Annotated in this window: 47 protein-coding genes (2 of these 47 running past the window's edge); 32 read left to right on the top strand and 15 right to left on the bottom strand. The window is 30.4% G+C overall.

Features of this window, described 5'->3' with window-relative positions; genetic code table 11:
• The 7 genes from VJY38_RS05880 to VJY38_RS05850 form a co-directional block, all read left to right on the top strand.
• Nucleotides 1-550, top strand: the 3' portion of a protein-coding gene (locus VJY38_RS05880) for a hypothetical protein (RefSeq protein ID WP_353679744.1). It extends 395 nt beyond the left edge of the window; 550 of the gene's 945 nt are visible here — the last part of the coding sequence; the start codon falls outside the window, past its left edge; the stop codon is at nucleotides 548-550.
• 14 nt (nucleotides 551-564) lie between these two features.
• Entirely contained in the window at nucleotides 565-804 is a 240-nt protein-coding gene (locus VJY38_RS05875) for a hypothetical protein (RefSeq protein ID WP_353679743.1), read from the top strand.
• The gene (locus VJY38_RS05870) at nucleotides 791-1,087 is read left to right on the top strand and encodes a hypothetical protein (protein ID WP_353679742.1); all 297 of its coding nucleotides are present in this window, start codon (nucleotides 791-793) and stop codon (nucleotides 1,085-1,087) included. The genes VJY38_RS05875 and VJY38_RS05870 overlap by 14 nt, the downstream gene beginning before the upstream one ends.
• A 338-nt stretch (nucleotides 1,088-1,425) precedes the next feature.
• Nucleotides 1,426-3,765 (top strand): hypothetical protein, encoded by a 2,340-nt coding sequence (locus VJY38_RS05865; protein ID WP_353679741.1) that lies wholly within the window; start codon nucleotides 1,426-1,428, stop codon nucleotides 3,763-3,765.
• Complete coding sequence (locus VJY38_RS05860) at nucleotides 3,765-5,210, top strand: hypothetical protein (RefSeq protein ID WP_353679740.1); 1,446 nt, start codon at nucleotides 3,765-3,767, stop codon at nucleotides 5,208-5,210. The genes VJY38_RS05865 and VJY38_RS05860 overlap by 1 nt, the downstream gene beginning before the upstream one ends.
• A 10-nt stretch (nucleotides 5,211-5,220) precedes the next feature.
• A complete protein-coding gene (locus tag VJY38_RS05855) occupies nucleotides 5,221-6,873 on the top strand; it encodes a sialidase family protein (protein WP_353679739.1) in 1,653 nt (550 codons plus the stop codon).
• Nucleotides 6,870-7,493, top strand: coding sequence for a class I SAM-dependent methyltransferase (locus tag VJY38_RS05850; RefSeq protein ID WP_353679738.1), 624 nt, complete (start codon nucleotides 6,870-6,872; stop codon nucleotides 7,491-7,493). The genes VJY38_RS05855 and VJY38_RS05850 overlap by 4 nt, the downstream gene beginning before the upstream one ends.
• A 106-nt stretch (nucleotides 7,494-7,599) precedes the next feature.
• Here VJY38_RS05850 and VJY38_RS05845 read toward each other — a convergent pair whose 3' ends face one another.
• Together VJY38_RS05845 and purM are read right to left on the bottom strand one after the other, a co-directional pair.
• The gene (locus tag VJY38_RS05845; RefSeq protein ID WP_353679737.1) at nucleotides 7,600-8,961 is read right to left on the bottom strand and encodes a TatD family hydrolase; all 1,362 of its coding nucleotides are present in this window, start codon (nucleotides 8,959-8,961) and stop codon (nucleotides 7,600-7,602) included.
• An 82-nt stretch (nucleotides 8,962-9,043) separates the two neighbouring features.
• Nucleotides 9,044-10,039, bottom strand: a complete 996-nt coding sequence (gene purM / locus VJY38_RS05840) for a phosphoribosylformylglycinamidine cyclo-ligase (RefSeq protein WP_353679736.1) — start codon at nucleotides 10,037-10,039, stop codon at nucleotides 9,044-9,046.
• A 160-nt stretch (nucleotides 10,040-10,199) separates the two neighbouring features.
• Here purM and hrcA point away from each other — a divergent pair, with 160 nt between their 5' ends.
• From hrcA to coaD, 8 genes are read left to right on the top strand one after another with little or no spacing between them, the layout of a single operon-like run.
• Entirely contained in the window at nucleotides 10,200-11,243 is a 1,044-nt protein-coding gene (gene hrcA, locus VJY38_RS05835) for a heat-inducible transcriptional repressor HrcA (RefSeq protein ID WP_353679735.1), read from the top strand.
• A 20-nt stretch (nucleotides 11,244-11,263) separates the two neighbouring features.
• The gene (gene grpE / locus VJY38_RS05830) at nucleotides 11,264-11,923 is read left to right on the top strand and encodes a nucleotide exchange factor GrpE (RefSeq protein WP_353679734.1); all 660 of its coding nucleotides are present in this window, start codon (nucleotides 11,264-11,266) and stop codon (nucleotides 11,921-11,923) included.
• Between the two features lie 11 nt (nucleotides 11,924-11,934).
• Complete coding sequence (gene dnaJ / locus VJY38_RS05825; RefSeq protein WP_353679733.1) at nucleotides 11,935-13,053, top strand: molecular chaperone DnaJ; 1,119 nt, start codon at nucleotides 11,935-11,937, stop codon at nucleotides 13,051-13,053.
• Between the two features lie 8 nt (nucleotides 13,054-13,061).
• Nucleotides 13,062-13,589, top strand: a complete 528-nt coding sequence (locus VJY38_RS05820; RefSeq protein ID WP_353679732.1) for a helix-hairpin-helix domain-containing protein — start codon at nucleotides 13,062-13,064, stop codon at nucleotides 13,587-13,589.
• 20 nt (nucleotides 13,590-13,609) lie between these two features.
• Nucleotides 13,610-14,167 (top strand): hypothetical protein, encoded by a 558-nt coding sequence (locus VJY38_RS05815; protein ID WP_353679731.1) that lies wholly within the window; start codon nucleotides 13,610-13,612, stop codon nucleotides 14,165-14,167.
• 16 nt (nucleotides 14,168-14,183) lie between these two features.
• On the top strand, nucleotides 14,184-15,113 hold the full coding sequence (locus tag VJY38_RS05810) for a type IV pilus biogenesis protein PilM (RefSeq protein ID WP_353679730.1): 930 nt from the start codon (nucleotides 14,184-14,186) through the stop codon (nucleotides 15,111-15,113).
• Nucleotides 15,110-15,658, top strand: a complete 549-nt coding sequence (gene rsmD / locus VJY38_RS05805) for a 16S rRNA (guanine(966)-N(2))-methyltransferase RsmD (protein WP_353679729.1) — start codon at nucleotides 15,110-15,112, stop codon at nucleotides 15,656-15,658. Before VJY38_RS05810 ends, rsmD begins: the two co-directional genes overlap by 4 nt.
• A 21-nt stretch (nucleotides 15,659-15,679) precedes the next feature.
• A complete protein-coding gene (gene coaD / locus VJY38_RS05800) occupies nucleotides 15,680-16,159 on the top strand; it encodes a pantetheine-phosphate adenylyltransferase (RefSeq protein ID WP_353679728.1) in 480 nt (159 codons plus the stop codon).
• 159 nt (nucleotides 16,160-16,318) lie between these two features.
• On the opposite strand, the gene VJY38_RS05795 is transcribed toward coaD, so the two are convergent.
• From VJY38_RS05795 to VJY38_RS05760, 8 genes are all read right to left on the bottom strand, one after another.
• A complete protein-coding gene (locus VJY38_RS05795) occupies nucleotides 16,319-18,433 on the bottom strand; it encodes a sodium:solute symporter family protein (protein WP_353679727.1) in 2,115 nt (704 codons plus the stop codon).
• A 7-nt stretch (nucleotides 18,434-18,440) separates the two neighbouring features.
• Nucleotides 18,441-18,653 carry a hypothetical protein gene (locus VJY38_RS05790; RefSeq protein ID WP_353679726.1) on the bottom strand — a complete coding sequence of 71 codons (213 nt, stop codon included), beginning with the start codon at nucleotides 18,651-18,653 and terminating at the stop codon, nucleotides 18,441-18,443.
• Between the two features lie 119 nt (nucleotides 18,654-18,772).
• The gene (locus VJY38_RS05785) at nucleotides 18,773-20,308 is read right to left on the bottom strand and encodes a glucuronyl esterase domain-containing protein (RefSeq protein WP_353679725.1); all 1,536 of its coding nucleotides are present in this window, start codon (nucleotides 20,306-20,308) and stop codon (nucleotides 18,773-18,775) included.
• 71 nt (nucleotides 20,309-20,379) lie between these two features.
• Complete coding sequence (locus tag VJY38_RS05780; RefSeq protein WP_353679724.1) at nucleotides 20,380-22,716, bottom strand: spermidine synthase; 2,337 nt, start codon at nucleotides 22,714-22,716, stop codon at nucleotides 20,380-20,382.
• 46 nt (nucleotides 22,717-22,762) lie between these two features.
• Nucleotides 22,763-25,309 (bottom strand): glycoside hydrolase family 9 protein, encoded by a 2,547-nt coding sequence (locus VJY38_RS05775; protein WP_353679723.1) that lies wholly within the window; start codon nucleotides 25,307-25,309, stop codon nucleotides 22,763-22,765.
• A 93-nt stretch (nucleotides 25,310-25,402) separates the two neighbouring features.
• The gene (locus VJY38_RS05770; protein ID WP_353679722.1) at nucleotides 25,403-27,160 is read right to left on the bottom strand and encodes a peptidylprolyl isomerase; all 1,758 of its coding nucleotides are present in this window, start codon (nucleotides 27,158-27,160) and stop codon (nucleotides 25,403-25,405) included.
• Between the two features lie 107 nt (nucleotides 27,161-27,267).
• Nucleotides 27,268-29,004 (bottom strand): T9SS type A sorting domain-containing protein, encoded by a 1,737-nt coding sequence (locus tag VJY38_RS05765; RefSeq protein ID WP_353679721.1) that lies wholly within the window; start codon nucleotides 29,002-29,004, stop codon nucleotides 27,268-27,270.
• A gap of 102 nt (nucleotides 29,005-29,106) precedes the next feature.
• A complete protein-coding gene (locus VJY38_RS05760; RefSeq protein WP_353679720.1) occupies nucleotides 29,107-32,106 on the bottom strand; it encodes a TonB-dependent receptor in 3,000 nt (999 codons plus the stop codon).
• A gap of 456 nt (nucleotides 32,107-32,562) precedes the next feature.
• On the opposite strand from VJY38_RS05760, the gene VJY38_RS05755 reads away from it, so the two are divergent.
• Entirely contained in the window at nucleotides 32,563-33,537 is a 975-nt protein-coding gene (locus VJY38_RS05755; RefSeq protein WP_353679719.1) for an asparaginase, read from the top strand.
• A 1-nt stretch (nucleotide 33,538) separates the two neighbouring features.
• Nucleotides 33,539-34,051, top strand: a complete 513-nt coding sequence (locus VJY38_RS05750) for a hypothetical protein (protein WP_353679718.1) — start codon at nucleotides 33,539-33,541, stop codon at nucleotides 34,049-34,051.
• Nucleotides 34,052-34,066: 15 nt separating this feature from the next.
• Here VJY38_RS05750 and VJY38_RS05745 read toward each other — a convergent pair whose 3' ends face one another.
• Complete coding sequence (locus tag VJY38_RS05745) at nucleotides 34,067-35,365, bottom strand: sodium:proton antiporter (RefSeq protein WP_353679717.1); 1,299 nt, start codon at nucleotides 35,363-35,365, stop codon at nucleotides 34,067-34,069.
• Nucleotides 35,366-35,556: 191 nt separating this feature from the next.
• Here VJY38_RS05745 and VJY38_RS05740 point away from each other — a divergent pair, with 191 nt between their 5' ends.
• Together VJY38_RS05740 and VJY38_RS05735 are read left to right on the top strand one after the other, a co-directional pair.
• On the top strand, nucleotides 35,557-36,741 hold the full coding sequence (locus VJY38_RS05740; protein WP_353679716.1) for a PP2C family protein-serine/threonine phosphatase: 1,185 nt from the start codon (nucleotides 35,557-35,559) through the stop codon (nucleotides 36,739-36,741).
• Nucleotides 36,742-36,752: 11 nt separating this feature from the next.
• A complete protein-coding gene (locus tag VJY38_RS05735) occupies nucleotides 36,753-38,780 on the top strand; it encodes a chloride channel protein (RefSeq protein WP_353679715.1) in 2,028 nt (675 codons plus the stop codon).
• Between the two features lie 5 nt (nucleotides 38,781-38,785).
• On the opposite strand, the gene VJY38_RS05730 is transcribed toward VJY38_RS05735, so the two are convergent.
• On the bottom strand, nucleotides 38,786-39,664 hold the full coding sequence (locus VJY38_RS05730; protein WP_353679714.1) for a DMT family transporter: 879 nt from the start codon (nucleotides 39,662-39,664) through the stop codon (nucleotides 38,786-38,788).
• 54 nt (nucleotides 39,665-39,718) lie between these two features.
• A complete protein-coding gene (locus tag VJY38_RS05725; RefSeq protein ID WP_353679713.1) occupies nucleotides 39,719-40,831 on the bottom strand; it encodes a VIT1/CCC1 transporter family protein in 1,113 nt (370 codons plus the stop codon).
• Between the two features lie 168 nt (nucleotides 40,832-40,999).
• Here VJY38_RS05725 and VJY38_RS05720 point away from each other — a divergent pair, with 168 nt between their 5' ends.
• The 10 genes from VJY38_RS05720 to VJY38_RS05675 all read left to right on the top strand — a co-directional run bounded on the left by VJY38_RS05720 (nucleotide 41,000) and on the right by VJY38_RS05675 (nucleotide 50,714).
• Nucleotides 41,000-42,394 carry an aminopeptidase P family protein gene (locus VJY38_RS05720; protein WP_353679712.1) on the top strand — a complete coding sequence of 465 codons (1,395 nt, stop codon included), beginning with the start codon at nucleotides 41,000-41,002 and terminating at the stop codon, nucleotides 42,392-42,394.
• An 89-nt stretch (nucleotides 42,395-42,483) separates the two neighbouring features.
• The gene (locus VJY38_RS05715; protein WP_353679711.1) at nucleotides 42,484-42,912 is read left to right on the top strand and encodes a CBS domain-containing protein; all 429 of its coding nucleotides are present in this window, start codon (nucleotides 42,484-42,486) and stop codon (nucleotides 42,910-42,912) included.
• Nucleotide 42,913: 1 nt separating this feature from the next.
• The gene (locus VJY38_RS05710; RefSeq protein WP_353679710.1) at nucleotides 42,914-43,399 is read left to right on the top strand and encodes a DUF2721 domain-containing protein; all 486 of its coding nucleotides are present in this window, start codon (nucleotides 42,914-42,916) and stop codon (nucleotides 43,397-43,399) included.
• Nucleotides 43,392-43,991: a leucyl/phenylalanyl-tRNA--protein transferase gene (aat, locus tag VJY38_RS05705; RefSeq protein WP_353679709.1), complete on the top strand. Its 600-nt coding sequence runs from the start codon at nucleotides 43,392-43,394 to the stop codon at nucleotides 43,989-43,991. Before VJY38_RS05710 ends, aat begins: the two co-directional genes overlap by 8 nt.
• Before the next feature lie 179 nt (nucleotides 43,992-44,170).
• Nucleotides 44,171-46,243, top strand: a complete 2,073-nt coding sequence (locus tag VJY38_RS05700) for a peptidylprolyl isomerase (protein WP_353679708.1) — start codon at nucleotides 44,171-44,173, stop codon at nucleotides 46,241-46,243.
• A gap of 112 nt (nucleotides 46,244-46,355) precedes the next feature.
• Nucleotides 46,356-47,051 (top strand): hypothetical protein, encoded by a 696-nt coding sequence (locus VJY38_RS05695; protein WP_353679707.1) that lies wholly within the window; start codon nucleotides 46,356-46,358, stop codon nucleotides 47,049-47,051.
• A gap of 73 nt (nucleotides 47,052-47,124) precedes the next feature.
• Nucleotides 47,125-47,667 (top strand): shikimate kinase, encoded by a 543-nt coding sequence (locus VJY38_RS05690; RefSeq protein WP_353679706.1) that lies wholly within the window; start codon nucleotides 47,125-47,127, stop codon nucleotides 47,665-47,667.
• Complete coding sequence (gene aroB, locus VJY38_RS05685) at nucleotides 47,654-48,748, top strand: 3-dehydroquinate synthase (protein WP_353679705.1); 1,095 nt, start codon at nucleotides 47,654-47,656, stop codon at nucleotides 48,746-48,748. Before VJY38_RS05690 ends, aroB begins: the two co-directional genes overlap by 14 nt.
• Nucleotides 48,748-50,151 carry a glycoside hydrolase family 10-like protein gene (locus VJY38_RS05680; RefSeq protein ID WP_353679704.1) on the top strand — a complete coding sequence of 468 codons (1,404 nt, stop codon included), beginning with the start codon at nucleotides 48,748-48,750 and terminating at the stop codon, nucleotides 50,149-50,151. Before aroB ends, VJY38_RS05680 begins: the two co-directional genes overlap by 1 nt.
• 17 nt (nucleotides 50,152-50,168) lie before the next feature.
• The gene (locus tag VJY38_RS05675; RefSeq protein ID WP_353679703.1) at nucleotides 50,169-50,714 is read left to right on the top strand and encodes a DUF192 domain-containing protein; all 546 of its coding nucleotides are present in this window, start codon (nucleotides 50,169-50,171) and stop codon (nucleotides 50,712-50,714) included.
• 45 nt (nucleotides 50,715-50,759) lie between these two features.
• Here VJY38_RS05675 and VJY38_RS05670 read toward each other — a convergent pair whose 3' ends face one another.
• On the bottom strand, nucleotides 50,760-53,243 hold the full coding sequence (locus tag VJY38_RS05670) for an aconitate hydratase (protein ID WP_353679702.1): 2,484 nt from the start codon (nucleotides 53,241-53,243) through the stop codon (nucleotides 50,760-50,762).
• Between the two features lie 98 nt (nucleotides 53,244-53,341).
• The gene (locus tag VJY38_RS05665) at nucleotides 53,342-53,923 is read right to left on the bottom strand and encodes a D-sedoheptulose-7-phosphate isomerase (protein ID WP_353679701.1); all 582 of its coding nucleotides are present in this window, start codon (nucleotides 53,921-53,923) and stop codon (nucleotides 53,342-53,344) included.
• Nucleotides 53,924-54,257: 334 nt separating this feature from the next.
• Between VJY38_RS05665 and VJY38_RS05660 the strand changes: the two genes are divergently transcribed.
• The 3 genes from VJY38_RS05660 to pepF all read left to right on the top strand — a co-directional run.
• Nucleotides 54,258-55,064: a hypothetical protein gene (locus VJY38_RS05660; RefSeq protein ID WP_353679700.1), complete on the top strand. Its 807-nt coding sequence runs from the start codon at nucleotides 54,258-54,260 to the stop codon at nucleotides 55,062-55,064.
• A gap of 121 nt (nucleotides 55,065-55,185) precedes the next feature.
• Complete coding sequence (locus VJY38_RS05655; RefSeq protein WP_353679699.1) at nucleotides 55,186-57,162, top strand: OPT family oligopeptide transporter; 1,977 nt, start codon at nucleotides 55,186-55,188, stop codon at nucleotides 57,160-57,162.
• A gap of 32 nt (nucleotides 57,163-57,194) precedes the next feature.
• On the top strand, nucleotides 57,195-57,671 hold the start of the coding sequence (gene pepF / locus VJY38_RS05650; RefSeq protein WP_353679698.1) for an oligoendopeptidase F. 1,398 nt of this gene lie beyond the right edge of the window; only the first 477 of its 1,875 coding nucleotides appear in the window; its start codon is at nucleotides 57,195-57,197; the stop codon falls past the right edge of the window.

Genomic DNA, 57,671 nt, shown 5'->3' with positions numbered 1-57,671 from the left:
ATACAATGATGCTGTAGTCTTTATTGACACTGTTGATAATGAAACTGCAGTTAATTTCCCTTCAATTAACGACGATGGTACTGATATAAATATTTATAGAGGTTTTAATCCAGATAAGATTGAAAAGCCTGGCGGTACATTATTAAATGCATCAGATCTAATAACAGTACGTGAATTAAAAATAAAAACAGAAAGTCAAAAATCATTAAATAATATCAGCCTGGTGGATAAGTTAATCATATCATTAGAAATAACTGGCAGAGAGGCTGCAATATCAGATTTTATAACAAGACTAAATAAAGGACAACTCGAAAGTGTAATTTACCAGGATAAAAATTCTACATTATTATATGATAAATTCGATTTTAATACGAATGTGTTGACACAGACAGATGAATTTATGATAGATGATAGTAATAGAACATTAAAAATATTATTGGAAGGGAGTGTACCAATTTATGATATTACATTTTTGGTTGGTTCTGGCAATGGTGGTGATGTTAGTGATACTAAAGGTACTACAGGTGGTACAATCAAATTTGGTTATTAATAATTGGAGCGATTATGTTATTGAAAATTAAAATTGGCAAAGGCAATTATGCTTTGCGTACATACGATAAAAATGGTATTGAAATATTTTATACAAGCAGTCGACTTGGTGGATTTGATTATTCAGATGACGAGCTTATATGTAATGTGCCTGATGGTTCAGTTAAATACGAATTAAAAGAATTGAATAGTTTAAAAATAATTCAAGAAGGTGAAATAAAGAAAATAAAAGGTGATAAAAATGTATCTAATTAATGGCATTGAATATAGGTTAAAACAAAAATATACTTTAAAAGATTGGGGCAAGATACTTGAAATAATAAATTCTGCCAATGCTAAAGACGAACAAAGTATAATTATAAATTTACTTGCAGAAGATAAAGTAACAGACTTATTAAATATAATACTTGATACATCGCAAAATAAAATTAATGAATTATACGAAGATGACTTTGAAGAGATAAATAGAATTATAAAGGATTTTTTTTCGAGAAAAACAAGCTTGATCAAAAATACGATAAGCTCTTCAAACATTTAAATGAAGAATATGAAAGGACATATAGAGAACTTGAAAGATTAAGTGAATTAAAAATAAAATATTATGAACCCGCATCAATTGATATAGATCCTTTATTGTTCAAGCTTGCAGATGGCGATATATCGAAAATCAATGTAATAAATGAATTGGATTTTGAGTTGTGTTATAATTGGTATTATTTAATAAAAGTACGTGAGTTAAATGAAATGAAAATGAGAATTGCAGAGTGGAAAAAGATAAAAAATAAATGATTATTTTTTATAAAATAATTTAATAGTTAACCAATCAGCAAAAATGATAATAAACAATATTGTGAACCAAAAAATTAAATTATCCATATGGCTGCCAATGAAATAATTCTTAAATTAGTTATAGATGGTAAAGAAGCAAATGCTACTCTTAATTTAACTGATAACAATATAAAAGAACTTTATAAAAGTTTCAAGTATGGAAAACAAGAAGTAAATGGATTAACTACTGCTATATCGCAGGGGTTTAACAATGCAAGAGAGATAATACAGGGTTTTAAAGAGGCATATAATGTAATCGCTTCGGCTTTCAGTACACATCTAAATGCCTACCGGGAACAAGAAGCAGCATTAATAAAATTAAACACGGCTCTTGCACAATCAAATCAACTTACCGATGAAAATGTAAAATCATTAACCGAATATGCACAAAAGTTACAGCAAACTACCGTATACGGTGATGAAGTCACAGAAACTGTGATGGCTCAGTTGCTCGCCATGGGATTAAATATTGAGCAAACAAAACAGGCTACACTCCAAGCAGCAAATCTTGCAACAGTAATGGGCACCGATCTAAATACCGCCGCCCGAGCTATGGCAGATCTATTTCAAGGGAATACAGGTTTAATTGGCAGATATATTAAGGGACTGGATGAAACTATAATTAAGAGTGGAGATCTTAACAAAATATTAAGTATGCTTAATGAAAGAATAGGTGGGCAGGCTGAGGCAATTGGACAGACGAGCGTTGGTGCAATTGCAAGAATGAATAATGCTATTGGAGATTTGAAAGAAAATACAGGACAGATGCTTAGCCAGGCTCTTGGTCCATTTGTTAATATGATTGCTAATATAATCGGGCAATTAAACACAATTTCACCACAACTGAGTGGGTTTATTGGATTACTTGGATCAATTACTACTGCATTTATTACTTTAAGAGTTACTGGAATTTTGCCAGCAATAAAATCAATTGAATTATTTGGAGTTGCTTTAACCGGGTTAAAAGCCGCATTTATTAAAACAGGTATAGGTGCATTAGTCACCGCGCTTGGTTATGGATTTTATGAACTTGCAAAAGCTTATGAAAAATGGCAGAACATAAAATCTAACGGGGAACAATCATTTAATAATATATTGGATCAAATACGCTCTGATGCATTAAAAGCAAAAAAAAATGAGCTCGACTGGATGTTAAATGATGCTGAAAAGCAAAAAGAAAAGATACTCAAGGATATAGAAAAACTTAAAAATGATATACAAAAAGCGAAAAAAGAGATAGTCACAAAAGATAAGGAAGGATATGAGTATAAGAACTATTATGATACAGAAGAATCAAAAAAACTATCTGAGCAACTTAAACAAACAGAATATTTATTAAAACTCGAAGAAGAAAAAATTAAAATATATACTGAAGTAATAAACCAAAAACAGAAAGTAATTAAACTTTCTGATGAAGAATTAAAAAAAGAATTTGATAAAAATCGTGAGATATTAACAGAAAAACAACGACATGAAGCTGCATTATTAAAAATTACTGAAGATAATGAACTATTAGAATTAGAGCAAAAAAAGAAGCATCTAAACGAAATGATTCAATTATATCGGCAATACGGACAAGATATTACACAACTTATTAATATGCTTAATGAAACTGAGATAGAATTAAAATTAAAATTAAAACCACCAGAATTAGAATTAGAACAACCTGAAGATATAGAATTAACCGATATTCAATATGGTAACATTTTAGAATATGCACGTATGAGTAAACAACAAGAGATTGAATTATGGTATCAAACAGAACAGGAAAAAATAAAGACATACGAAAATAGTACAGAAATGTTAAATGCTTTAAATGAAGAATATGCTCGTAGAAAAGCAGAACTTGATGAAGAAATTGCAAATACAACTCTTGAAGTTTATTCAAATATGTTTGGGGCTTTATCTTTATTTTTTGCAAAGCATACACTTGCATATAAATTATTTGCAATTGCTCAAACATTAATTGATACTTATCAATCTGCACAAGCTGCATATAAATCACTCGTGAGTATACCTGTTGTTGGTCCTACACTTGCTTCTATAGCTGCAGCAACAGCAATAGCACAAGGCTTGGCAAGGGTAAATGCGATAAGCTCGGTAAAAGTGCCGGGCTATCAATCAGGGGGTAGATTAAGAAAAGGGGAAACAGGTTTTATAGAAGGTTACGAAAATGAAATTATAGCTCCAGAACGAACATTTGTAGAAATATTTAAACAAGAATTAAGACCTCAGATTTATAATAATCAGGTCTATGATAATCGATATGATTTATTGATTGAAAAATTAGATAATTGGCAAAAAGAATTTACTTTGAGATTTGACGGATATGATTTTGTAACAGCAATTGATAAAATTAATTTAAGAAAAAATAAAATACAATATTAATGTATTACGTACAGAAAATATACATAAACAGCATAATACCAGCTGGTAATTTACAGATTGAAATGATATTAACACCATATATACTTCCTCCTGATGAAGGAATTGATTTAAATGCAGAATTATTAAATATGAGCGAGTTAAAAATTGGGAATGATGATGATAGCGATCTAATAATGATGCCAGGCGAAATTAATATAGAATTTTGTCTATTAGATAAACCTTTGAAAGATGTTATTGATTTATTTAACTATATCGCATATAGGAACAGGTGGTCAATTCATACTTATATTAGAATAAATGGGAATTTAATCTGGAAAGGTTATGTTGACAAAGACTTAGATAAAATGAAATTGAATTATATGGAAAAATCTATCAGATTAAATCTTATCGATGAATATAGTAGAATAAAAGATCTCGATCCAAAACTTAATCCTTTTAATTATAATTTGGATGATACAAAATTAATAACTGAAATTATCTATGATATTTTTACACACTATTTCTATGATCCTTATGTCAATAATCTTATATGTCTAAGCAATCTCGAAGGCCAAATACTTATAAATTATACTGAATATATAACTTTCCCATTTAATCAATTTAGAGCTGCGTTATCATTTTATTATGGGCAAAATTCTAATTATGCAACGATTAACGATGTTTTGAAATCGATTTTAGTTAATTATAATTTAATAGTATATGTAGGGCAAAATAGAACTCTGTATTTAATTCCTCGTTTTATCGAATTCAACTATATAAATGTTATAACACACAATCAAATAATATCAATATCCGACTATAAAATGATACAACGCATAAAAGGAATGCAAGTAAATGTGTGGAAAGGGGGTTATCCGAAAGATAATAATTATTACATTTATCAATTAGGCAATTATGTGGATGGGGATAGATTATGTGAGAAACTTTACATTGATCAACCTGCCGGTACTTATCCTGGTGGTGGGTATAGTGGCATAGCAGTTATATATAACTCAACAATTTATTGGATTGAATTTGATCGTATCCGTTATAAAAAATTAGATGGCTCTTATTCAGATTATAAAGCATTATATAAAATTGTTGCGGATGATGTATGGGAGAAAATTAAATCCGAAAGAATTGGTGTAGAAATAGAAGTAAAAGGATTGAACTGGGAACCGGGTTTTTATATGATCCCAGGTAGCGATATTGTTTTCAGAGCAACTCGTTTTAAATATAATTTTATTAAAAATACTACCAAAATATCACTAAGACAGGTTGGGATTATACCTTTTACAAGCAGGTTATTAGAGGATGGTACATTAAGATTAACAACAGATTATTCTAAAAGATTGCTCGAAGGCTATGAGATTGGAGCTTATCAAGAACCTATACAACAATCATATAGACTTACAGAAGATTCATTTAAGAGATTATTAGAAGACAATAATTATAGATTAAATTAGGAGTTTAAAAATGGCAGATAAAAAAATTACAGAGATGACAACATTAACACAAGTTGATGCTGCTAACGATTACCTCGAAATTGTTGATGCGAGCGAAACTGATTTATCGAATAAAAACAAAAAAGTTACACCTGCAACTTTAATTTCAGGTATAAGAATTGATCAACTTGGCGAACCAATTGATAATACTAATTTAGATGTAAGTACAACACGTCATGGTTTAATGAAAAAGCTTTCTGGCATTGCAGCACAATTTTTTAATGGACTTGGAAATTGGGTACAGGTAAAAGACACAGATTTAAGTTTGCAGGATGAAACAACTACTAATGCCACAAGCACAAGACATGGATTTTTACCGAAATTAAGTGGCATTGCAGCACAATTTTTTAATGGACTTGGAAATTGGGTACAGGTAAAAGACACAGATTTAAGTTTGCAGGATGAAACAACTACTAATGCATCAGTAACCAGACACGGATTTTTGCCGAAGTTAAGTGGGGACGCAAATCAATATCTTAATGGATTAGGACAATGGAGCACACCAAGTGGAGGTGGAGGTGGAAGTGGAGGAGTTAATTTTTTGTTCCCATTACGATCTACTATAGCGTCTGATAATTTTAATCTTACAATTTTGCAAGATAGTTCATATCATCATTTTGGAATATTATGTGTTAATCCTTTAAATGGTACAATGATCTGGATATTTCGTACAGGTACAGCACACATCTCAAATAATAGTTTAATAAGAATGATAAAAAGCACAAATGGTGGAAAAACCTGGTCAACACCTATTTTATTATTTTCAGAAAATAATTATGATTTAAGAAATTGCGCTGGGGGTTATACAAAAAATGGTAGATTGATAATATTTTATGGGAAATATTACCAAGCAACAACCTGGCAAGCAATTGCATATAGGTATAGTGATGATGATGGTCTTACTTGGAGTAATGAGAATTTTATTGATACTCAAAATACAAACGCTTATAGTACGTATGGTAAATTAATATATGATGAAAATGGTACATTATATCAAACATGGTATGGGATTAATACATCAAACAATACATATAATGTTTTTTTGATGAAATCAAATGACAACGGAATAACTTGGACTAGTTACAACGTTTATTCTGGAACTATTAAAACTACCGAATCTTCTGCAGTATATATTGGTGGTGGACGATTTATAATAGTATCTAGAGTTGACAATGGTAATAATTTTATGCAATTTAAATCTGATGATTATGGAATTACCTGGACTAATATGGGATATATTACAAGCATTAGTTGGACCCCAAGTACTTCTGGTCAAGTACCAATGCCTGATTTAAATTATATTGATTATAACGGTATTGGCATACTAGCACTTTACTATACTTTAAGACCATCTTCCCCACAGAAACTTAATGTAATTTATGGGCTTGCTAAAGAAGTATTTAATAATACAAATGGATGGTTATCTAATACAATTAAAACAATATATACATATACTACTAATGAAGGCAGAAATCCAGGCTATCAGATATTTTTCCATCCTGAAAATAAATTTAATGGTATAGGAATAACAGTTGATGAACCTTCAAATACATATAGTTATCCTGTAGTAGTATTTAGTAATATTCAAGGATTAAGCCAATTACTAATAAATTTAGGATTATGATAAAAAAAATATTATCATTAATTAAAACTAAAGATTTAAAATATAATTTGGGATATTGGGAAAATCCTGATGAAAATAATAACCCAGTATATTATTTAGATAATAATAATACAAATGAAAGAACAATTTATTTAATAAACCTAATAAACAAATGGTTCCCGGATAAGAATATTAAAATATTAGAAATTGGCAGTAATGTTGGTAGAAATTTAAATTACTTATATAAAAACGGTTATAAAAAATTAACCGGTATAGAAATTAATAAAGAAGCTATTAAATTAATGAGCATACATTATAAACAATGTTATGATAATGTAATTATAATTAATGATGCTGTAGAAAATGTTATAAAAAAGATAAAACAAAATGAATATGATTTGATATTTACTATGGCAGTATTAGAACACATTCATAAAAAAAGTGAATGGATATTCAATGAAATGATACGAATAACTAATAATATCATTACTATTGAGGATGAAAAATCAATAAGTTGGAAACATTTCCCAAGAAATTATAAAAGAGTTTTCAAGAACATGAAACAAATCTATTGGGAAGATTGTTCTTACATTAAAGGATTTAATAAAGGCTTTACTACAAGAATTTTTACGAAATTATGACAATATGTCACACCATCTTTAATAATAAATATTATAATATATAACATTTTATTTTGCCAAAATAAGTGATAATTTTTGCCACTTTGAGTGAGAAGTTATATTCATTTTATGAAAAATATTCTCTTTCTCTAAATTCAACTCCAAGTACATCTGTTACAAATTTTTTTGCTGCTTCAGAATCAACTTCGTTCATACCAACTATAGTCATTACAACACGTGAATATTTTTTTGCTTTTTTTGCAAAGTCAATCATCTCTGCGTGAAGTGACGGATCAACTCGCATTAATTTTGCATATTGTTCTGGGTCAACAGAATTTAAGCTTATTGAGACAACATCAATTAAACCTTCGAGTTCTGGTGTAATATCTCGTTTATTTATAACATTTCCATGACCATCTGTATTTAATCTTGTTATTCCACCATTATCTTTAACATATTTTGCAATTTTTTTAACAACTTCCCATCTTATTGTAGGTTCGCCATAGCCACAAAAGACTATCTCTTTATATTTTTTTGGATCACCAATTTCTTTAATATAAACTTCTGCTTCTGGTTCTTCGGATTTTTTCATCTTTAAATTATAGCCATTGATTACAGCATCTCCCTTTCGATCGCAAAATATACAATCTGCATTACAACGATTGGTTACATTGATATAAAGTGAATTACCAATTTTATAAGTGAAACTAACAGGAGGTTTACTTCCAATCCCAAATAATTTATAAACATTATAAGTTGTAGCTCTTGCAACATCTTCAACAGTTAGATTTTGAACTTCAGCAATTTTTTCTGCAATTAATTTTATATAAGCCGGTTCATTTCTATTTCCTCTGTGAGGAACTGGAGTCATAAAAGGTGAATCTGTTTCGAGTAACATACTTTCAATCGAAATATTAGATACTATATGACGCAAACTTTCTGCTTTATTAAAAGTTATATTTCCAGTAAAGGAAATTAAATGATGCATTTCTATTAATTCTTTTGCATCTTTTAATGAACCAGCAAAGCAGTGAAATTGAGCACGTAAGCCTGTATCTTTATATTTTCTTATAATATTCATTATATCATCGTTTGCCTGACGATTATGAACAATAATAGGAAGTTTCAATTTTAATGCTAATTGAATTTGTTCTTCAAATGCTTTTAATTGAATATCTCTTGGCGAAAAATCATAATAATAATCCAGTCCTATTTCGCCTATTGCAACTACTTTTTTATTTTTTGCAAGTTCTTCCAGTTTATTAATTATATTGTCATTCCATTCTTTACTATCATGGGGATGAACACCAACAGCTGCATAAATATTCTCATATTTTTCTGTAAGTTCGATTGCTTGTTGAGATGATATTAAATCGGTTGCCGGTACTATGATGACTTTTACATCAGATTCAATTGCTCTTTTTACAACCTGATCAACTTCGCCATTAAAATTTGGATAAAAGAGATGTGCGTGTGTATCTATAAACATAATTTTTTTCTTTGTTTGGTTTATAAACTAATTCACAAATTATAGAACAAATTAAAAGTTATATTCATTCAAAAAATTGACTTTAAGTAATTTCTCCAATAACAAATCCAGTTTCACCAATTGATTTGCCAAGAGTTAATGTTTTATCTACATCATTTTTATTTACGATTGCAACAAGTCCAATTCCAAGGTTGAAGACCTCTCTCATTTCGTTGTCTTCAATTTCTCCTGCTTTTTGAATTAATTCAAATATTGCAGGTACTTCCCAAGAATTCCAGTCTATTTTCATTTTTAAATTTTCCGGAATAACTCTTTTTGTATTTCCAATTATTCCTCCACCAGTAATATGTGAAAATGCTTTAATAGAAATATTTTCTTTCAATAAATTTATTAAAGGCAGATAAGATTTATGAATTTTTAAAAGTTCTTCGCCAAGAGTTAGATTTAATTCTTCAGGTTTATCATCGAGTTTGTATTTGTTAAGCAATACTTTTCTTGCAAGCGAATAACCATTAGTATGTAATCCATTTGAAGAAAAACCAATAAGCATATCACCTTTTGTAACAGATTTACCATCAATTATTTTTTCTTGTTCAACTAAACCGACTATAGTTCCAGCAACATCATATTCATTTTCTGCATAAAGTCCGGGCATTTCAGCAGTTTCTCCACCAATTAAAGCAACATTATTTTCTTTACATGCAATAGAAAAACCTTTAATAATTTGTTCGGCTTTTTCGGGAATTAATTTTCCAAATGCAATATAATCCATAAAGTATTGTGGTTCAGCACCACAAACAGCTATGTCGTTAACACAATGATTTACTAAATCCTGTCCAATTGTATCGTGTTTATCCAGTGCTATAGCAATTTTTATTTTTGTACCAACACCATCCACACTTGAAACAAGTACTGGATGTTTCCATTTATTTAAGTCTATTTTATAGAATGCACCAAAATGTCCAATACCGTGTAATACATTATTATTAAAAGTAGATTTTGCTAATGCTTTTATTCTATCTACTGTATTTTCGCCAGCTTGAATATTAACACCGGCATCTTTATAACTTATTCCCACGAGTTCCTCTTAAATTTTAATTACAAATATACGAATATTCATTTGAAACTTTGGTTTAAGTAAAGTTGTCTTATGCAACGCATTCTAAATAAAATCATCTAATCTGAAAAATTGTTCAATTTTTAATATTTTTGAATCTGTGATTAAGGTGTAAAAGTCTATGCAAGAGTATCAATTAAAAGATAGAGAGAAGGCAATATTAAGATTTGTGATTCATCAATTTATATTGACCGCAAGTCCAGTAGGCTCAAGAAACATTTCGAAAAAATATAATATTGGATTATCGCCAGCTTCTATTAGAAATATTATGGCAGACCTGGAGGAATTAGGATTTCTGGATCATCCTCATACGTCTGCTGGTAGAGTGCCTACTGATAAAGGCTATCGTGTTTATGTTGATTCTTTAATGGATCCCCCGGTGCTTGATATGCAGACCAAACAAATTATTGATGTGAATTTAAGTCAGGCTCCAAGTGAGACAGAAGAATTATTAAAAGTAACTACAAATATTTTAAGTGACCTTACAAATCAGCTTGCAATGGTCACCTATCCAAAATTTGAACAGGCTGTACTCGAAAGGATTCAGATTGTTCAATTATCTTCTACAAGAATACTTGTAGTTGTTACTGTAAAATCCGGGTTAATAAGAACAATTACACTTGAGATTGATGCAGAGGTAAAAGAAGAACAATTAGCAGCAGTTCAGCAATTTTTAAATGAAAAATTATCTGGATTAAAATTTTATGAAATTAGAAATACAATAGGTGAAAGAATAAAGAATTTTGATGAGGAAACATATCGTCCAATAGTTAGAGTTTTTCTTGATTCTGTTGATAGAATTTTTACAGATATTCAAAGTGACAAGATTGTTTTATCCGGTGCAAAAAATATTCTTAAACAACCTGAATTTGCTGATCATGAACAATTTCAAAGTATAATTGAATTAATTGAAAATAAAGATATTATCATACATATTCTTGATAAGAAACAACCATCTAACAAAGATGATGTAGTTGTTACAATTGGCGAAGAAAACCGTGATGAAAAATTTTCTGACTACAGCATGATAACAAAAGAATATAAAATTGGTGATTTGCAGGGAACCGTTGGTATTATGGGTCCTAAGCGTATGGATTATTCAAAAATTATAGCTGCAGTTGTTTATGTAGCACAGCAACTTTCTGCAGAATTAACTAAAAAGTAAAAATGGAAAAGAAGGTGATTATGGAAGACGCAATTAAACAAGAAATAAATAACCAATCAGAATTACCGAAAGAACAACAGGAAAATACTGCTCAAGAAAGTTCTGAGCAGGAAGAGACTATTTTAAACGAAACAGAGAAACGAATTAAAGAACTTGAAGAAAAAATTGCTGAACTTGAAAAATCTAATAATGAATTAAAAGATGCTTTTTTAAGAAAAGCTGCTGAGTTTGAAAATTATAAGAGAAGAACCGAAAACGATCAATTAAATATAATTAAATATGCTGCTGAACCTTTTATTAAAAACATATTAACTATTTACGACGATCTCGAACGTTCTTTAAATCATATTACAGATGATAATAACTTTGAATCTCTGAAAAAAGGTTTAGAGCTTATTTATGATAAGTTTACGAAAATTCTGGATTCACATGGCGTAAGAAAAATAGATGCTGTTGGTCAACCTTTTGATGTTGAACTCCACGAAGCATTAATGCAAAAACCAGCAGCAGATGTTCCACCGCATACTGTTCTTGAGATTTTAGAACATGGATATATTTATAAAGATAAAGTAATTCGACATGCAAAAGTAATTGTAAGTTCAGAGATAACTCAAGAAGAAAATAAGTCAGAAGAAAATAAACCAGATGAAAATAATATTAATTCAACCAATAATAATTGAGGGTAGATTTTATGGCTAAAAGAGATTATTACGAAGTATTGGGTGTAAGCAGAGATGCAAGTGAAGAAGAAATAAGAAAAGCTTATAGAAGATTAGCAATGCAATATCATCCCGATAGAAATCCAGGCGATAAAGAAGCAGAAGAAAAATTTAAAGAAGCTGCCGAAGCATATGAAGTTCTAAGCAATCCAGAAAAACGAGCTAAATACGATAGATATGGTCATAGTGGTTTGCGTGGTGGCGAAGACTACAGAGGCTTTGAAAATGTTAGTGATATATTCAGTCACTTCTCAGATATTTTTGGTAGTGCTTTTGGTGGTTCATCAATCTTTGATGATTTCTTTGGAACCACAACATCACAAAGAACACAAAAGAAAACAACCGGAACTCCTGGTTCTGATATAAAAATTACATTGAAACTAACACTCGAAGAAATTGCTACAGGTACAACCAAGAAAGTAAAAATTAAAAAATATAATAGATGTGAAACGTGCAATGGTACCGGAGCTAAAGCTTCTTCGGGTTATAAAACCTGTTCTGCATGTAATGGAACTGGAGAGATACGACAGGTATCGCGTTCGATCTTTGGACAATTTGTTAATATAACAACTTGCAAAAATTGTGGTGGTACAGGTAAAGTTATTTCGGAACCATGTCCAACCTGTTCTGGTGATGGAAGAGTTTATGGCGAAACTACAATTAAAATTAATGTACCTGCAGGTGTGCACGATGGTAGTTATATGACTTTAAAAGGGGAAGGTAATGTTGGTAAAAATGGAGGCCCCGCTGGTGATATTATTGTTGTATTTCAAGAATTGCCACATGAATATTTTACAAGAGATGGTGATAATGTTATTTATGAATTATACATAAGCTTCCCAGAAGCAGTTTTAGGTACCGAAGTAGAAGTTCCCACATTAACTGGAAAAGCAAAATTAAAAATTGAACCCGGTACACAACCCGGCAAATTCCTCAAAATGCGAGATAAAGGAATACAACACCTTAATAGCCATGGAGCAGGTGATCAGCTTGTTAAAATAAATATACATGTTCCTAAAAATGTAACTGCAAAAGAAAAAGAACTTTTGAAAGAGCTTCAGAAAATGCCAAATATAAAAGTTGGTGATTAGTCTTTTATTTGATTCTTCTTTGTAAGAGGTTTAATATTAACCTTTTAAGAAAAATATCACATAAATTTGGCTTTACTGATACCGAAATCAAAGTAATTTTATTTTTACTTATTGCACTATTTGTTGGTGCTTCAATTAATTTTTTAAAGAATCGTCATGGAAAAGATTTATTAGAATATAATTATGAAAAAGAAGATAGCCTTTTTAGAAACATCATTTTTTCAGATAGTATCAATTCAGAAAAATATGTAAATGCAAAAGTTGATTATCAACAAGAACTTTTAGATTTTAGCAACAAAAAATTAAAAGAAAAAGCACAAAGGATTAGAAAAGATAGCTTAGAGCTAATTAATATAAATTCAGCAAATATATCTGAATTTATAAGTTTGCCGGGAATAGGTGAAAAAACAGCAGCAGAAATAATAAATTACAGAAATACACACGGAGCTTTTAAGAAGATTGAAGATTTGCTGAAGATTAAAGGTATTGGCAGAGCAAAATTTGATAAAATAAAAAATCGAATTACAATTAAGTAAATCTTTTTTTGGAGGAAATAATGAGTTACAAGTCAGAACCATGGTATATCCATGCAGTTTTATATGTTATTATTGCTATACTGGTATATGTATTAATAAAAGTTGCATACTTAGATCCCAATGAAATTCTTGAAAAAGAAAAGTACTATAAACAAGAATCGAGATTGAGAATGTCGAATCTTCGTGCAGCAGAAAAATTATGGGAAGCTAAATATGGAAGGTTTACAGATAATCTTAATGATTTAATTAACTTTCTAAAAACCGATCCCAGTGTTAAAAAAGCAATGGAAGGAGTTGACTCTTTAACAGGTAGATCAACAAATCCATTTGTGAAATTATCAGATGGAAGATTAGTCTGGGATTCAATTACACATTCTCCCAAATCAGGAAGACCTTATATACTGAAAGTGGATACTTCTGTTGTAGCCGATACAATAATTGATAGACTTGGCAGAATAATTAAAATTGATTCTGTTAAAACAATTGGTCAGAGATATTATATCGAATGCCCGGATGGTTATGGTACAATTGGCGACCTCAGAAGTGATGCTCTTAAACATACAGCATCATGGGAATAAAATTAACTGAGTCAATGTGTATCAAAATCATATTGGCATAAATTTAACTGAAACTAAATTTCAGTTTGTTGAGATAAGTTATAAACAAAAATCTTTTTATCTGGAAAATATAGACCAGATAATTTTCAAAGAAAACTTAAGCCCTTCACTGCAGAAGGGCTTTAATATTGAATCGGAATCAAAGATAATATCGCTTCTTCAGGAATCTTATAATAAAATAATTTCTAAGAAAAATCCGATTTCAAAATTTATTTCATTTTCACTGGCAAATGAGTTTTTTGTAGTTATTGAAATCCCTTTTGAACCAACATTAATAAAAAAAGATTTAAACGAGCATTTTAAGTGGGAACTCTCGGTTTTATATCCACACCTTAAATCCGAAGATTATCTAATTCAACATATTGAAGTAAATAAAACTTCTATAAGAACAGAAGAAGTTGCTATAGTTTTTTACTTAAATAAAAATGTAATTAACATCATTAATAAATTTTGTAAAGTGAATAACCTCGAATTAAAATATGTTGATAATGCTCATCTCGCATCCACTGCATTTTTGCATATACTCGATGAAAAGAAAAATAATGATATAACATTTAGTTTTTACATCGACCAGAAGCTTTCATCTCTTGCAGTTCTTGAAGGAAGAATTCCTTTTTTCTTTAAGACTTTTGATACTATAAAAATTCTCGATATTATTGATGATATCCTTTTACAGCTGAACAGGTATGGAGTTAATATTAATTCTGCAAATCAAATTATTATTAATGGACAAAACATAACCGATGAGGTGATTTTAAAACTGGAAGAAAAGTTTAATCGAAAATTGATAAAAATAAATCCCTTCGAAAAATTAAAAATTAATGATTCATTTAAGAATAATCCTTTTTATATTTCACAATATAATTCATTTATGGCAGCAACAGGAATGGCACTTAGAGTAATATGAGAATAATTGCAGGAAAATATAAAGGAAGAATTATTAAATTTCCGAATTCTAAACTGGTGCGACCAACTACAGACAAAGTGAAAGAATCGTTATTCAATTATTTATCAAATCAAATTGATTTTGAGGGAATAAAAGTATGTGATATTTATGCAGGTTCAGGTTCTCTGGGTTTAGAAGCACTGAGTAGAGGTGCTGCCGAAGTTCACTTTGTTGAAAAAGATTTTTTTGTTGTAAAAGTTCTTAAAGAAAATATTTTATCTCTTGATGCCGAAGAGAATTGTAAGATATACAAAACAGAAGCAATAAAATTTACTCGAATGAAAAATCACGATAAATATGATTTAATTTTAGCAGATCCGCCATTTTTTAAAAATGATATTCATATGGTTGTTCGAAATATAATCGAAAGAAATTATTTAATTGAAAATGGTATAATGATAGTTGAACGCTCTGTTCAAACAAAAAGTGAAGACACAGAAAATTTTAAATGCGAACCATTTAAGAAAATTGGGGATAGTCTAATTTATCTTTTTGAAAACAATTAAAAAATATTAACGAGAAAAATCATGGCAAAAGTAATTTATCCCGGTACATTCGATCCAGTTACAAATGGACATATTGATATTGTTGAAAGAGCCAGTGAACTTTTTGAAGAAGTTGTAGTTACTGTTGCTCGCAATCCAATGAAAACAGCACTTTTTTCTGTTGAAGAAAGACTTGAGATGTTAAGAGAGAGCTTAAAAGATTTTAAGAATGTTATAGTCGATTCTTTTGATGGACTTGTAGTAGACCACGCAAAACAGGTTGGTGCAATTGGAATAATCAGGGGATTAAGAGCAGTTAGCGATTTTGAATATGAATTTCAAATGGCACTTATGAATAGAAAATTAGCAGGTGAAATTACTACTATTTTGTTAATGCCACACGATAAATATACATATCTTAATTCAACCATTATTAAAAATCTTGCTCAATTTCATGGTAATGTATCAGAATTTGTTCCACCAATAGTTGAAAGAAAATTAAAAGAAAAGTTTGGTTATTGAAAAAATTATTTTGAGAGAAGATGACTTTATAAAACTTTAGCTTCTCAAGTGAATTTTTAGAAATGTTTATATCAGAAATTATTCTACACATTTCTTATGAACATATCGAACCTTATAAAAGAACTTCTTAAAAGTAAATCGACTCTTTTCTAATTTTTATTACATTTCTTTTTCTGCAATAAGAATTCTCCCATCTACAAACAAACCATGTTCAAGATGTCTTTTTCTTATATATACTATACCATCTTCATTATGAGGTTCACCATAAACAGAGTGCACAGATTTCAAACCACCAAGATATTTTCGAGCGTCTGATATATAAACTAAATCGCCAACTTCTGCAGCCATTTTGTGCATATCCCGTTCAGAAAAATTTACTACATCGTCATTATCATCTTTAATTAATTTCCAGTGAACTTTTACCACTTCGCCTTCTCTCTCGTTTACTTTTTTTCCTTTATACATTTCCATTGCTTTGTTAATTGACCAGATAGTTAAACCCTGAGTTTGACGCTCGGCATCGTATTTAATATAATGTGTGGAAATTAATGCTACAAAGAAAGATGCTAAGATAGTAGATGTTAATAAGAGTTCAAGAGAGAAGGTTTCTAATTTAAGAACTGCAACCAGAATATCTACTACAACAACAATAACGGTAAATCCAATTATTGGATACATTATAAAATGTTTTTTTGAATCTATAATAATGTCAGAAAGCTTTTTAAGTTGGCGTCTAAATACTGTTGTAAGAACAGCAAGTGAAACACAAACAATTAGATTATAGAGTGCACTCATATAGGTATAAGGATGTACGGGATCGTATGGTGTGCCATGAGCAATTGGTCTTATTAATTCATACGGAAATCTATTTCCGAGTAGCATTAAAGAGATTCCACCAATAACAGTTGTTATTAATCCAGCTGGAGTAAATTTTTTCCAGAAAGCACCAAAAAAGATTGCAACCATTAATGGTGGTGTAAGAGTTGCATGAAAGAATGCATGTGCTTGATAAACTGTAGGATAAGAAACAAATGCATAAACAGCTAATACACCCAGCAATGTTAATCCCACAGTCGAAATTCTTGCAACGAGCATTGCTTTTTTTTCAGGAAGATGTTTATCTCTACTTAGTTTTTTGAGCCAGATTCTTATAGGTCTATCAACATCATTAACATAAATTGCTGATGCAGCATTAACCAGAGTGCTTACTGTAGACATAAGAGCGGCTGCTATTGCTGCAACTACAAATCCAAATACTCCCGGTCCAGTTAATATATTTGAGACAACTATAAAAACTGAATCAGGATTAATATCGGGAGGTATAATACTGGGATTCATAACAGATATAGCTTTTGCAACCCAACCTCCACCTCCAACAACAATAGCAGAGATTGGTAACATAAAAAGAACATTTGCTGCTGCAGCTTTTCTTCCTTCGTGAACACTTTTTGTAGCCATAAATCTCATTATTAAACCCATATTCATAAAAAGAAAACCAACAGATCCTGCAATTGCATCTTCCCAGAATGTTCCAACAGAATTAAATTCTGCGGGCTCATTAAATCCAGCAAATGGTAATTTCCAGCTTTTAGGAAGTAAATTCCAGAATGAATCCCATCCGCCTACATATGAAATTCCCAGAAAGAATACTAATAAGCCAGCAACCAAGAGCATTGTACCCTGAACTAAATCTGTAAAGATAACAGCTGTTTGTCCTCCAAATGTTATATAAATTCCTGTAATTGCTGCAGTAACCCAGATTAATCCCATTAATGTAACATGAATTTGATAACCGAAGAATGAGAAATATTCTGGCATCAAGGGCATAATTGCTTTGCCCATAGTTAGAAAGCCTATACCAACATATCCAATAAGGTAAAGTAGTTGAAGGACAGTAACTAAAAACCTTGCAAATGGAGAAAACCTTCTTTCAAAATATTCTGGGATTGAACGAATTCTTGAATATATAATAATTGGTAACCATCCAAACATAAAAAGGGGAACAAAGAACCAGTCATTCATATAAGACATTGAAGAAGAAAATCCATATTTAAAACCCATAGCCGAATATTTTATAAAACTATGACTGCTTATTCCCGTTGCAACTATAGACATTGCAATAAGCCACCAGCTAAATCTTCTTCCCCCAAAGAAAAAATCATTTGTATCTTTATTATATTTTGCAAAGTATGAACCAAAAAGCAGCATGGTTATCATGTATATAACCAGTACTGCCCAGTCGAGTTGAGTTCCTATATTGTGTATTTGTTCCATGGTAGTCTCACAAGTAAAGTGCGGCGATTATTAGAAAGGCATGTATGGCCATAAAATAAAAATATCCAAAGATTAGAACCTTCCACCAGAATCGATGACGCTTTAGTCTCATATCTAATGCTTTGGTTTTGCGGATTAATATTAATCCTGCAATAAAAAATATTCCACCACCTACATATAAATAAATGAAAGGTAACCAGGAATTGAAAAATGTTGGCATTCTACATAACCTGAAATATTTTGTATAGCAAATTATGTGGCATAAGTTTCATTCGCAAATTAATTGTTATTAAAACAGATTCTGAATTATCTCAAACCATGAATAATTTTGTAATGAATTTATTTGACATAAACCATTTTTCTATTTAATGAACCCTGTGGAGTTTTAAGCTGATAAATTAAAGTCCCGGAAGAAAGTGAATCTGGCGTGTATTTAATTTGATATTCACCAGGTTCTTTCTCTTCATCAAGAAGAACTTTAATTAATTTTCCAAGAACATCATAGACTATCAAACTGACTTTTGTTTTTTCTGTTAATGTGAATGAAATTATTGTTTCGGGATTAAATGGATTAGGATAATTTTGCTTGAGATTGAAGTTTCTAATTTTTTTTGTTTCTTCTTCATGTATATCTGTGGCTGTTGAAAGTTCTGGAGTACTCCATGGAATCCATTTAGTAAGGTCTGGATTATATGGACTGATTTCAATATTTGTATTTACATTTTTATTTCCCAGAAGAAATTTTTCTACAAATGCTATAACTTCAGGTCTTTGAATATCGGGTAGTTGACAATGAATATGACCGGCTACTTTAGAAAATCCAAATCTATCTGGAACTCCAAGAGCTTTCCAGACTTCTTTAGCTGCCTTACAGGATACATGACCGGATTCTTCTGCAAGCCATTCATAATCTGGATTGCCAAGAACAAGGAGTGCTCTTGGTGCAATCATAGCCATTAATTCATGATGATCGAATGAAAGTTTATTTACTAAATTATTGAATTGACGAATGTCTTGATGATACCATGGAGCTCCCTGAGCATTTCTTAGAGTTTCTCTACTGCCACTTAAAGTTTCTGTTACTCTCCAGGCGGCATCTCCACCACCACCCGGTTCCTGTGCAATTGTTAGAGCAATTCGTTCATCAAATGCTGCAGAGAATAGTGCTATTTTACCAGCAAACGAACAACCCGTTATGGCTAATCGTTTCATATCGATTTTTGTCTTAAGAGCTTTTTCTATCCCATCAATAATTCTACTTACACCCCATGCCCATGCAGTAAAGAATCCAACTTTTGAATCAGGATAAAGTTTATAAAATCCACCGGTTCCTCTTTTAATATCAAAACCCCAGGGTGCTAATTCCCAGAATCTGAATTGAATAGTAGCAATTTTTCGATTTATAAAAATATCTGGTGGTAAACTTCCTGTTCCGCCCCCGAAACCAACGCCAATTACAGCTGGAAATGGTCCCTCGCCATCAGGTAAAGTAACTTTTGAAGTTAATATAAGTGTATCTCCATTTTCTATAATTGTAACTGTCAATATGCTATCTGGTGAAAAAGTTGCTAACAGTGTATCTGGTGGTTCAGGTTTTTTTCCGAGTTCATAATATTGAATTTGTGCACCAATTTCTGCACGACGACATCTCCAATCATCTATGGATTTAATACGTCCCTTTGTTGTATCTGCCCACATAAATGGATCTGGTAAATGATTTATTACAGGCAACTCGTTGATAGATGGTAAAGGTGGAAGTGAGCAATTGGTACCAGTATTTTCAACATCATAAGATAGTGGCAATTCCTGTGAAATAATATTCATATTAAAAATGATTATGTAAATAATGAGTGAAACAATTTTGTTTGTCATCATTTTTCTCCCATTAAGAATTGTTTAATCATTATATTTTTTGCAGGTAAAAATTTTTGTATGTATTTAATATGTTAAGATGTTTTACCTTTAAATGCTACTAAAACCAAAGCATAGAAAAATAATCCAGCAAAAAAGGAAATATTAAATCCATATAACATTGCTAAGAGTATTGAAAAAACAGAACCAAACACAGATAATGTGGCATTAATACCATACATCCATGGGATATAATTTTCTAATTTTTGTTCTCTGAGTAATTTAATTGAAGTAGGGAATGGTATCCCGAGTAGAAAACCAAGTGGCAGAATTAATAAAAAGATTATTATTGTTAAGATAACCTGGTTTATTGACATTAATTGATTTAAAAATTCCGGTACAATTAGAAATAAGATTAATCCGTAAAAAATTATTAATGAACTTGTAACAAATAACCTTTTGTAATGATTATTAGAAATAATTTTATTTCCGCTGTAACTACCTGCACCCATTCCCAGTAATATTGAACATAATAAAATTGATAGAGAAACAGTTGGTGAACCTAAATACAGAATCATTTTCTGAAATAGAACTACTTCTATAATCATGAAGCCTGTACCTATGGATGCAAAAACAATTAAAAGCTTTCGAAGAGTAAGAATCTTTGACTTAACTAATTCTTTTTTAAATTGAGTTAATAGTTTTAAAACAAAAATCAAACTTATTATGAATATTGTGAAAAAAAGTCCAGTGTACTCTGATGGTAAAAATTTTGATACTTTGTAGAAAAAGGGATTATTATCGTAACATGGAGTTATATCATATGGGTGTTCTTCAATAAATTCATTAAGTGTAAATTGAGAAGTAGAAATACCATATAAAAAATTATTTATTATAGAACCTGTAACATTATTAAAATTTGCTTCATTATTCAGATAAGGCATAAAAGTTATTTTATGAAAACGGGCGGGTAATTCATTCTGTTTTTTATTCCACTTAATTAATTCTTCTTTTTTGAAAGGTGTTTTTTTAATTAAGATTGTTGGTGCATAATCAGATTCTAAAACTATAACATGATTAACAAAGTTTTGATTTTTGATTCCATTTTTTTCAAAAGCTTTCATTGATGTAACAATAAAACGTAGAAGTTCCCATTTATTGTGTAATGTAAAAATTAACATACCTTCGGGTGTAAGTACATTTAGGTAATCATTTAATGCTTCAACAGTAAGCAAATAATTTTCATTCATAGCTAAAGCATCAATGTTCTGCAACTGTTTTGTAGAAGGAAGAGCAATTACAATTAAATCAAATTTTTTATTTACCTGTTTGATATAATTGCGTCCCTCTTTTATAATAATATTGACATTTGGGAAATTCGTATAAATTCCACCATTATAATTTTTGTAATCTTTTACCATGTTGACAAAATCGGGATTGACTTCTACGCCGGTAATATTTTTTACTTCTGCGAATAATCCAATTAAAACTTCTTTGCCTCCACCTGGACCAATTATCAACATTGAATCTTTTTGATTTTCATTGAGATAAAGGAAAGGAATTGTTGTTGTATGTTCAAGTAATAACTCTAATAAAGTCTTTCCTGCTTTTTGAATGTTTCCATTAAATCGATACATTTGAGTTCCAGCAGCACCATCAATAAACATCTGGCGAACCACATCTTGATGGCTATATGCTACAAGATCTGTTCTTCCATAAATACTCCATCGGCTTTCTAAAATATTTGCTTTTATTTCTGGATCTGGATAGACGTAATAAAAATCTTTTTCATCAAATTTACCTATTGGAATTTTGCCAATTAGATCTCGACTACCATTTATGAAAACAAGAATAATTGTTATTAATAAAATAATTGGGACTGGTGCAACTGTTGGTTTTTCTTTTACGAATTTAAATGAGAAAGAAATAAATATAATTATTAGCGATAAAAGTAAAATGAAGTTCGAAGCACCCAGAATATTTAATAATAAAAGCGGCAATAATGAACCCAGTGCTGCACCAGTTAGATCAGCAGCATAAAGTTTAAAACTATAATCAGAATAAAGCTTGAAAATTTGGGAATATAAAATTCCAGCTATAAAGAAAGGAATAAATAAAAAGAGAAAAAATAAAAAGTGATTTGTAATTGAAAATAGTGTGATGATTAAAATAAATAGTGCCAGTGAAAAACCATAATAAGTAAGGAATCTAAAAATTAAATTCGTTGCATTTTCTTTTTGAATGGATTTTAATTTATAAAATGAATAAATGCTTCCGAATCCCAACCCAGAAATTGCAAAAGATAGTATAATGAATGCATAATTATGCACAAATATAACAGAACTAACACGCGTTGAAATAATTTCAAAACTAATCACAGTAATAGATAGAAAGAATGTAACTATATAGATTAACAGATTTTCGTTTTTCATTATTAAATGCTCTGGAAATAGAAAAACATATCAATTAAGAATTTTATTAAAGAGAATTAACCAGATTATTTACAGCATTCGAAAGAAATATATAAGCTGCACAAATATTAATAACATATTCATTTTCACCCCATAAGAAGGGCCAATCTTCTTTATTTTCTGGAAAATCTGGTTTTAGAATGAGTAATCCTGGAACAACACCTCCAGCAATAAAACTAAAATCTGCTCTATTACCGCCATAAGCAATTTTTTTAGATTGAACTCCCACACCAGATACAAATGAAATATTGGAATATGGATGACAACCAAGAATATAGTTCAAACCACGGAATACATATTCAGGATCAATTATTTCAGGATAATGTTTGTTAAGGTAATAATTGGTAATTGCCTGATTAATAATTACACTATTAGCTCCCCAGCCTCTTGTTTGTAATGGAACTCCAAAAGGATTATTTTCTAATAATTTGTCCATAATACTTTTATATTTTTCAACATATGATTTTAATTTGGTTTTATATTCTTTATCAAAATATGGAACTGCTTTTATTGCAATTGACATATTCCAGGCAATTGTAGAATCGTTTAAAGCATCCCAGATTTTGTTAATGAAATATTTTTTGTAAGATTCATCGTTGGTGGATTTAAATAATTCGAGTGCTGCTAAAAGTTCTGTACTTGTACCTCGTCGTTCTTCCCAGATGTTTAATTTTCTTGGTCCTTCTAATTGTTCTTTTTTCCAGGCTTTAATTGCTTCAGTTAATGCTTCTTCTGCAAGGTCTTTATTATAATCTTTTAATGCTCTATAAGATGCTGCAAGTGCAGCAGAAGCATAATAATTTAACCAGGTAACTCTATTGGTAAAAACCCATCTATCATCCATAGTGCCACTTGATTTTCCATCTGTCTCATATGGTTTTAAGGAAGGATTATATGGTAGATTATCTGTAACAGTTGAAGCGTCACCAAGATGATGATATTGATGAAGATTTCCAACAATAATTCCTCTAACTGCATGTCCAATATATTTTTGCTGAGCTACAAGCTGGAGTGTTCCATGTTCAATTTGTTGAATAATATCAGGTATACCATCAGGTCTATGTATATCAACATATCTTTGTTTTTGATCTATGTAAGTCTGATCATAATTCAACTTAAATTGTTCCCATGTATCAACAAAATTTAAAATCACATCGCAATGTGAACCAGTTTGAATATCAAAATCACCTGCATCAAACCAGCCTCCAACAGCTAAGCCAGGAATACGTTCATAAGGTTTGTATTTTGTGTCTGTTGTAGATTCCATTTTGTATCCATCAAAATGAATATGATTTGGTGGTGCCTGCAAAGCATCATCTTTATATGGAACACCATGCCATACTCTATAAGCTTCGTTTACAAACATATGATCCATTTGAACCGGGAACCAGATACCAAGCGTTTGCTGCCATATATTTTCATATGCATGTTTACTTATCATAAATGGTTTTGTTTTTTGAGTTTCATATTCTATTATAAATAAACCAGTATCTGTTATTGAACTAAAATCAAAAATTCCATATTTGTATCTGAGAAAAATTCCCCATTGAACGATATTGCCTGTAAATATTTTTTTAGTTTCTCCATCGGGATATAGCTTGTAGAGTGTAGCATCATTTTTAAAGGTATCATTTTTGTCTAATTCAATAATAGCAAGTTTCTTTTGTGCTGGATGATATCCTACTTGTGAATATGCAATATTTGGTTGACGAACCCAGTTGTTAATTGTAGATGCTTTTATAATCCATTCAACAACTTTTCCTGTTTTATTTTCTGGAATTAAACTACGCACAACAAACCATCCATTCTGTGCAACATTACGTCCATCAAATAACATAATATCATTCATTAAAGAATTAATTTGAATTCGTCTTTCGGGATCTTCTGGTGCAAGAATTATTGTTTTTCCAACTGCAATAGGTTCTGGATCAACGTATTCATTTCGACCTCTATCATCAAAAGTATTATGGTTGGCAAACTGGGGAATTTTATCTGTATTTGGTTTTACTTTTACAGGTCCAGAAGGATATAAAGGAAACACACCTGGTTTACCATCAATTAAATATGTTTTTTCAAAATAAGCTGAAGGTAGAAATTCTAAATTAAAACCAGCATGACCAACGAGTTCAGCAGGCAAAGGTTTTTCTAAGAATACACTTATAATAATTCCATCTTCTTTACCTGTTACTGTTACATTTGAAATAAAATTATATTTATCATATTCAAGTTTGACTGTTATGCTATTATTTTCTTTATCAACTTTTTTATCAATCAGCATTGGAACCAGATCCCATTGTTCTGGTGTATGTCTTAATCTTACTGCTCCTCCGGTTGCTGTTCTTACACCATGATGAATAAATTCAATCCCTGCAGTTTTTTCATCAAAGAAGAAACCATTGTATTGATTATTGAAAACAAAAACATCAAATCCACGAGATTCAAAATATTCAAGATCATTAAGCTTTAATTTCTGGCAATAATTATTTACAGATAATCCTATCATTATAATTATAAAGAATATTGTTCTAAAAATTTTGAATTCTCTTTCTAACATTTTGCCTCCTTAATTAGATATGCTTGGATTATGCGTTTAAGTATTATTTTAAAAAACAGGTATGAAAAACAGGTTTTATATCTCCAGGAAATTTTAATTTAAAACAATACCAATTTCAGAAAGCTTCTTTTTTAATGATTCATAATAAATTTCAACACCATACCTGGTTGTTAGGTTATTTAATATTTCTTTAGAGATTTTATCTCTATAGAATTTAATAAAATCGTCTTTAATATTTTTCTTAACATCATCATAAAGTAATTGTTTTTCTTCTCTTTTATGAACACATTTTATTAGTGCAAATTTTTTACTTGAATCCGAACTTTCATATTTAATTGGTCCTGCTATTTCATCTTGATTCAATTTAAATGCTATACTTGCTAATGATGTGTCTTGATCTAAATGGTCTGCTTTGATTGAGCCATCTTTTTGACGAATAAATCTTTTTACGAAAATTCTATTATCTAATTTTTCAAATGGGATACCTTTTGAATATTTCTTTTTCAAACTATCAATTTTAATTGTGTCGCTTGCAAATGCAACATAGATGTTAACTTTTGCTAATTGATAATACAGAGAATCTTTATTTTCTTCATAGAACATTTTTAAATTTTTTTCATCTGGTTCTGGTATTTGTTTCTCGATAATTTCAGAATCATATAGTTTGGCTATTTCATCTACCAGTATTTGACTTTTAGTGAATGGATTAAATACATCGTTAAACATTCCCAGTTTGCGAGCTTTATTGGCAATAGCTTCAATTTTAAGGGCTTCGAGAATAAAATTTTTAATATCCTGTTCTTTTATAATTGTGGAACGCCCCAATATTAAAACTTCATCAAGTAGTTGAAGATATTTTTTCAAATCGACTTTGTATCGAGAAGATGAAAGTATTCTAAAGTTCTTACCTTTTGATAATGCATTTTGAATAGTATCTTTATACAAGCCATCATAAAAGCCAGGTATTTTAGACCAGGTCACTAATTTATTTAATGCACTCTGATTCCATTTAATTGATTTTTCATCTATTAATTTTGATTGTTCATTTTCAAAATCTTTTATACTTGAATACGAAAAAGCAGTTTTAAGTGTGCTTTTTATATCATCAATAACTTTTTCGAGAGGTTCAACATCTGTATATTCAACATCAATAATTTTAATTACATAAAATGATTGACTATCTTCAAGAACTCGTATAGCTCCTTTGGGAAGATTAAATATTATATTATAGATCGGTGATAATAAATTTTTCTTCCAATCTGCTTTTAATGTTGATCCAATAGTTAAGGTATCGTCAGAAAAAATTTTAGCTAAAGCTGTAAAATCTTTTCCTTCTTCTGCTTGTTTTTTTAAATTCATTGCCAGTGATTTAATTGAGTCAATAATTGCTTCTCTTAAGTCGAGACCTTTATGTAATAATATTTGCTGGAAATAGACAGTGCGACCCATACTTTGATAAACTTTCTGTATGTTAGATTCAGTTACATATTTTTCTGAATAATATTTTTCATAATATTCATTGTATAATTCTTCGTTTAATATTCTGTTTAGTTTACTTACCAGAGTTTTATTTTTATCGAGCCCGCGTTCAAAAAAGTCGATTACTTTTAGTCTTTTATTAATTATCTGTTCAAGTGCTGGTAGATAGCCCTTTGATTTTTCTTTCAAATAAATTTTGTGATAAAAATTTTCGTATACATAATTTTTAAGGTCAGAGAAACTGATGGTATAATTACTTCCAATTTTAGCAATTATTTCAGAATTATTTTTATCTTCTGCAAGAAGAGAAGAGAATAAAAATAAAACGAGAATTAATGATTTTAAGGGGCAAGAGAATTTATTTTTAATCATTATTGTTAATCCCGAGAATATTAAAAAGTTAGAAATATATCTTTTAAAAAACCAGACGGAGCAAAAAATTGCTCCGTCTGATAATAATTAATATTACAACCAGAATATTATTTCATAAGAACCATTTTCTTTGAAATACTCTGACCATTGAAATTAACATTATAAATATAAACTCCACTTGATAAATCTGAAGCATCAAAATTAACTACATTATAACCAGCTGTTCTAAATCCGTTTAGTAATGTTTTTACTTCCTGACCCATTACGTTATAAATTTTTACTACAACATTACCGGATTGTGGCAATTCAAAAGAGATTGTAGTGGATGGGTTAAATGGATTAGGATAGTTTTGATATACATAGAAATTAGTTGGTACTACATCACTCTTAACATCTGTGGGCAATTGACCTTTGTTCAAAGCATCTTTTAGAGCTGCTATTTCAGCATCTCTTTGTGCTAACCATTGAGCTTTTTTCTCAGGGAACCAGTTTAAATCTCCAAGTGGGAAACCACCCAAACCAGCTTTTAACAAAGTTGAATTTTTGTATGAAAGATTAACAGGGATTGGCCAATCAGAAACATGTGGAAATTCAGCTTCGCTATAAACCTTTCTCCATAAATTCAATACAGCTGTACTATTGGTTGTATCAACAGTATTTAAAACAAATTCTCTAATATGGGCTTTCATTTCATCACTGAACAGATCTTGTGGATCTGTAAATTGTGGATCTTCAGAATACCAGTTTCCTTCAACAAGGTATGGATATTTTTGATTGTCGTCGAACATGGCCTGAGTACGTGAATTCATTTTGATCATTTGGGAGAACCACTGATCAGTATTATTTGTTTTTCTTTCTTTAAGAACCTGATGCATATCTGCAAAATAACTATCCCAGTAAGCATTATTATTTGTAACCAGAATTTTTCTATCTACCTGTTCATAATCTGGTGGTAAATCTCTGACGTTGATAAGTCCAGTTGGTAACAAATCCAGATCAGTTTCACTTAAATCTAATGATGGGCAATATGGTTGCATATTGCTATTAACAAAAATATTATTAGCAACAATCATGTTACTTACATAACCCTGATTTTCAAATACTGGGCCGGCACAATTAACAAAAGTATTATGATTAAAGAATAATTCCTTAATTGGATAATTTCTGAATTTATATAACATTCCCTGTGCCATTACATGAGTACTATTTTCAACCCAGATTACATCAGTGTTATGTTCAACATTATCATAAACGCCACCATTTCTTCTGCAGGGTTGTCCACTCATGTTTACAAAGTAGCAATCTTTGATATAGAGTTTTGTACCTTCAACTTGATTTGAAGCAACGAAGACCCATCTTGTACGTTCGAACAAACAATTTTCGAGAGTAACGGTACTGCCAGCTTTTGAACCCCAGAAGAAAGTCCAACCAAGGTTATTTGCTGCAGAAGCAGGTACCATATTAACATTTTTAACAGTAACATCACCGCCATAATTTATACCGCCAGTATTTGTACCTGAGCCACAAATTACAGGTGGATGTGAATCAGGATCATTGTTATTTACAAGACGTCTGCTATCTTCACCTACAATAACAGTATGAATTTTATCGCTTGTGGTCGGATTACTTGCAAGGCTATAAACCTCATTTTTTTTCAAAAGATATACTCTTCCATTTGTTGCTAATGTATCATAAACAATTGCTCCATAAAGAGTGTTGTCTCCAGGTTTAACAACAGCAGTATCTCCTCTAAATTCTTCAATATAATCGCTTAAATATTGTGCCATTAAACTATTAGCACAAAAGATTAAAGCCAATAAAAGAGTAAATGAAAGGTTCCTCATGGTTACCTCCTATTTATTAATTTAGTGAATTAATTATGTGTAACATAAATTGAGATAAAATATTTATTGCATATAATACCTCCATAATTGAGTTGTTAGTAATTAAAGACTGTATCTTAGTACAATTTCATAAAATGTAGGATAATAACTTGTTGAAACCAGATTTGAAATTATTTCTGTCTGGTTTGGTCTTCTAAAATCTCTATATGTTTTTATTGGTTTGCGGAATAAATTCACTCCATTGAAGAAAATACTGAATCCTTTAATAGGAAGTTTTTGTTGTAAAGTTAGATCCCATCTGTGAATAGTGCCAGTTAATTGATCTTCTTCAGGTCTTACACCAACATATGAAGTTACAGCATCTTTTAAGTTGTAAGAAATTCTTCCTGAGAAATCCTTATAGTCTATCCCAATTGCAATATTGAGAATGTGATCGGCTTGATGAAGCAATCTGCCTGAATAAACTCTTGATTTTGTAAGATAATAATGACGTTGTCTAATACCTGAACCAGCAACCGAGTCAATATTTTCGATAACTTGATAATCCATTTTAGACCAGGTTCTTGTGTAGTTTATATTTAGTACCAGAGAATTAAATGGTTTTGGCAGGTACCAGAAATTTGTTTGCCATTCTATTTCAAATCCACGAAGATAACCTGGGTTTGGATTATTTACATAAGATGTAACTAATTGAGATCTATTAGGAGCTTGAAGTTTCAAAGCATTCCATAGTGCTGAATCTGGGAACCATACGTTCCATGATTTAATATTTTGATAATAAAATTGTGTCTGGAAGAAAACATCTTTTAATTTTTTATAAAATCCGGTAACTGTTAACAAACCCAGTTTATTACTATAGAAATACATAGCTAAATCGTAATTTGTTGTTACAGTAGGTTTAAGATTAGGATTACCGGCCGAAGCTCCTCCACCTGGTTCATAATAAATATTGGGCAAGAGAGCTAAGTAATCAGGTCTTGAGATTGATTTTGAATAAGCAGCTCTTAAATCAGCCCAATCAGTAATTTTATAGCGTAGTTGTAAATTTGGGAATATATTTTCTTCGTTACGATTAGCATTGTTTAAGGTATCGTAAAGAACTCCATCACCATCAACAGCATGTGTTACATAGAAAAAGTTAGCTTTGTAATTCCTATTAAAGTGTTCGTATCTTGCACCTAATATTACATTGAATTTTGAACCAATACTAAATTCACCCATTATGTAGCTTGCTTTAAAAGTTTCTTTTCCTTCAAAATCATCTCTTTCGGATTTTGCACGATGTCTTGATTTTAACCAGCCACTTACAGATTTAGGCAAAAACGAATCCATAAGTTTTTTATCTATTGCGTATTCAAAGTCGTAAGTACCATCAAGAAAATAATCGCCTCTTTTGTAATCATAATTTCTAATATCGGCAAACATTAGAGGAGAGGAATTGCTAATAACTTTATTAGTGAAGAAATTGCTTACAGCATTATAAAAATCAGGATCACCTACTCGATGATAACTTTCTTCAACATTATTATTTCTTTTAGAAAAGTCATACTTTCCACCCAATTTAATTGTACCAGAAATAGCCTGAGTAATACTAATGGGGTAGGATAAATCAAGTTTAGCAGTATACAAATTCTGCTTGAATGCTTCAGAACGCATACCAGCCCATCCATAAATTGGGCTACGTTTCCAGGCATCGGGATCAAGTTGAATTTTATAAACATCGTCCGGTGTCATGTAATCACGTTCACGTACATAAGTTACATAAACCATATTACCATTTTCATACTTTACGAATGGTTGTCCTTTAGATTCACGGAAACCGAATTCCAGTCCAGGGTCGCCATATCTTATATCTGTATTTTTATCCGAGTAAGAATGTGATAAACTTAATTCTGTTTTAAATTTTCCAAAGTTATATTCTGCTTGAAGTGCATTAATAAGTAATTCTTTATTATGTTTATCGCGATTCAGAGTGTAGAATAAGCTGTTTTCGGCAAAATCAAATTCAGTTCTATATCTTGCCATGTCATTTACTGTATGTGCTAAAGTATTTTGTAAAAAGATTTTTCCATTTGGTAGTTTGTAATCAATAACAACACTACCACCAGTATTTGTAACAATATTTTCTTCGTCAGAAAAAGCAAAATCTAACATTCTATATTCAGCTAATCCATAACCCATAGTATCAACACCCTTCTGATATCCTGCGTTTGTTATATCTCCACCAGCGTTTACTCTATCAATATTTCCTTGAACGAAGATGCCTAATTTATTATTAAAAAATCTGTTGCTTGCACTTACCCAGAATTTATAATTATCGTTTGGTAATGTTCTATCTTGACTATTATATGTTCCTTGTGAAAGTACATCGAAATGAAAGTTTTCAGGTGCTTCCATAATTCTTAAGTTTACCACACCACCAATTGCATTTGCATCCATATCTGGTGTTAGTACTTTAATTACCTCTATACCAGAAAGCATATTTGATGAAATAAAACCAAGATTAACTGAACGATCATTCATATCAGTTGATGGTAATTGGATTCCATTCATTAATATTACATTTTGTTTTGCCTGTATGCCTCTTACTACAATTTTATCTCCATCCATTAACGACATACCTGGTAAACGGCTTAATGCTGCAGCAGCACTTTCATCTGGTAATTCTCTAATTCTTTCTGCAGAAACTACATTCTTAATAGTGTTTGATGATAATTGTTTGTTTATAGCATCACGTTGCCCTCTTGCCTGTGCAGTTACAACTACTTCAAGTTCTATTGCTACTTGTTGTTCTAAGGGAATATCCTGTAAATCAATTATTTTTGTACCAACATCAATCTCAATAACTTTTGTTTTGTAACCGATATATGAAATTTTTATTACTCTTTTACCAGTAGGTACATTATGAATTACAAACTTTCCATCATAGTCTGTTGCTGCACCAAGACTTGTGTTAACAATTACAACATTTGCACCTACTAATGGTTCTTTTGTATTACTGTCTATTACTTTTCCTTTGATACTTCCGGAACCCTGTGCTAAAATTAATTGTGAAGTGAAAAAGATTAGTAAGTAGAAAGATTTGTAAAAATTTGACTTCATGGCTCCCCCTTATAACTATTTTCGATTTATTTTCATTAAAAAAGTATAAAGAAATTAAAAAAGGGACTACTTAAACCAATTCATTATATATAAAAACGGTTTAATTAGTATAATATCGATAACAATATAAATTTATAAACTTTTTTTGTCAAGAAAATTATTTTCATTAAAGAGGAGTTCTGATGGCATTTGTGAGTGAGTTATTAAGTATGCTTTTATATAAGAAGTATGAGTTAATGGTGTTTTTTATTATGCTAATAAAAATTTAATATTTTGATAACATTAGAAATGAATCTTATTAAAGTAATAAAATTTATGTTTTTCATAAGAGTTTTGATATTTTTTGTTATATCATATTGTGTTTTAATATCAAAAAAATTTTTATGAAAGATTATCTCATAATTACAGTACAAGTTTTTTAATTAAGTGTAACTTAAAATTATTTTGAGAGGATTAATGAAAAATATATTAATTGTATTTACCGGTGGTACTTTTTCAATGAAAATTGATGAACACACAAAAGCTGCAGTTCCTTTCTTTCATGGGAATGAAATTATGCAACTAATTCCCGAAGCAAAAAATCTTGCAAATATTTCGATTTATGAATTTGGTAATTATCCAGGTCCCCACATGACTCCGCAATTGATGTTTGAGCTATCAAAAAAAATTAAAGAGTTAGTTAATAATCCAGCAATAGATGGAATAATTGTTACTCACGGAACAGATACTCTTGAAGAAACAGCTTACTTTCTGGATTTAGTGGTTAAGACAGAAAAACCAATTGTTGTGATTGGAGCAATGAAAACAAGTTCTGAACCAGACTGGGATGGCCCACAAAATTTAATTGATGCGATTCATATTATTAATAATCCAAATAGCAGAGGCATGGGAGTTTTAGTATGCCTTAATGGAGAAATTAATGCTGCAAGTGAAGTAACAAAAACTCATACAGAAGATGTAGAAACATTTAGAAGTCTCGATTTTGGTGCTCTGGGATTTGTTGATAAAGGGAGAGTATTTTTTAATCGAATGCCAAGAAAGCTTGAAAAATTTGAAGTTGATGAAATTAATCCTAATGTTGATTTAATTAAAGTTTATGCTGGCATGGATGAAAAATTTTTCCGATTCTCTGCCGATAGTGGTGTTGATGGGATTGTTATTGAAGCTATGGGAGTAGGTAATGTTCCACCTAAGGCATTTGAGGGAATAAAATATGCAGTAGAAAAAAATATTCCTGTAGTTCTTGTTTCAAGATGTCCTGCTGGCGAAACACTTGATATTTATGGTTATCAGGGAGCTGGTAAATGGTTAAAACAAATTGGAGTTATTTTTGCGGAATATTTGAATGGACAGAAAGCAAGAATAAAATTAATTGTATGTCTGGGAATAACTCGAGATATTAATCAATTAAGAAAAATGTTTGAAGATTAGTTTGAAGATCAATTTTAAAAAATGGATTAGTTCTATTTTGTTAATTCCAATCGTTGTTTATCTAATAAATAATGGTGGAAAATTTATATTTATTGATTACATAAATTTATTAATCCACGAAGGAGGGCACGGCATATTTAAATTATTTGGTAAATTCATTTATACTCTTGGTGGAACAATTACACAGATTTTAATTCCTTTAATGTTTGTAGTTTATTATTTGAAAGTTAACAATACTGTTATTGCACAAATCTTTTTAATCTGGCTGGGCGAAAATTTTTTAAACATCAGCGCATATGCTTCAGATGCAAGATTAATGAGATTACCATTATTGGGTGGTAAAAAAGTTTATCATGATTGGAATTATATTCTGAACGAAACAGGAATTATTAATTATGATCATATCGTGGGTGATATATTTTATTATCTTGGATTAATAACTTTTTTACTTGCACTAATTTTACCAGCAATAAAGAGAGACTACAAACAAATAAATCTTGATATGAAATTGTAGTCTCTCTTTTTTTAATTATATGAATAATAATTGAATTATTATAAAAATTGGTAATAGAACTATTAAAGAGAACTTGTACATATAAGCAAAGAAGCTTGGCATTTTAATGTTATTTTCTTCTGCAACTGCTTTAACCATGAAGTTTGGACCATTTCCTATGTAAGTCATACTACCAAAAAAGACTGCACCTGTAGAAATTGCTTTTAATAATTCTTCTGGAATTCCAGCAACAAGATTACCAGTATTAATTCCTAAACCTAAAGCTAAAGAATGAAATGTAACTGCTGTTGGAGTATTGTCAAGGAAACTACTTAATAATCCAGTATAATAATAAAACTGATGTGGCAGTGTAACACCTAAAGTATGTGCATTTACTTCAAGATAAAGTAAACATGGAACCATTGTTATAAATATTCCAAAGAACAAATAAGCAACTTCTTTAATTGGTTCCCATGTAAAGTTGTTTGATTGTCTTACAAGTTTTGGTGTAAATAAAAGAGAAAGGATAGCCATAGCAGCAATTGCAGCTTCACGAATGAATTTATAGTATTCATTCTTTTCAATAAAATGTAAATATTGTTCATTCAGGAAAGCAACAGATAAAACAACACCTGCAAGCCACAAAAAGTTAATTTTTCCTTCTAACTTTATTGGACGAATATTTGTTCTATCAAGTTGAATGGAAGAAATGGGTTCCTTTTTATAATAATATGAATCAACTATAAAATAAATTAATAGAAGAAGTGCATTAGTAATAAACCATTCAGGGAATAATTTAAAGAACCAGGTAAAATGTGCACCGCGTAAATACATCATAAATAAAGGTGGATCTCCAAGTGGTGTTAATAAACCACCACAATTAGCAATAATACCAATGAAAAATAAAATGGTGTGCACTTTAAATTGTCTTTCTTTATTTGTTTGAATGACAGGACGAATTAAAAGCATTGCAGCACCTGTTGTTCCCATAAATGATGCAAGCACTGCACCAATTCCTAAAAATAATGTGTTTACAGAAGGCTTTGCCTGAATATCGCCCGATAAATATATTCCTCCTGTTATTGTAAAAAGGGAACCAAGAAGAATTATAAATGGCACATAATCAAAAACCATCGTTTCGTATAAGTGGTCACTTAAATTTGCTGCTAAAAGATAAATAGCTGCAGGAAAGCTGAGTATAATTGCAACAATTAATTTGTTAGAATTTTTTTCCCAGAAGTGATTCCAGAATAAAGGGAATATTGCAATTGATAATAACATCAAAACGAATGGGAGTAAACTTAATAATGGGATTGAAATACTTTGTGTTTCCATCTTTTCTCACAATATTAATTTAAAATTCCTGCAAAACTAAAATTTATTAAGAAATGAATCAATCCAGATGAAATAATTTAATCTAAGAGTGCTATTTACCTTCAACTTTAACTTAAGCCATAAATTTTATTAAAATAAGTTTATTATCTTTTGTAAATTTATATTATAAATTAATTTAATCTTTGAAAGATATGCTCGATCCAAAAATATTTCATAGAAAGCTGGATTCTCTCCTTTCGAAAATTGGACAGGAAAAATCTGGTAAAGATTTTCTCTTTTCAATTGTTGATGAACTCGAAAGAACATTTGGCCAGGATTTACATATTGGCAACGGTAGAATTTATGAAGAAAGAGAAAACGAATTCGTTTTAATATCTTCAAATAAAAATCATCCTGAAAAAATTCCTGTTGATTCAAATGCTATTCAGGTATTACTAAAATCAAAGACGTATATTTTTGATAATCCAGAATTAACGATCGATAAAACTGTTGGACAAAATGGAGAATACAGAATTCCAGCAGCAATTACTGTTAAAAGTAAAGACCAGCGATGGATTTTTATTTTTGATTTAATGAGCGGCTGGATACGTGAAGAAATTGAATTGTGCTTGAATGCAGTAAGAACTGTTCTATCATATAGATTAACTTCTGAAGCTGTAAAAAATGAAATGGAACAGGCTGCTCAAATTCAACAAAGCTTATTGCCGCTCAATGCTCCTGAATTTGAAGGACTAACTGTTGCAGGAAGATCAATTCCTGCAGAGATGGTCGGTGGTGATTTATATGATTACTTTAATTTTGATGACGAAGTTTTTGGTGTATGTATTGGCGATGCAAGTGGTCATGGATTACCTGCTGCATTATTAGCTCGCGATGTTGTTACTGGACTTAGAATGGGACTCGAAAAACATCTTAAAATGGTTTATACATTTAAAAAATTAAATAATGTTATTTATCGCAGTGTATACTCAACAAGTTTTATTTCTCTATTTTATGCAGAAATTGAAAAAAATGGAAATATACTTTATGTAAATGCTGGTCACCCAGCACCATTATTATACGATGGCAAAGAATTTATAGAGCTTGATTCTACCGGATTAATCTTTGGTGCTTTACCAGAAATTAATATACAACGCGGACATGCTTTCATGAAACCCGGAAGCTTACTTGTTCTTTTTAGTGATGGAATTACTGAAAGAAAAAATGGAAATAAAAATGATTTTGATGTCTCTGGATTAAAGAAAATTATTCAAGAACATTTCGATAAAACACCAGATCAATTATTGGATATAGTTTTTGATACACTTTATGTTTATGGCGGCGGAAGAAATTGGGACGACGATGCAACGTTGATAATTATTAGAAAGGAAAAGTAAAAGGAATAAGATTGTTTTTTAATAAAAAACTTTCCCGGAAAATTTTTTCATACTCAATCAAGCACGAGTTCACATTAAATATTTTATATTCAATTGTTACTGGATTAATAGTTGGCTTAGCCGCTGTTTTGTTCCACAATTCAATTGAGTTCTTCAATGAACTCTTTTTTAAACAAACTGCAAATGGTTTATATTTCCTTGGTACTTATGCTGTTATTTTTATTCCAGCAGTGGGAATGTTAATTCAAAGTATAATGATTTTATTAGCCCCGGATTATGCAAACAAACGAGGGGTTACAGAAGTTATTAAAGCAGTTGCTCTTAGTAATAGAATCCCATTCAGAACAACAATATTTCATTTTATAGCTCCAGTTATTAGTATTGGCTCTGGAAATACAGTTGGGCCCGAAGGACCAGCAGCTCGTCTGGGAGGAGGAATTGCTAATAAGTTAGCATTTTTATTTAAACTTCCGGATAATAAAAAACGAGTTCTTACTGCAGCTGGAGCTGGTGCTGCTATCTCCGCTATCTTCAATACACCTATTGGAGGAATCTTCTTTGCCCTTGAAATTATTTTATTAAATGAATTTTCTACTTCCAGCTTTCCTACTTTAATTCTTTCATCAATAACTGCAAGTGCTGTATCAAGATCTTTTTTAGGAAATAAATCTGTTTTTATTTTTCATAGTCCAGAAGTAGGTAATTATCTTCAACTTTATCATTATGCTTTGCTTGGAATATTTGCAGGCATTGTTTCTTTTGCATTTGTTACTTATTCAGATTTATTAAATAAATTTTTCCAGATAAAATTTATTAAGAAAATTCCACAGTGGGTTTTAATGACATCTATTGGATTAATTGTAGGTATAAGTGGTTATTTCTATAAATATATTTTTGGAATTGGTTACAACGGAATTAATCAAATTCTTTCGAATTCATTGGCATGGCAAGTAGTTTTTATTTTGTTGATCTTAAAATTTATGCTGGTTCCTATGGTACTGAACTCAGGTGGTTTTGGTGGTATTTTTGCTCCTTCGTTATTTATTGGTGCCTGTCTTGGTTATTTGTATGGAATTTCTACGCATACCTTATTTGGAAATAATATTGATATAACAGCATTTGTGTTAGTTGGAATGGGAGCTGTACTTGGAGGAATTAATTTTATACCTATTTCTGCCATCTTAATAATTTTTGAAATGACAAAAGATTATTCATTTATACTTCCATTAATGCTTGCAGTTGTAACAAGCACAATGTTTGTTCAACTTACGTTAAAAAAATCTATACACGAGAGATACCTTGAACAACAGGGTTATCGAATTGCACAAAGAAAAGAAATAAATATCGATTTTATACCTGTTAAATATGCAATGAAAAAAGATATAGATGTTATTCATGAAAATACACCGCTAACAGTTTTAATCAAGAAATTAGTGGAAAGTAATCATAATGTTTTTTATATAGTTAATAATTCTGGGAAAATTAATGGATACATATCTCTATCGAACTTAAGAGAATTGTTTACTTCGTATGAAAGTATTAAGGATATTCTTGTTGCAAAAGATATTGCTTCGAATAATATCACTATAATCAAAGAAGATGATACATTAGAAACTGTTATTAGATTATTTGAAATTACTGAAATTGATGAATTTCCAGTTGTTTCTTCTGATGGTGAAAAAATACTTGGTACAATTAGTAGAAATGATGTTATTTCTTTATACAATAAAGAAAGCTTAAAAACAGAATTAATTGAGCAACTCTCGTTCAATCTCATTAAACTGGAAAAAGCAAAAAGAGTAAAAATATTTGAAGGATATTCAATAATAGAAAAAAATGTTCCTAAAGATTTAGTCGGGAAATCACTCTTGCAACTTGAATTCAGAAAAAATTTTGATCTGGAAGTTTTAATGATAAAAAAATCATCAACAGATAAGGAAAATGTAATATTCCCTAATTCAAATTATGTTATTGAAAAAGGGGATAGCCTTATTTTATTTGGTAAAGATGAAAATATTGATAAAGTAGAAAACTGGTAAGAAGATTAATTCTGTTTTATTTGTTGAATTAATATCCCACCAACAATAAGAACAAGTCCCAGTACAGATGAAGCAAATAATTTTTCGCCAAGTACTAATGAGATAAATATTAATGAAATGAATGGAGAAAGATAAGCAAGTGTTGCGGTATGGGCTTTATTTTCGCTTAATGATAATGCTTTCAACCACAAAAAGAATGTGATGCCCATTTCAAAAAATCCAATATAGACTGCTCCTAAGAAATAATTTAATTGAATATTAAAGTCCGCATCAAAAAGAAAAACATAGAATGCAATTAAAATAGTACCAAATAAAAATGATCCAAAAAGTTTTTCTGATGGTTCTCTATTGTCGAGTAGATTGAGTATCCAGAATAATCCCCAAACTACAGAACTTCCTATAGCAAGTGAAACTCCAAGTAAATTATGAAAATGTAGACTGAAAATATTTCCTCTTGTTGCAATTGTTATTACACCCATGAAAGCTATAATTAAACCAATTATTGTTCTTGCAGTAAGTTTATTTTTAAGAAAAAGAACAGAAAAAATCGAAATTACAATAGGCCATGTGTAATTTAATGGAAGTGCTTCCTGTGCAGGTAAAATTGAATATGCTTTGAATAATATTAAATAATAAAGAAAGGGATTAATTATTCCCAGAGTTAAGTTATTTTTGAAATCTTTACCTCTGAGTATCAATAATATATTTTTTTGAGAATTTAATAACATAAAAACAAAAAAAATGATTGTACTTGTAAAAGAAGAAATTAAAAGAAGATGAGAAACACTCAATCCTTTCAAAGTAAGTTTGAAAGCAGTTGCCGATGTTGACCATAATATAATTGATGCGATGGCGAACAAAAGTGATTTTAATTTGTTGTTCATCTTTATCTAAATTTATTTTGAGCTTGAAAAATAGTTATTACGTCTTTGTGGTCATTACAAAAATAATTTTAAGACCAGATCACCAATAATATATCCAATTGCAGCAACTCCAAATCCAACTATAAACATATCAAAACCACTTCGGAAAATACCTCTACCTGTGAAGAAACTTCTTGCTGCCCCAACAGCAAAATGAGACAACATTGAAATAGCAAATGAACTCCAGATTGCAATTGATCCATCAAAAAGGAAAAATGGGAAGATTGGTATTAGTGCCCCAATTGCAGTTGCTAATCCTGTAACCCAGCCTTCGGTTAAGGGACTAATATTTCGTTCAGCCAATCCAAGTTCTTCGTGCATTTTATCTTCAAGTGCTTGTTGTGGATTTTGCATAATTTCTTTAGCTCTTTGCAATGCTTCAGTTTTTTCAATTCCTTTTGATTCATAAATTAATGCGAGTTCTTCAATTTCAAGTTCTGGCATCAATTTAATTTCTTCAGCTTCCATTGCTTTTTCATGTTCGTATACTTCTTTTTCACTTACTGCTGCAAGATAACCAGATGAGCCCATCGAAAGTGCATCTGCAATCATTCCTGCTATACCTGAAATCAATATTATATGCTGCTGAGCAGAAGCACCAATTACGCCGGCTATCAATCCAAAATTTGCTGTTAATCCATCATTAAATCCATAAACTATATTTCGAAGTAATCCTCCAGATTCAGCTGCATGCCATGGTTCTGCTTGCTTCTCCAGTGAAGTCATTAACGATTTTGCGTGTAATGCTGAATCTTTGGCTAACTTTAATGCTATGTCTTTTGTTTGAGAAGAATCGGAGTTTTTATAAAGATTTAGATATGATTTTACTTCTGATGATTCTTCCATTAACATCAATCTGCTTAAAAAAGTAGAACCATATTTTTTGCTGAACTTACTTAATAACCTGGCTTTTATTGTTGGTTTTAATTCATCAATGGGAATAGAATTTCTTTTAAAATGTTCTAACCAAACATTTATATGTTTTTCCTCTATTAAAGCTAACTTTTGGTAAAGAGATTTTTTGATTTCATCTTCTACTATTTCTGATAAAGTTTTATACAGAAATTCAGCATCAATTTCTTCCTGCAATCTTTTCTTCCATAATGCTTTTGTTTTTTTATCAATCATAATTGCTGTTGGTTATTAATCTCAAGAATTGAATTACAAAATAATTAAAAAAATTATCGGGTGCTAAATTGATTAATAAATTTACATAAAGAATTAGAAATAAACTTTTTGTTAAAAATTTATTTTTTATTTTGCTAAAAGAATTAAAAATATTATAAAGAGGATAAAATGTTTTCACCAAAGATTTATAAAGAAAGAAGAAATGAACTAAAAAAGAAAATTAAAAGTGGTCTAATTCTTTTTTTGGGTAATGATGAATCACCAATGAATTATACAGATAATACCTACAGATTCAGACAGGATAGTACATTTCTATATTACTTCGGGATTGACGAGCCAAACTTTGCAGCTATTATTGATATAGACGAAAACAAAGAATTGATTTTTGGGAATGATTTTACAATAGATGAAATAATTTGGATGGGTCCACAAAAAACAGTTAAACAAAAAGCCTCAAGATGTGGAGTTAAACAGACTTATAGTATGAGTGAGTTGGAAAATATTTTGAAAAACGCACTATCAAAAGGAAGAAAAATTCATTTCATTCCGCAATATCGACATAGTAATATGATTAAGTTACAAATATTACTGGGAATTGATGCTACAAGAATAAATGATTATGCATCTCCTGAATTAATTAAAGCAGTAGCCGAACAGCGTGCTGTTAAATCAAGAGAGGAAATAGAAGAAATAGAAAAAGCAATTTCAATTGCATATGAAATGCAGGTATCGGCTATGAGATTTACAAAACCAGGAATGATTGAGAAAGAAATAGCTGGTTTTATTGAAGGAATAGCAATTTCAATGGGAAATGGTTTGTCTTTTCCAGTTATTTTTTCGAAGCATGGCGAAACTCTTCATAATCATTATTATGGAAATAAATTAAAAGCTGGAGATATTGTTGTAAATGATAGTGGTGCAGAAAGTTTTTTACATTATGCAAGTGATATTACAAGAACTTTTCCTGTAAGTGGTAAATTTTCTCAGATACAAAAAGAAATTTATGAAATAGTTTTACTTGCACAGTTAACAGCTATAAAATCCATTAAACCGGGAGTTAGTTATAAAGATATCCACTTGAAAGCTTCAACAGTAATTGCAGAAGGCTTAAAAGCACTTGGATTAATGAAAGGTGATATTAAAGAAGCTGTAAAACAAGGAGCTCATGCTCTTTTCTTTCCACATGGACTCGGTCATCTACTTGGTCTTGATGTTCATGATCTTGAAAATTTTGGTGAAAATAATTTTGGCTACGATAATAAAATAAAACGAAGCTCTCAATTTGGACTAAAATCGCTTCGTTATGCAAAAGCTCTGGTACCGGGAATTGTAATTACAGTAGAACCCGGTATTTATTTTATTCCACAATTAATTGAAAAATGGGAAGCAGAAAAAAAGTTCGAAGAATTTATAAATTATCAGAGACTGAATTTATATAAAAATTTCGGTGGAATACGAATCGAAGATGATATTTTAGTTACAAACAATGGAAGTAGAATACTTGGAAAACCTATTCCAAAATCAATCGAAGAAATTGAAGAGGTAGCTTCAAACAAAATTTGATTTTAAAATTTAAACTGTTGCAATTCTCTACTTATTTATATTAGATTAAAATAGACTTTAAGTCTTTGTAGAAAAAATTTGGAGGGGAAATGAAATCAATAAAACAAAAAATTCTTACCAAGAGTATATTAACTGTAAAATCGGGAACCAGTATTTACGATACAGTCCTCTTTATGGCAAAATATAATATTGGTTTGGTTCCTGTTTTAAGCGAAGACGGAAAATTACTCGGCGTATTTTCTGAAAGAGATTTAGTAAGAAGAGTAATTGCAAATAACCTTGATTTAAAGTCGACTACTGTAGATACAGTTATGTCTAAAGATTTAGTTCTTGCAGATATAAATGAAACATACGAAGAATGCTTAAAAAAAATGAAAGATAGAGGTACAAGACATATATTAGTAATTGAAAATGATAAACTTGTTGGAATCTTATCAATTCGTGATCTTTTAGAAATAGATTTAAAGGTACAAAAAGAAACAATCGAAGTTCTTCATAATTATATATATTCAAAATAAGATGGAAAATTTATTCTCAATTAAAGCAGTTAACATAATTCAATTGATGTTAGCACCTGCAGTCATGATAAGTGCCTGCGGTCTTCTTCTTCTGAGTTTGAATAATCGATATTCACTTTTGGCCAATCGAATAAGATTATTGAATGAAGAAAAAAGAAGATTGTTATTAAAAGCTGGCGAAAAAGCTCTTGATACAGAAGAAAATGTGCGTCTTGCAAGTATTGCAAAGCAAATAGAAGCATTGGTTTATCGATTAAAACTTGTTCGGAATGCAGTTTTATATTTAGTGAGTGCTGTTTCTCTGTTTGTGTTGACTTCGATATTACTGGGATTATCTTCAATATTTGTTGTCCAAAAAATGGATACTTTTATTATTGCAACTTTTCTTGTAGGAATGTTGCTCGTTTTTATTGGAGTATTCTTTGCCGGGTTTGAATCTAAAAAAGGTTTTGATATAATAAAGTTCGAAGTAATATCACATGAGTGAAAAGCAAATTATTTCTAAAAAAGATTTTCTCAAACCCGAATATATGATTCAACTTTATGCACAGGGTGCTTTCCCTATGGCAGATGAGAATGGAGTAATTGAATGGTATCTGCCAGAAATTAGAACTATTATTCCACTTGATAACTACAACATACCTCGCTCACTTCGTAAGTTTATGGAAAAATCAAATTTTGAATACAAATACGACGAAAAAATTCTTGAAGTAATTCTAAATTGTGCAAATAGACCTCATACCTGGATTTCTGAAGAATTAATAGAAGCTTATAAAAAATTAATTAAACTCGGTTATGTTCATTCTGTTGAAGTTTATGAAAATAATGAATTGGTTGGAGGACTTTATGGAATTGCATACCGTGGAGCATTTTTTGGCGAATCGATGTTTTCAAAAGTATCGCAGGCTTCAAAATGTGCACTCGTAAAACTTTTAGAAAGATTAAATGAAAAAGGATTTGTATTACTTGATGTTCAATTTCAAACAGAACATTTGAAAATGTTTGGCTCGGTTGAAATCTCTTTTGATGAATATAATGAGTTATTATTTAAAGCTTATACAAAAAAGGTTAGTTTTTAATAATTTCTTAATGCATTTCTAAACAAAACTTATTTTTACCTTCCAGATATTTACATGGATTCTTAATAAAATAAACATTCTTCTTCATTGCTTTTGTTATACAGTGTATCTAAATTAACTTCCTAAAATTTAATGTTTTCTTTAAACGGAGGTTGAATTATATGGCGATGATGGCCCGAATGAGGAGTTTAGCTCCGTGGTTCATTCTTCTTGTGGGTGGTTTATTTGTTCTTTTTATGGTTATATCAGATTCAAGAGTTCTTGAATTTTTAGGTCAAAGATCTCAAAATGTGGGTTCCATTGATGGAGAGGAAATTTCTTACCAGGATTTTTCGAATATGGTTGAACGAGCACGACAGAATCAAGAAAGAATGACTGGACAGCAAATTGACGAAAGCCAGATGGATTTCTTTAGAGATCAGGTATGGGATGCAATCGTCACTCAAAAATTACTTCAGAAAAAAATAAAAGAATTTGGAATTGTTGTTACCGATGACGAAGTTAGAGAAGCTCTCCTTGGACCAAATCCACCAGAAGAATTGAGAAGACAATTTACTGATTCAACTGGATTTTTCAATAGACAACTCTACGAACAGGCTCTTCGAGATCCAAGAAATAAAGAAATTGTTCTTTATTATGAAGATTTAATTAGAGAACAATTACAACAACAAAAACTTCAGGATTATCTTTTTGCTTCAATTGTTATTAGCGACGAAGAAGTTAAAGAGCATTTCATCAGGCAAAATATTAAAATGCGTGCCGATTATGTTCTTGTTAGCACTGGCTCTATACCAGATAACGAAATTAAAGTCACTGAAGAAGAATTAAAAAATTATTATGAAAAACATAAAGAAGATTATAAAGTTGAACCTACCAGAAAACTTAAGTATGTACTTTTCCGCCGTCAGCCATCTAAAAGTGATTCTATAGGAATTAAAAATAATCTTGAAGCTATTGTAGCTAAAATTAAAAGTGATACTGCTTCATTTAAATCTTATGTTCAGATATATTCAGATCAACCTTATAGAAGAGATACAATTTCAATTACAGCACTTCCTGTACAGGTAAGAGATATTTTACTTAAATCAAATAAAGGTGATGTAATTGGACCAATTGCCACTTACGAAGGATATACAATTTATAAGTTGATCGATAGGGTTAAATCTAAAAATGAAGTTGTTCGTGCTTCTCACATTTTGATTCGTTCTACAGGAAATGATAAACAAGATTTAGAAAAAGCAAATCAAATTTATAATGAATTAATTAAAGGAGCCGATTTTGCCACAGTTGCAAAATCAAAATCAAACGATCCTGGTTCTGCAGCAAATGGTGGCGACCTGGGCTGGTTTTCTAAAGGCCAGATGGTTAAAGAATTTGAAGATGCTTGTTTCAAAGGCAAAGTAGGTGTTATTCAAAAACCTGTTAAGACAACTTATGGTTATCATATAATAAAAGTTACTGGTAAATTAAATGAAGATTTTGTTATAGAAAAGATTACTAATAAAATACAAATCTCAGCTTCAACACTCGATAAACTTTATCAAGATGCATCAGATTTTGCTTACGTAGCAAAAGAAAATGGTTTTGAATCTGAAGCTAAAATGATGAAATACGATGTTATTGAAACTCCACCTTTTACAGAAGATGTAGTTGCAATTCCTGGATTGGGAGTAAATAAAGCACTGGTTAAATGGGCATTTGAAAATAGTCTGGGTGATGTAAGCGATGTATTCCGAGTTCCTGCAGGTTATGTTGTAGTTAAAATTTCTGATGCAAAGAAAGCTGGTTTCCAGAAGTTTGAAGAAGTTAAAAACTTTGTAAGAGCAAAAGTTATTCAAGAGAAAAAGATTCAAAAAGCATTGTCGATTGCTAAACAAATTCGTGCTAAACTTGGTGATAATGGAGATAAAAATTTAGCATTAACTGTGTGGAATAAAGCCCGGGTTGATTCTACTTCAGAATTTACTTCTGCAGGTTCTATCCCTAATCTTGGGTTGGAATATGCTTTTGCAGATTACTCGCTTAAAGGAGAATTGAATAAATGGTCACAACCGGTTAAAGGTAACCTGGGTGTTTATTTGATAAATGTAAGATATCGTACTAAGTTCGATCCTAATACTTTTGAATTACAAAAGCTTGGAATTAGAAGAGAACTTGCTCAGTATAAGAAAAATTATTTACTCAATATGTGGCTGCAGGAAATTAAAAAAGAAGCTGATATTGTAGATAATCGGCATCTCTTTTATCGTTAATTATTTTTGTTCGCAGATAAAGAGCCGTGAGTTATAATCACGGCTTTTTTTATTTATACATTGAGTTTCGTTTAAAAAATTTATTTAGTTTTAAACACAATTTTTTTTAAGAATGAATCGTTGTTTTTATTTGATATTTATTTTCTATTCAACTTTTATTTACTCGCAAACTTTTCAGAATTTTAATGTATCAGTAAACTTCAATTATACTAATACTTCTAAGTTTTATTTACAGCCAGACTCACCGGATCCAGTTGTTCGTTCGTCATATAATGAATTAAATGATATAATTAGTCTATCAACCGAACTTAGCATTCAAATGCTCGAAAACTTATATGCTGGTTTCTGGATCGAGTATGTGGAAAAAAATTTGGTTATTAAAAATTATAACCTTGGCCAGATAAGTCTGGATATTAACGATGGATATAAAATTATTCCTTTTGAAATAACACTTTATTATCTGCTCCCATTTTCAACAGAAAAATTTAAATTTTATATGGGTGGTGGTGCAGGATTTTATTTTGGAAAAAGCAACAGAAATTTTGAGAACATTTATGCTGTTAATGATAAAATTAATTTTGATTTTGGCATTCAGGTCTCTTTTACTATGGATTATATAATTAATAGTTTAATTTTTTTACGAACACAAATGAGGTTTCGTGATCCAAACATAGAATTGAAAAGTAAATACTCCGATAACTCATTAATCCATAATGGCAGAAGATACTATATATATCCACAAACTTTTACCACAAAAACCAATGTCGATGGAATAAGTTTTTGCCTTGGAATTGGAATTCATTTCTAATAAAATGTTAATAACAGTAATTCTGATGTTCAATAAGTTTATTTATATTTGTCAATAAACTTTTATAAAAGTTATGCGTATATATCTAACTGGATTTATGGCAAGTGGTAAAAGCACGATAGGACCAATCCTATCTAATGTGCTTGGATTAGATTTTTATGATCTCGATCAGGAAATCGAAGAATTTGAAAAATCTACAATTGTTGAAATATTCGAGAAAAAAGGTGAACCATACTTCCGAAATCTTGAAAGTGAAATACTAAAAAAATTAACTCAAAAGGATAATGTTGTTATTTCACTTGGAGGTGGGACTATTACATTTCCAGATAATTATGAATTAATGAAAAACACAGGAAAAATTATTTATCTTAAAGTATCACCAGAAGAAATTTATAAAAGACTTAAAAATAAAACCGATCGACCATTATTACGTGAGTTTGTCCTTGGCGAAGCTTCAAAAGAAGAATTTATGAAAAGAATTAATGAACTTCTTGAAAAAAGAAAACCTTTCTATGAAAAAGCAGATCTAATTGTTGATACTAGTTCCAATCCTATCGGTGTTACAATTGATACAATCGCAAAAAAAATATTGAGATTATTTAATGAAAAAGATTGATATAAAAATTCCAAATAATTTTTATCAAGTTTATCTTGGTAGCAATATCTTTCATAAACTATCAAACTTAGATGTAATTAAAAGAAATAAAAATATTTTCCTGGTAGTTGATAAAAATCTGTATCTAAATCATAGAGATAAGATTTCTTTATTTTATAATAATATTGGAACGAAAAAATTTCTGTATGTCTTCGAGGCAACAGAAAAAAATAAATCATTTACTGAAATAAAAAATATTATCGCTGCTCTAATTAAAAACAATTTTGGAAGAGATACATTATTAATTTCTATTGGTGGAGGAATAACTGGTGATGTAGCATCCTTTGCTGCATCAATATATTCACGAGGCATAAAATATATTAATGTACCAACAACACTTCTTTCTATGGTTGATAGTTCTGTTGGTGGTAAAACAGGAATTAATTTTGGCAACACAAAAAATATTGTCGGAACTTTTTATCAACCAGATCTGGTGTTTATTGATATAGAATTTCTAAAAACTTTACCACACGAAGAAATTGTTTGTGGTATGGGTGAAATCTTAAAATATGGTCTACTTATTGGAGATAATTTTTTCGAAGAAATCAAAAATAAACGCAATAAAATTCTTGAGTTTAATAGCACTACAATTATTGATGTTATTAAAAATTGTATTCAATTTAAAAGTGATATAGTCAGAAATGATGAAAAAGAAAAAACAGGTTTAAGGAAAGTATTGAATCTTGGTCATACTTTTGCTCATGCAATTGAAGTAGAACAAAAACATCATATAAAACATGGACAGGCTGTAATTGCTGGACTTGCATGTGCACTTCATCTATCAAATAAAATTAATTTACTTAACGATTCAAATCTCGAGAAATATTTACCATTACTAATAAGTTTTGCTGATTCAATTGATATTCAAAAGTATGATACTAAAAAACTTTATGAAATAATGAAACGAGATAAAAAAAATAAAGATGAGAAAATTAAATTCGTACTTCTTAAAAAAGCTGGAGAGTTATTTGTCGATATTGAAACAAAAAAAGAAGATGTTATTTATGCATTAAACAATGGTCTACAATATTATAAAGCTTAATGATGCTGATAAAGAAGATATTTTTATTAACTTCGCTTTTCTTTCTATTCCATTCAATCAACTTTTCTCAAAAAAATCAAGAAATTCGTGCGGTATGGATTGCAACAAATCATAGATTGGATTGGCCACCGCCAACTTTTGATATTGAAGTACAAAAAAAATCTCTCATAGAAATTTTTGATAGCATTAAATCAAAAAATTTGAACACAATCTATTTTCAGGTTAGAAGTAACGGTACTGTTTTATTCAATTCTTCTTTTGAACCGTGTTCATTTTATATTGATGGTAAAGGAAATCTGCCATATGATCCACTACAATTTGCAATTCAAGAAGCACATAAACGTGGCATTGAAATTCATGCATGGTTGAATGTTGTGCAGGTATTTGCAGGTGGCGAACTGGATATTTTAAATAATCCAGATCATATTGTAAAAAGAAAACCTGATTGGATTATTGAATATCAGGAAAATGAAATGAAATCATACTGGTTAAATCCTGCAATTCCAGAAGTTAGAGAATATATTTCTGATTTGATTAAAGAATTAGTAAAAAATTATAATGTTGATGGAATTCATCTTGATTACATTCGTTATCCAGGCAGAAATTTTAATGATGATTCTCTTTTTAATATTTACGGAAAAGGATTATCAAAAGACAATTGGCGAAGAAAAAATATTACAGACTTAATTGAGTTAATAAATAAAAAAATAAAATCTGTAAAACCTTATGTTAAACTTGGAGCTACACCAATTGGAATTTACAAAAATCACTCTGGAATGAGTGGCTGGGAAGGATATAATGATGTTTATCAGGATGCAAGAGAATGGTTAAAAAGAGGATTGCTTGATTATATCGTTCCTCAGGTTTATTGGTCTATTGAAAATAATTTTGAAGTTATAACCAGAGAATGGGTTAATAATTCATTCGGGAAAAATGTTATAATTGGAATCGGAGCTTTTAAGGATGATATCAAAAGTAAAATCGAAAAGATGATTGAATATACCAGAACTATTGGTGCACAGGGCTTTGCAATTTTTAGATATTCGAGTATAAAAGATTATAAGTTTCAAAACTTTTTAGATAATAAAACATCAACAGTAAACAGAAAAGAACAGGATGAAAATGAAATATTTGAACCAGTAAACTTTTCGTTAATGAATAGTAATTTCTTAAAACCTGTTTTGATTAAAAAATCAAAAGATAATTTTGATGTTATAATATTTTCTGAAACAGAAGACGAAGTAATGTTGAAAGGGAGTAATGATACAGATGAAGAGATAATTATTACAACAAAAATAAAGTCTGGTAAGAATTTAATTGAATTAAAATCAGATTTAAGTAGATATAAAGAAATTCTGTTAATCTTTCTTTCATCAAATAAAATGATGAAACTAAAAATGTAATTAATAAAGGGAAAGCTATGGTAAAAAAAAAGAAAAGAAAAAATTTAATTATGCAAGTTACAGTTGGAGTGGTAATACTGCTATTTATAGTGTATTTTGTTTTATCAAATGTCATTATGAATAAAGAAGAGATTAATCCAGAATTAGAAAAAGCAATGAAAGGTAAAGCAGCATATTCATTTACTAAAGAAGGTGAGCTTACATTTATTAAACCTGATGGTGAATTGATTTCACAATTAAATATTGAAATTGCAGATGATGACGAACAGAGAATGACTGGCTTAATGTTTCGCGATAAAATGGAAGAGAATCAAGGGATGTTATTTATTTTTCCTTATGAAGCACAACAATCATTCTGGATGAAAAATACATTTATCCCGCTTGATATGATTTTTGTTAATTCAAAAATGGAAATAGTAAAGATTCACAAAAACACAACTCCATTTTCTGAACAATCATATTCATCTGGTCAACCTGCACAATATGTAGTAGAAGTAAATGCAGGTTACACAGATAAATATGGAATTAAAGAAGGTGATAAAATTGTCTGGAGAAGAGATTAAATAATCCCCTTCGTGTTTTACATTTGCACGAAGGGGATATTTAAATTATTTCTTTTTTGATTTACTGCTTGATTTTACTGCTTTTTTCTTTTGTGTTCTGGTAGCTGTTTTAGGAGCAGCTTTTTTAGCCAATTTTTTTGCTTTTGGTTTTTGAGCTTTTGCCTTTTTTGCAGTAGCTTTTTTCACTTCTTTCTTTTTAGCAGCAGGTTTAGCCTTTTTTAATTGAGCAGCTTTAGGTTTTTTTGCTGCTTGTTTTTTCTTTGCAGCTTTAATTTGACTTTGTGCAATTAAATTGAGTGCACTTCCAGCCTTGAACCATTCTATTTGTGTAGAACTAAAAGAATGATTCAACCAGATTTCATCTTCAGTGCCATCTGAATGTTTTGCAATTAATTTAAGTTGTTTTTCAGGTGCAAAATCTTTTAGTCCAATAATACTTAATCTATCATCTTCACGAATTTTATCGTAATCATCGGGATTAGCAAAAGTGAGTGGAAGCATTCCCTGTTTTTTAAGATTGGTTTCATGAATGCGAGCAAAACTTTTTGCGATTATAGCTTTGCCGCCAAGGTATCTTGGTTCCATTGCAGCATGTTCACGGGATGAACCTTCGCCATAATTTTCGTCGCCAACTACAATCCAGCCGAGTCCCTGAGCTTTATATTCTCTTGCTACTTCATGAACCTGTTTATATTCACCTGTAAAAATATTTTTTGCTTCTCCTGCTTTATCAGTAAAAGCATTGATAGCACCTAGAAACATATTCTTTGAGATATTATCCAGATGACCTCGATATTTTAACCATGCACCAGCAGGAGAAATATGGTCTGTTGTACACTTTCCTTTTACTTTTAATAAAAGTGGTAAATCAATAAAGTCTTTTCCATCCCAGGGCTCAAATCTTTCAAGAAATTGTAATCGCTCGCTATTCGGATCAATTTTTACTTCTGTTTTGTAACCATCTGGTGTTGGTGCAATATATCCTTCTACATCTTTTATAAATCCTTTTTCGGGTAATTCATCTCCATATGGAGGATCAAGTTTTACCTGTTCTCCAGCATCGTTAGTTAAATAATCAGTTTCTGGATTAAAGGATAATCTTCCTGCAATTGCAAGAGCTGTAACTATTTCGGGACTTGCTATAAACGAATAGGTTTCTGGATTATTATCATTTCGTTTAGCAAAATTCCTATTAAATGAATTTATAATTGTATTTTTTTCGCCTGTTTTTATATCCATTCTTTTCCACATTCCAATGCAGGGACCACATGCATTTGCTAAAACTGTTCCACCAAATTCTGTCAAAACCTGAAGTTGACCATCTCTTTCAATAGTTGCACGAACCTGTTCTGAACCCGGTGTGATTGTAAATTGAGTTTTTGCTTTTAAACCTTTAGCTAATGCCTGACGGGCTACATTAGTTGCACGATCAATATCTTCGTAGCTTGAATTAGTACAGCTTCCAATTAATGCAACGCTTATATTATCTGGATAGTTATTTTGAATTACAGCCTCTTTCATTTTTGAAATTGGATGAGCCAGATCTGGTGTAAAAGGTCCATTAATATGAGGTTCAAGTTCATTTAAGTTAATTTCAATTATCTGATCAAAATATTTTTCTGGTTCTGCATAAACTTCGTCATCGGCTTTAAGTTCGTGAGCTAATTTCTCTGCAAGTTCTGCTACGTCAGCACGATCGGTTTTCCTTAAGTAATTTGCCATTCTATCATCAAAAGGAAAGATTGAAGTTGTAGCACCAACTTCTGCACCCATATTACAAATAGTAGCTTTACCCGTACACGAAATTGATTTTGTTCCTTCTCCAAAATATTCGATTATTGCACCGGTTCCACCTTTAACGGTTAGAATTCCTGCTACTTTCAGGATTACATCTTTAGGAGATGTCCAGCCAGAGAGATTTCCAGTAAGTTTAATACCAATTAATTTAGGCCATTTTAATTCCCAGGGCATACCCGCCATAACATCAACAACATCGGCACCCCCGACACCAATAGCGATCATTCCAAGTCCACCAGCATTTGGGGTATGAGAATCTGAGCCTATCATCATTCCTCCCGGGAATGCATAATTTTCTAAAATAACCTGATGAATTATGCCAGCACCGGGTTTCCAGAAACCAACTCCATATTTTTTACAGATGCTCTCAAGGAATTCATAAACTTCTTTGTTTTCTTCGATTGCTCTTTCGAGGTCTTCTTTAGAACCACTTTGAGCAACAATTAAATGGTCTGCATGTGCAGTAGCTGGTACAGCAGAAGTTTTTCTTCCGGCATGCATGAACTGAAGCATAGCCATCTGTGCTGTTGCATCTTGCATAGCTACGCGGTCTGGTGCAAATTCAGCAAAATCTTTCCCGCGGATAAATTCTTTTTTTGCAGGATTCCAGAGATGTGCATAAAGTATTTTCTCGGCATAAGTTAAAGGTCTTCCTACAACTTTACGCGCAGCTTTTACTTTCTTTTCGAATCCTGCATATACTTTCTTTATCATGTCAAAATTTGCTGTCATATTCCCCTCTTTTTATAAAATTCATTGCAAAGATAAAAAATTTTAACTTGTGTTATTTATAGGATTAAATTATTATTTATAAAAATTGTACTGAAATCTTAACCAAATAAATCGAACTCAACAAGCTCACAAATTATATGGGCTACGGTAATATGTCCTTCCTGTATTCTTTGAACATTTGAAGAAGGTATTATAATAGATAAATCAACATAATCTTTTAATTTACCTCCACTACCACCAAGTAATCCAATAATAAACATTTTCTTTTCATGAGCTTTTTCTGCAGCTTTTATAATGTTTGGAGAATTTCCACTTGTTGAAATTGCAATTAGAATATCACCTTCGTTGCCAAGTCCTTCAATACTTCTTGCAAAAACATTTTCGAAACCAAGATCGTTACTCCCAGCTGTTAAATTTGATGTATCGGTAGTAAGTGCTATTGCAGGTAATGCAGGACGATTAATTTTATGACTCAATCTTATCATTAACTCAGTTGCTATATGCTGACAATCTGCAGCACTTCCTCCGTTTCCACATAGCAAAACTTTTTTCCCTTTTCTGTATGCCCCGGAAATTATATCTATAGCTTTTAAAACTTCTTCTTTACAATATTTTTCAATATTCAATTTAGTTTCTGCACTTTCTTTTAATGAATCTGAAAAAAATTTTTCTTTATCCATTATTAATTCCTTTTTATTTATTTTCAAAGATAAGAAAGTTTCATATTATTCGATAAATTAAAAGGTAAATTGTGGCAAAGAAATCAATTAATAAAAGAAAAGAAAATTATCCACTATTCTGTGATTATTCGTGTAAATATGCTTCTTTTGGGAGCCCATCTTCAATAGGTGCTTGCAGAAAGGAGTTGTCTATTTGGTGTAAGCATTTTAAAAAATATAATAACAAAAACAATAAATGCTTTGCACAATTACAAAAGAAATTAAACTTAATTTAAGTGATTGTTCTATATAAAAACATTTCATAAGTTGCTTATAGAATTATTGTAATTATTGTATGACCAAAACAAAAAGTATTCTTTTCTGGTTCTTAGCTTTTTTAATTACGATTTCATCAGCAATCTACCAAAGAGTTACAGGTCCTACTTATCCAGTCAAAGGCAGAGTTAATTTTGATGGTAAATTAATCACCTACAAATTTGAACGCAGTCACTCATCTAATAAAAATTATTTAATAGAAATTAATATTGATAATAATGTTGAAGGAATTTTGTACTGGAAAAGATATAAGTTCGATCAAAATTTTAAAAGCATTTTAATGACTAATAATAATGGTCTAAAAGCAGAATTGCCAAAGCAACCTCCTGCAGGAAAGCTTGAGTATTTTATAGAACTTAAAAAGGATGACAAAAAGATATTTCTTCCAGAAGATAAAACTGTTGTAATAAGATTTAAAGGAGATGTTCCTGATTTTATATTAATTCCTCATATACTTGCAATGTTTTTATCGATGTTATTCTCCACTCGAGCAGCATTCGAATATTTTAGTAAAGAACCTAAATTAAAATTTTATTTTCTCTTAACTATTATTTCACTCTTTATAGGTGGTTTTATTCTTGGACCTATAATGCAATATTATGCTTTTGGAAAATGGTGGACTGGTTTCCCTTTTGGATTTGACTTAACAGATAATAAAACTCTAATTGCTATGATTGGATGGTTATTTGCATTCTACAAAATAAAGAAATCGAGTAATCCAAAAGTTTGGGTTCTTGCTGCAGCAATTCTGATGTTAATTGTTTATTTAATACCTCATAGTCTGCTCGGTTCTGAGTTAGATTATAGCAAGATTGATGTGAAGTAACAATAAAAATAAAATCTTTAAATGCGAGATATTATATTCAAATACAAATTGTTATGAATAATTTCAATTCCTTAATAAGAAAGTTGTTATAAAATTTATTACTTGTCATAGGAGAGAATTTATGAATCAATCGGAAAACAAAACTTCACAGGGACTTCCATCAAATGCTTATACCGAGTTGAAACCTGGCGAAAAATATATTCCAGTAATGTTGCCTACTCAAGAATATCCTGAAGTTACTCCTTATTCTGTTATTACTGGAATAATAATGGCGGTAATCTTCACGGCTGCAGCTGCATATCTTGGATTAAAAATTGGACAGGTATTCGAAGCTGCAATTCCAATAGCAATTTTAGCTGTTGGGTTATCTGCTTCTTTGAAAAAGAAAAGTGCTCTTGGTCAGAATGTAATAATTCAATCAATTGGTGCTACTTCTGGAACGATTGTAGCTGGAGCAATTTTTACAATTCCAGCTCTTTATATACTTGAACTTCAGGCAGATTTTTATAAAATATTTTTTGCTTCACTTCTTGGAGGATTTTTAGGTATACTTTTTTTAATTCCATTTAGAAAATATTTTGTATCCGAAATGCATGGCAAATTTCCTTTCCCCGAAGCCACTGCAACAACCGAAGTTTTAGTTGCTGGCGAAAAGGGTGGTAAACAGGCTTTGGTACTCGTAATTAGTGGATTAATTGGCGGTGTTTATGATTTTGTTGTTGCAACTTTTGGATGGTGGAGTGAATTGTTTACAACTAAAGTGTTCCCATTAGGTCAAACTCTGGCAGAAAAAATAAAACTGGAATTTCGATTAAGTGTTAGCTCAGCTATACTTGGACTTGGTTATATAATTGGATTAAAATACTCTTCAATAATTACTGCTGGTTCGTTTCTTTCATGGTTTGTATTGATTCCTGTTATTGCATATTTTGGAGATTACATCACTACGCCAATAGGAGCTAATGTTACTTTGTTGATTAGAGATATGTCAGCCGAACAAATATTTCGGGCTTATGTTCGTCACATTGGTATTGGTGGAATAGCAATGGCTGGATTTATTGGAATTGTTCGTTCTTCGGGAATTATTAAAAAAGCTTTTAAGCTTGGATTTCAAGAACTATTTGGCAAAAGAATAAATGAAAATAATGAACGTACTCAAAGAGATTTACCAATGAAAATTATTTTTGGTGGTATTTTCATTACTGCTGTTCTAATATTTGTTTTTTTCCTTTTTGGTGTTGTTAATAATTTATTTCAGGCACTTGTTGGTTTATTGATAGTATTAATTATTTCCTTCTTATTCACTACAGTTGCAGCTACAGCAATAGCTATTGTTGGAACAAATCCTGTCTCTGGAATGACATTGATGACTTTAATTCTTTCGTCCGCAGTTTTAGTATCAGTTGGATTAACAGGAACTTCTGGAATGATTTCAGCTTTGATAATCGGTGGTGTTGTTTGTACAGCATTATCTCAAGCTGGAGCTTTTATTACTGATTTGAAAATTGGTTATTGGCTTGGTTCTTCTCCTTATAAACAGGAAAGATGGAAATTTGTAGGAACTATATTTTCTGCTGCTACTGTATCCTGGATTATAATGGTTTTAAATGAAACTTATGGATTTAAAGGTGATAATGCCTTAGTAGCTCCACAGGCAAATGCAATGGCTGCTGTAATTAAACCATTAATGTCAAATCAACCTGCACCATGGATGCTTTATCTTGCAGGAGCTTTCTTTGCTTTGATTTTAACAATTATAAAAGTACCAGCTTTACCTTTTGCACTTGGAATGTATATTCCACTTGAATTAAATACTCCATTATTAGTTGGTGGTTTAATTGCTCACTTTGTTTCGACAAGAAGTAAAGATGAATCGATAAATAATTCGAGAAGAGAAAGGGGAACTTTAATTGCATCTGGATTTATTGCAGGAGGTGCACTCTTTGGCGTTATAAGTGCAATTCTTCGTTATGCTGGCTATAACTGGGTAAATGTTGAATGGCAGGAATCTAACGAAGCAGAATTACTTGCTTTGATTATGTTCACTTTAATTTCTGCATATATGATATGGGATTCTTTCAGAACAAATAAGGAATAATTTTTTTCAAAATTATTATATGGTGAATTCAAATGAAAACAAGTTTATATCTTATAACAATTATGGTGTTTGTTATGTACGAAGTTACCTTTATGCAAAATAAAGAAAGAAAAGATATTCCAGAAAAATATAAGTGGGATAATTCTATTCTTTATAAAAACCTGGACGAATGGAATAACGATAAATTGGAAATTGAAAATCAAATAGAAAAAATTAAATCTTATCAAAATAGATTAAGTGAAAATGCAGAAACATTTTATAATGCATTAAGACTTTATTTTGATACTCTAAAAAAATACTATAAACTATCAGACTATGCATTTAGACTTGCAGATGAAGATTTAAGAATAAGCGCTAATCAATCCTTAAATCAACAAGCGACAACACTTGGTACAAAACTCAACGAAGCTGCTTCTTACATAAATCCTGAAATATTAAGTATTGATCCAGAAAGAATTAAAAAATTCTTTGAAGAGAAAAAAGAACTTGATGAATTTAAATTCTATGTT

The organism is Rosettibacter firmus, assembly GCF_036860695.1.
GTDB lineage: Bacteria > Bacteroidota > Ignavibacteria > Ignavibacteriales > Melioribacteraceae > Rosettibacter > Rosettibacter firmus.
Note: the sequence above shows the minus strand (reverse complement) of the source record. Positions and strands in the feature narration are given on the sequence as shown.

Excerpts from the sequence above, each read along its gene's own strand:
- VJY38_RS05875 (WP_353679743.1), top strand. The coding sequence starts at position 565 with ATGTTATTGAAAATTAAAATTGGCAAAGGCAATTATGCTTTGCGTACA.
- VJY38_RS05870 (WP_353679742.1), top strand. The coding sequence starts at position 791 with ATGTATCTAATTAATGGCATTGAATATAGGTTAAAACAAAAATATACT.
- VJY38_RS05865 (WP_353679741.1), top strand. The coding sequence starts at position 1,426 with ATGGCTGCCAATGAAATAATTCTTAAATTAGTTATAGATGGTAAAGAA.
- VJY38_RS05860 (WP_353679740.1), top strand. The coding sequence starts at position 3,765 with ATGTATTACGTACAGAAAATATACATAAACAGCATAATACCAGCTGGT.
- VJY38_RS05855 (WP_353679739.1), top strand. The coding sequence starts at position 5,221 with ATGGCAGATAAAAAAATTACAGAGATGACAACATTAACACAAGTTGAT.
- VJY38_RS05850 (WP_353679738.1), top strand. The coding sequence starts at position 6,870 with ATGATAAAAAAAATATTATCATTAATTAAAACTAAAGATTTAAAATAT.
- VJY38_RS05845 (WP_353679737.1), bottom strand. The coding sequence starts at position 8,961 with ATGTTTATAGATACACACGCACATCTCTTTTATCCAAATTTTAATGGC.
- hrcA (WP_353679735.1), top strand. The coding sequence starts at position 10,200 with ATGCAAGAGTATCAATTAAAAGATAGAGAGAAGGCAATATTAAGATTT.
- grpE (WP_353679734.1), top strand. The coding sequence starts at position 11,264 with ATGGAAGACGCAATTAAACAAGAAATAAATAACCAATCAGAATTACCG.
- dnaJ (WP_353679733.1), top strand. The coding sequence starts at position 11,935 with ATGGCTAAAAGAGATTATTACGAAGTATTGGGTGTAAGCAGAGATGCA.
- VJY38_RS05815 (WP_353679731.1), top strand. The coding sequence starts at position 13,610 with ATGAGTTACAAGTCAGAACCATGGTATATCCATGCAGTTTTATATGTT.
- rsmD (WP_353679729.1), top strand. The coding sequence starts at position 15,110 with ATGAGAATAATTGCAGGAAAATATAAAGGAAGAATTATTAAATTTCCG.
- coaD (WP_353679728.1), top strand. The coding sequence starts at position 15,680 with ATGGCAAAAGTAATTTATCCCGGTACATTCGATCCAGTTACAAATGGA.
- VJY38_RS05795 (WP_353679727.1), bottom strand. The coding sequence starts at position 18,433 with ATGGAACAAATACACAATATAGGAACTCAACTCGACTGGGCAGTACTG.
- VJY38_RS05790 (WP_353679726.1), bottom strand. The coding sequence starts at position 18,653 with ATGCCAACATTTTTCAATTCCTGGTTACCTTTCATTTATTTATATGTA.
- VJY38_RS05785 (WP_353679725.1), bottom strand. The coding sequence starts at position 20,308 with ATGATGACAAACAAAATTGTTTCACTCATTATTTACATAATCATTTTT.
- VJY38_RS05780 (WP_353679724.1), bottom strand. The coding sequence starts at position 22,716 with ATGAAAAACGAAAATCTGTTAATCTATATAGTTACATTCTTTCTATCT.
- VJY38_RS05775 (WP_353679723.1), bottom strand. The coding sequence starts at position 25,309 with ATGTTAGAAAGAGAATTCAAAATTTTTAGAACAATATTCTTTATAATT.
- VJY38_RS05770 (WP_353679722.1), bottom strand. The coding sequence starts at position 27,160 with ATGATTAAAAATAAATTCTCTTGCCCCTTAAAATCATTAATTCTCGTT.
- VJY38_RS05765 (WP_353679721.1), bottom strand. The coding sequence starts at position 29,004 with ATGAGGAACCTTTCATTTACTCTTTTATTGGCTTTAATCTTTTGTGCT.
- VJY38_RS05760 (WP_353679720.1), bottom strand. The coding sequence starts at position 32,106 with ATGAAGTCAAATTTTTACAAATCTTTCTACTTACTAATCTTTTTCACT.
- VJY38_RS05755 (WP_353679719.1), top strand. The coding sequence starts at position 32,563 with ATGAAAAATATATTAATTGTATTTACCGGTGGTACTTTTTCAATGAAA.
- VJY38_RS05745 (WP_353679717.1), bottom strand. The coding sequence starts at position 35,365 with ATGGAAACACAAAGTATTTCAATCCCATTATTAAGTTTACTCCCATTC.
- VJY38_RS05740 (WP_353679716.1), top strand. The coding sequence starts at position 35,557 with ATGCTCGATCCAAAAATATTTCATAGAAAGCTGGATTCTCTCCTTTCG.
- VJY38_RS05730 (WP_353679714.1), bottom strand. The coding sequence starts at position 39,664 with ATGAACAACAAATTAAAATCACTTTTGTTCGCCATCGCATCAATTATA.
- VJY38_RS05725 (WP_353679713.1), bottom strand. The coding sequence starts at position 40,831 with ATGATTGATAAAAAAACAAAAGCATTATGGAAGAAAAGATTGCAGGAA.
- VJY38_RS05720 (WP_353679712.1), top strand. The coding sequence starts at position 41,000 with ATGTTTTCACCAAAGATTTATAAAGAAAGAAGAAATGAACTAAAAAAG.
- VJY38_RS05715 (WP_353679711.1), top strand. The coding sequence starts at position 42,484 with ATGAAATCAATAAAACAAAAAATTCTTACCAAGAGTATATTAACTGTA.
- VJY38_RS05710 (WP_353679710.1), top strand. The coding sequence starts at position 42,914 with ATGGAAAATTTATTCTCAATTAAAGCAGTTAACATAATTCAATTGATG.
- aat (WP_353679709.1), top strand. The coding sequence starts at position 43,392 with ATGAGTGAAAAGCAAATTATTTCTAAAAAAGATTTTCTCAAACCCGAA.
- VJY38_RS05700 (WP_353679708.1), top strand. The coding sequence starts at position 44,171 with ATGAGGAGTTTAGCTCCGTGGTTCATTCTTCTTGTGGGTGGTTTATTT.
- VJY38_RS05695 (WP_353679707.1), top strand. The coding sequence starts at position 46,356 with ATGAATCGTTGTTTTTATTTGATATTTATTTTCTATTCAACTTTTATT.
- VJY38_RS05690 (WP_353679706.1), top strand. The coding sequence starts at position 47,125 with ATGCGTATATATCTAACTGGATTTATGGCAAGTGGTAAAAGCACGATA.
- aroB (WP_353679705.1), top strand. The coding sequence starts at position 47,654 with ATGAAAAAGATTGATATAAAAATTCCAAATAATTTTTATCAAGTTTAT.
- VJY38_RS05680 (WP_353679704.1), top strand. The coding sequence starts at position 48,748 with ATGATGCTGATAAAGAAGATATTTTTATTAACTTCGCTTTTCTTTCTA.
- VJY38_RS05675 (WP_353679703.1), top strand. The coding sequence starts at position 50,169 with ATGGTAAAAAAAAAGAAAAGAAAAAATTTAATTATGCAAGTTACAGTT.
- VJY38_RS05670 (WP_353679702.1), bottom strand. The coding sequence starts at position 53,243 with ATGACAGCAAATTTTGACATGATAAAGAAAGTATATGCAGGATTCGAA.
- VJY38_RS05665 (WP_353679701.1), bottom strand. The coding sequence starts at position 53,923 with ATGGATAAAGAAAAATTTTTTTCAGATTCATTAAAAGAAAGTGCAGAA.
- VJY38_RS05660 (WP_353679700.1), top strand. The coding sequence starts at position 54,258 with ATGACCAAAACAAAAAGTATTCTTTTCTGGTTCTTAGCTTTTTTAATT.
- VJY38_RS05655 (WP_353679699.1), top strand. The coding sequence starts at position 55,186 with ATGAATCAATCGGAAAACAAAACTTCACAGGGACTTCCATCAAATGCT.